Below are 57,671 nucleotides of genomic sequence, written 5' to 3'. Positions count from 1 at the left end.
AAAATGCTGGAGGAGTTGGAGCTGGCGTATGCGATCACGATACATAAATCCCAGGGGAGCGAGTATCCGGCGGTTGTGATTCCGCTTCTGCCGGGCCCAAGACTGCTGTATCACAGAAATTTATTATATACAGCGATTACAAGGGCAAAAAAGTGTGTTACACTGGTAGGAGATGAGCATACTTTTTATGAGATGATTGAAAATCAAAGTGAGCAAAAACGGTATACTAGTCTGGCGGAAGCGATTCGTGAGCGGTATGAAAGTATCTTGTGATACAAAGAATGAAAAAAACAGAGAAACAGAAGAACAGAGAAAGAAAAACAGCAGAAAAAAGGAGAGCAAAACTTATATGGCACAGGATTTTAGAATTACTCTATCCGACTACTTGTGTGTTTTGTGGAACAGTAGCTTCTGAGGGGATTTGTGAAAGCTGCCGGAAGGAAGTAAAGATACTCCAGGAGCCTCTCTGTAAAAAATGTGGAAAACCAGTGCGCTATGAGGAGCAGGAATACTGCTATGACTGTCAGAAAATCATACATTTCTATGAGCAGGGAAGGAGTCTGTGGCTCCATAAAATGCCGGTTTCGCAATCGATTTATCAGTTTAAGTATAGAAATCGCCGCGTATTTGCACAGTACTATGCGGAACAAATGGCAGAACAGTTTGCAGATCTGTTAAGAAAATGGCAGATCGAGGTGATCATTCCTGTACCAATTCATAAAAGTAAGCGGAGAAAACGAGGATACAATCAGGCAGAAGTTTTGGCAAAAGAGCTTTCCGGGCGGTTGGAGGTCCCTATGGAGGCATTTGCAGTCCGAAGAGTTCAAAAAACAAATGCATTGAAAGAGATGAATCCAAGTGAGAGAAGGAGGGCACTTTCCGGAGCCTTTGCCGTGGAGGATGACTGGAAGCCAAAGAAAAAAGTACTTCTGGTCGATGATATCTATACAACAGGAAGTACTGTGGATGAGCTTGCCCGCATACTGAAAGAAAATGGGGTACAAAAAGTATATTTTCTGACTATAAGTGTTGGACAAGGTTTCTGATTATATGCTATACTAAAAATAGTGTTTGGCTGAGGGGAAAAACAGAGACAGAGGTGACGAGATGTTAAATGAGGAACGAGTCAAGATGATGATAAAGCTGGCCTCTTATGAAGAAGGACAGGGAAAAGAAGATTTTAAAGTAAATAGCTATTATAGAAAAGATTATGTAAGTTTCCGCACAATTGTCACATTGATTTGGACGACGATTGGGTATGGATTGGCAGTCGGATTATTTTTTCTTGTGAATCTGGAGAAGATTTTTGAAGGCCTGACACTTGCAAAGTTTTTTTTGCTTGGTGTGCTGGTTGTGATCGGATATATTGCAGTGCTGATCATCTATGGGATGATGGCTGGAAGTTATTATAAAAAGAAACACAATGAAGCAAAATTGAGAGTAAAGAGATATTACAGGAATTTATCGCGCCTGAGTAAGATGTATAAAAAGGAGAATATGTAGATGAATAGTTTATACGTGTGGAAAGAAGAGATGCAGAAATTATATGCGCGGTATGCAAAATATATTGATAAGGTACTTCAGCTGATTCTTGGAATTCTCGTATTTGGGATGATCAACTCTAAGCTTGGCTATATGGAACTGGCGGCATCCAAATATGTGACGGCAGGTCTGACAGTGTTCTTTACATTTTTGCCATCAGTGTATATGGCAGTGGCAGCAGCAGTTTTGATTTTACTGCATTTGTTTTCGTTGTCAATGGCAGTGTTTGCTGTAACGGCAGCCGTGTTTTTGATGATGTTTATTTTTTATTTTCGATTCGCACCGGGGACGGCGACCATTTTGTTGCTGACACCTCTGGCATTTGTATTAAAAGTTCCGTATATTATCCCGGTTGTCTATGGATTGATCGGAACTCCGGTCTATGTTGTACCGGTTGCATGCGGGACGATTGTCTATTTTATGTTGCATTTTGTATCGTCATCTGCGACTGCATTTAAAGGCAGTGCAGGCGCAGAGGGATTGATGAATGCAGTGACAGAATTTACAAAACAGATTTTTACTAACAAAGAGATGTTGATATTTGTACTTGCATTTTCGGTGTGCCTGCTGATTGTGTATGCAATCCGCAGAAGTTCCTTTGACTATGCATGGAAAGTGGCGATCGCTGTTGGGATTATCGCCAATGTTGTGCTCGTTGTAAGCGGAGAACTTGTCTTTGATGTACATATTCCATATGGTGGTATGATCGGTGGGAATATAGTGGCAGGACTGATTGCAGTTGTGTTGGAATTTTTTGTATTTACAGTGGACTATTCCCGGACAGAGCGGATTCAGTTTGAAGATGATGAGTATTATTACTACATCAAGGCAGTTCCGAAGATTTCAGTGCCGGCTCCAAGAAAGACAGTGAAAAAGATCAATGAGAGACAAGAGACAACAACACTTCCGGCGGATGAGATCAGAGGAGCTGGGGAAGTGTTTGATAGAGATGAAGAGGAGGATCAGCAGGATCTTCAGAGAATGATTGAAAAAGAATTAGAAAAATAGTCTTCAAAAATAAGTACAGGAGGTGATAAGATGGGGGCACAGTTTGAGAGATTTCTTGAAAAATATATTTCCGCATGGTATATACCAGAGATTAAAGTGGTCGATATTATTGAGATCATCATTATTTCGGTATTGGTCTATGAGATTATGGTGTGGATAAAAAATACAAAAGCATGGATGCTGTTGAAGGGAATGCTTGTACTTTGTGCATTCATTCTTGTCGCTGCAATTTTTGAGATGAATACCATTTTGTTCTTGGCGAGCCATGCAATCGATGTGCTGGCGATGGCGGCAGTTGTTGTCTTTCAGCCAGAGCTTCGAAGGGCACTTGAAAAACTCGGAGAGAAAAATATTTTGTCTTCGGTTGTGCCTTTGGATAAGAAGAAAGAGTCTGTCAGATTTAGCACAGAGACTATCGATGGTATTGTCAGAGCATGCTTTGAGATGGGAAAAGTTAAGACAGGAGCGTTGATCGTTGTAGAGAGAGCGATCAAACTGACGGAGTATGAAAGCACAGGGATCCGTTTGGATTGTCTTGTTTCCAGTCAGGTGCTGATCAATATTTTTGAACACAATACACCGCTCCATGATGGTGCGATCATTATCAGAGGAGACAGAATCGTCTCAGCAACCTGTTATCTTCCTCTTTCAGACAATATGAAGTTAAGCAAGGATCTTGGAACAAGACACCGTGCGGCAGTGGGAATGAGCGAAGTGAGCGATGCGCTGATCATTGCGGTATCAGAAGAAACCGGGGCAGTTTCCATCGCGATGGGAGGACGTCTGGAGCGTAATGTACGCCCGGAACGGCTCACAGAGAGATTGCTTGATGTGCAGGATCGTACGGTAGAGCGGAAACGTCTGATTCCATGGAAAGGAAGGCGAAAAGATGAAAGAAAGACTGACAAATAATTTGGGGCTGAAATTCATCGCAGTGTTCTTCACAATAGTTTTGTGGCTTGTTGTTATGAATGTCGAAGATCCGATTGATACACGGACTTTTAAGGGGATTTCTGTTGGAATACGGAATGATGATATTATCACATCCAAAGGGAAGACGTATTCGGTTGTCGGAGAGCAGTCTGTGGAAGTCACAGTTAAGGCAAAAAAATCTATTTTGAGTGATCTGAAGGAACATCCAGAAAAGATAACTGCATATGCAGATATGCAAAATCTGGAAAGCAGGGCTTTGATTCCAGTAGAGGTAAGTATCAGCGGATATGAGGATGAGTATGAGGAGGCCTATACCAATCCGAGAAATCTGGAAGTAGAAATTGAGAATTATCTGTCCAAGAGATTTCCGATTGTCGCAGAGACGAGAGGCACTGTGAGAGATGGATATGTGCTCGGACCGGTCACACCGAATCCGGCTTATATTACAATCCAAGGTGGTGTCAGCGCTATCAATCAGATTAACAAAGTTGTGGCAAAAGCAGATGTGTCGGGGATGTCAAACGATGGAGAAGTTCCGGCAGAATTGATTCTTTATGATGCCGGCGGAGGAGTCATTGATCAGTTCCAGTTTGAAACGAACCTTGGAGAAAAAGGAGTATCTGTTGATGTGGAGTTGCTTGATACGAAAAACGTAAAGCTGGATGTACTATATAATGATGCCATTGCAGAGGGATATGTGGTAGAGGAAGCTTTGATCGAACCGGCTGAGGTACAGATCGCAGGAAGACCGGATGTGTTAAAGGAAATCGATAAGATCACAATACCGGCGGAGGCATTGGAAAATACAGAAATCAGCAGTCGTACGGAAGTTGGAATCGATGTGACGCCATATCTTCCGGAAAATACAAAACTGGTAGATGAGAGTCAGAAAAATATTGCAGTGACGATTTCTGTCAGCGAAGGTGGAAGCAGAAGAATCCATATATCGGTATCTTCGATCATTCCGAGAGAACTGGAAGAGGGACTGAAAGTCAGCTTTGATTCTGAACAGATCGAATTGGCATTTACTGGTTCCGAAGAGAATTTGAAGAAACTTGATGCAAGCAAGATCAATGTCTATATTGATATGAAAGATTATAATACACCGGGGAAATATCAAGTAGTTCCAGTCGTGGAAGGATATGGAGACTGCCAGTATAAGGGTGAGAAGATCAATATTACAGTCGAAAAGAAAAAGTAAAAAACAGGAGGCAGAGATGATCAGGCAGGTAGTGACAATCAAGAATCCAACCGGGCTTCACTTGAGCCCCGCCGGACTTCTGTGTAAGACGGCAATGCAATTTGAATGCAAGATTACATTTCAGGCGAAAAATTCTACTGGGAATGCAAAGAGTGTTCTGAGTATTTTAGGGGCTTGTGTGAAATCTGGAGATGAGGTAGAATTTATATTTGAAGGTGAAGATGAAGAAGCAGCAGCCCGAGAGATTATAGAGATGATCGAAAGTGGTTTAGGAGAATAAGATAAAAATAGTCGAGATCAATGCTCGACTATTTTTGCAAAAGAAAAGGAGAAGAAAAATGAACAGAGCGACATTGGTAATTATGGCGGCGGGTATTGGAAGTAGATTCGGTGGCGGAATCAAGCAGTTGGAGCCAGTCGGACCAAATGGTGAGATTATCATGGACTATTCGATTGCGGATGCGATGGAGGCAGGTTTTGATAAAGTCGTATTTGTGATTAGAAAGGATCTAGAGAAAGATTTTAAAGAAGTCATTGGAAATCGGATTGAAAAAGTGGTAAATGTAGCGTATGCTTATCAGGAGCGAGAAGATATCCCAGAACAGTATCGCGAACGATTTGCAGAGCGAACAAAGCCGTGGGGAACCGGACAGGCAATTCTTTGCTGTAAGGATGTTGTAAAAGAACCGTTTCTTGTGATCAATGCAGATGATTATTATGGAAAAGAAGCATATGCAGAAGCTTTCCGGTATCTGACAGCAGAGAAGGAACAATCAGAAAAGCAAAAGCTGTGTATGGTGGGATTTGTTCTGAAGAATACATTAAGTGAAAATGGCGGTGTGACAAGAGGAATCTGCAAAGTAGATGAACAGGGAATGCTGACAGATATTGTGGAGACACATCAGATTGAAATGGTACCGGAAGGGGCGGCAGTGCGTACAGAGGAAGGAATGCAGCCGATTGATATTGATTCTCCGGTGTCAATGAACATGTGGGGACTGACTCCAGAATTTTTTCCTATTTTAGAAGAAGGCTTTGAGGAGTTCCTTTCTCAAATACCAGAGTCGGATCTGAAAGCAGAATATCTCCTTCCAACCATCATTGGTGAACTGTTAGAAGAGCAGAAGGTGGAAGTAAAAGTGCTGAAATCACATGATAAGTGGTTTGGGGTTACTTACAAAGAAGATAAAGAGGCAGTTGTAGAAGCGATCAGAAGCCTTGTGGCAAACGGGGTATATCCGGAAAAATTATTCGGATAAGTGCTAGATAGAAAGAAAGTAGAAGGCAGAAAATACATGCATACAAAAATAAAAAATACTGTTTGGAAAGGATTGGCAATTTTATTGTCAATCCTTGTAATTGTTTTGAGTGGTTTGGGAATTGTATTGTTCAATGCATCCAGATGGGTGATGGATACGTGGGGGCTGATTACATTTGATGAGATTATTTTTCATCTGAAGGTACCGATGGAGGGAACAAATACGGATATGATATTTGATTTTATCAATCAGTGTCTTCCGGCTGCAATCTTGGTAATGTTATTAGAACTGGCAATTTTTATTGCTTTCAGAAAAAGGAGAAAAAAATATGCTGTAGTTTGCACGGCAGGAATCGTTGGGGCAGTTGTCTTATCGGTGAGTGCGGCAAATTATCTCTGGGTGAATCTGGATATTGGAACGTATCTGGAAACACAGGGGAAAGATTCGACATTTATCCAGGATCACTATGTAGATGTGAAAAATACAGAACTCATTTTCCCGGAGCAGAAGAGGAATCTGATCTATATTTTCCTGGAATCTACAGAAGCGACCTTTATGGGAAAAGAAGATGGAGGCGCCTTTGATCAAAATGTGATTCCGGAACTGACGGAGGTTGCAAGAAATAATATTAGTTTTTCCAATTCAGATTTGCTGGCAGGAGGTGCCTATCCGGCATTTGGTTCTACGTGGACGATGGGAGGAATGTTTGCACAGACTTCAGGACTTCCGTTGAAGATTCCGATTGATGGAAATGCGATGCCTAATCAGGATTTATTTATGCCGGCAGTTACAAGTATTGGAGATATCCTGGCAGAGCAGGGATACCGACAGTCACTTCTGATTGGTTCCGATGCGGAGTTTGGCGGAAGAAAAAATTATTTTGAGCAGCATGGAAATTATGAGATGCTGGATTACGGATGGGCGAATGCAAATGGGAAAATTCCGCCGGATTACCGTGTGTGGTGGGGATATGAAGACCAAAAACTGTTTGATATCGCGAAGGAAAAGCTGACAGAGATTTCGATGACAGGACAGCCGTTTAACTTTACAATGCTGACTGTTGATACACATTTTGAAGATGGATATTATTGTGAAAAATGTCAGCCTGTGACTGAGAATCAATATGCAAATGTATACTTGTGTGCGAGCCATCAGCTTCAGGAATTTCTTACATGGATCCAACAGCAGAGCTTTTATCCGAATACAACGATCGTTCTGTCAGGGGATCACTTGACAATGGACAGTGATTTTTGTTTGAATATTGATCCGTCATATGAAAGAACGGTGTATAATGCGTTTATCAATCCGGCAGTTATGCCAGTACAGACAAAGAACAGACAGTTCACGACGATGGACATGTTTCCGTCTACACTTGCAAGTATGGGTGTGACGATTCAGGGAGAACGTCTGGGACTCGGTACGAATCTGTTTTCAGCAGAACCGACGCTGGCAGAGCAGTACGGAATAGAAACAATCGATGAAGAACTGGTGAAAGAATCAAAATTCTTTGATAATTTTGTCAGCGATATCAAAGTGGAGGGAGAAGAATAATCCATGAGGAGTGTAGTAATAATAGGGAGAAAATCAATTGAGAGAATGCTCGGTCTGCTGTGTATCATCGCGGCAACACTTATTTTTGGAATGTCCGTAAAGGCGGCAGGACCGGAAGAGGTTGCGTATGTATATCTAGACGAAGATGTTGTGGGCACATCAGGAGTACAAAATATCGTTGTCGGTTTTCAAAAGGAAGAAATGGTGATTGGGGGTGCCAGATTATTCTATCAAACGGAATCCGGAACTGAGGGTATTGTGGAAGCTGCACAGATTTTAAATAACACCGTTCTCTTTCAGAAGGAGGGGATGGAGGAAATTGGGACTTATCAGATCACGGGAATTGCATATCTTGATGGAGCAGGTGCGGAACAGATGATTTTGTTTGCAGAAAAAGGAATCACAGCTTCTTTTCAAGTAGTGCAGGATGAGGCGCTGTTCGTTCCGGAGTCGGGTGCTCAGGTGGAAACTTATTCGATGAATGAGGAAAAGCAGATGGTGCAGGCAGGGGCAGAGACAGCGGAGGCCGCAATTTCAGAAACGCTGGGTGAGGCGGGAGTTACTGAGGCGGCTGCCCGAAATGCGAGAAGCGGAGAGCGAAGAGAAGTGATTGTTGCAATCGGTGCAGGTCATGATGCAAACCATCCGGGAGCATCTGCAAATGGATTGCGGGAAGAGGTGCTGACATTGAAAGTGGCAAGATACTGCCAGCAGGAATTGTCACAGTATCGTGGAGTCAGAGTTGTAATGATCAGAGAAAGCGAAAGCTGTCCTTATAACTCAACATCAAGCTATTGTCTGAATCAGAGAGTAAAAGATGCAAAAAATGCCGGAGCAGATCTTTATGTAGACCTTCACTTTAACAGTGGTGGAGGAACCGGAGCAGAGATTTATTATCCAAATAAAAACTACCGTCCGGACTTGTCGGAAGAAGGACTCAGTGTGTCAAATAAAATTTTAGAGCAGCTTTCTGCGCTGGGACTTACGAACCGGGGAGCCAAGATCAAGGACAGTACACTGGCAGGACCGTCCGGGCAGTATCCGGATGGAAGTAAGGCGGATTATTTTACGACAAATGTGCTGGCAAAAGAACTTGGACTGACAGGAATTATTGTAGAGCATGCGTTCCTCGATCATGGATATGATGCGGCAAAACTTCAGGACGAAAACTTCTTGAGACAGTTAGGGATTGCAGATGCGACAGGAATCGCTCAGAAATATGGGCTGGTGAAAGGGAACGAAACAAAGCAGGGGCTGAATTTGAAAGCACATGTACAAGAACTTGGGTGGCAGAGTACTGTGGGAGATGGAGAACTCTGTGGAACAACTGGAAGAGCACTTGGCTTAGAAGCGCTTCAAATGAGCATTGCTGGAATGGAAGGCGTGGGGATTGAGTATAGTGCCCATGTTCGTGACATTGGATGGCAGGGAACCGTCCGTGATGGTGAGACAGCGGGAACAACAGGAAGAAATTTACAGATAGAAGCATTGAAAATTAAATTGACCGGAAGCAACGCAACAAAGTATAATATATATTACCGAGGACATGCCTCCAACATAGGATGGCTTGACTGGGCAAAAGACGGACAGGCAGCGGGAACACAGGGATATGCTTATCAGTTAGAAGCAGTTGAGGTTCGGATTGTACCGGCAGGAAGCGCCGCGCCGGGAGCAACAAATAGGCCGTTTTTAGACAAAACACAGGAACAGCCAGCGGTGACACTTTCTTATCAGGCACATGTTTCTGAGATTGGCTGGCAGAATGCAGTGGGAAGCGGAGTAACTGCGGGAACAGTTGGAAGAGCACTTCCGATAGAAGCGCTCAAAGTGAATTTAAGTGGAATATCGGGCATTCAGTATCGTGCACATGTCTCTGAGATTGGTTGGCAGAGCAATGTGACAAATGGAAAGATGTCAGGAACAACCGGAAGAGCACTTCCGATGGAAGCATTGGAGATGAAACTGACTGGCAATGCGGCTGCGAAGTATGATATTTATTATAGGACGCATTGTAGAGATTTTGGATGGCTTGCGTGGACAAAAAATGGTGGAAAGTCAGGGAGTGCAGGGTATGCAAAATCTATAGAGGCAGTAGAAATCCAATTGATTCCGAAAGGACAGGCGGGTCCGTCTACATCAGGTACAGCTTTTAAAGAGCGATAAAAGTAAAATGCATCAGATAGGAGGTAATATGAAAAAAACAAAAAGAAAAGTTGCGGCATTTTTGTTGGCTGTGGGCATGAGTCTGACGAGTATTCCTATGTCGGCATATGCACAAGAGGTGCAGGAACCATCTAATCAGGAACAGGAAAGCCAAGAGGTTGTTCAGGAAGAAAAGGAAGAACAGGCAGAATCTGTTGAAGAGCAGGAGACAGTCGAGTTTCAGGGAGAAAATCCGGAAAGTAATCAAACGATTACGAGTATGGATCTTGATGGAAATGTTACAGAAGTTGTAATCGAAGATGGAACAGTAGATAGTTACGCTGCAGAAAAGGCAAGGATTGGGGGAGGACAGATTGTCAACTTCAATACAGGAAGCGGTGGTGTGACAGAATATATAGAAGAGGGGACAAACACTTCAGGATATACACATGGATCGTATGGAGCGGATGCCGCTTACCTTGGGACAAGCGGCGGGAAAGTAAGATTTATGCTGTCTGGGGTTATTGGCCTTGTAGATGCCAATAAAGTTCAGGTTGTCAGTGCAGCAGCAGCACAATCTGTAAGTTATTATGCTGTCACAGGAGGAAGACTGATTCATTATATTACGATAAATGTAAATAAAAGTTCCTATGCGAGTGTACTCGATAATGGGGCGGCTCCGTCTTATTTGTCAGAGGGCACAAAGTATTACAGCTATGATGGACATTACTTTTATCCAGAATCAGCATTTCAACAGATGTTGGAGGATTATAAAAATGGAAACCGAAGCAGATCGGTAAATGCAAGTGCGCCATATTACAATTATTATCAATATCTTCCGTTTCGAAGCACAACGAATTATGGAAGTGATCTGAATGCGATGATTAATGCGAGGGTAACTGCAAGTTCAAAAATGAGAGATCTGGGAAATTCGTTTATCAATGCGCAGAATACATATGGAATCAATGCATTGCTTGCTGTTGGAGTAGCAGCCAATGAAAGTGCATGGGGATCCAGCTGGATTGCACAGAATAAAAATAACTTATTCGGTCTGAATGCGATTGATACTTCGCCAGGACAGAGCGCAGATTATTTTGCCAGTCCGACACAGTGTGTCAATGAATTCACAGAGACATTTCTTTCAAAAGGATATATGAATCCACAGGATTGGCGTTATTTTGGAGGATTTCTAGGAAACAAAGCGAGCGGAGTGAATGTAAAATATGCCTCCGATCCGTACTGGGGTGAGAAAGCTGCAAATGTAGCCTGGAGTTTAGATAAGGCAAATGGTAACAGAGATGCGGGGAAATATACAATTGGAGTCAAAGATACGCTCAGTAATCAGCATACAGATCTGAATGTGAGACAGGAGAGAAGCGCTTCTGCAACAAAAGTATATTCCACCGGCACACAATCCAGCCATGCGTTTATTCTACTCGAACAAAATCCAACATCCGGCTTTTATAAAATTCAGTCAGATCCAGTATTAAATGGGAGCAGAAGCGGAATTCATTCCGGAAGTGGTCGGTATGACTTTACAAACATGTATGCTTATGTAAGCAGCGATTATATTACAAAAGTTTCTATCGGAAACGGGGATTCAGGAAACAGTAATTCTGGTAATGGAAATTCTGGAGGCAACAATGGAGGAACATCAGTGGATCCCGTGTCAGTGCCGGAGGCTCTGAAAAATGTGATCAGTTACTCAGCTCATGTACAAGATATCGGTTGGCAGGATGCGGTATCAAATGGTGTGATGGCAGGAACAAACGGAAGAAATCTTCCGATGGAAGCGATTAAAATTCAGACAAGCGGTGTGGCAGGGCTAGGTGTGAAATACAGTACACATACGAGAGATTTGGGATGGCTTGAATATGTGAGTGACGGAAGTGTTGGCGGAACAACGGGACAGGCGAAGCCAATCGAAGCTATTAAAATTGAACTGACAGGAGAAAAAGCGGCAGATTATGATATTTACTACCGGGTTCATGTACAAAATTTTGGATGGCTTGATTGGGCGGATAATGGTACTGCTGCAGGAAGTCAAGGATATGCTTATCATATAGAAGCGATTCAAATCGCAGTGCTTCCAAAATGGAGTAGTGCACCGGGGAAAACAGATACTCCGTTTCAAGTGAAATCCGTAGATCTTCAGTACCGTGCACATGTATCTGAAATTGGGTGGCAGGAGTATGTCGGAAATGGAACACTTGCAGGAACGGTAGGTAAAAATCTTCCGGTAGAGGCTCTTCAGATTGCAGTGAAAAATGCGGGCAATTTAGGAATAAAGTACAGTGCTCATGTAAGAGATATTGGATGGCAGGATTACGTAAAAGACGGCCAGACGGCAGGAACAACGGGAAGAGCACTCTCAGTGGAAGCTCTTAAGATTCAATTGACCGGATCGGCAGCGGCTAATTATGATATTTACTACAGAACACATGTGCAAAATCTTGGCTGGCTCGATTGGGCGAAAAATGGAGCAGCATCAGGAAGCGCAGGGTATGCATACCATGTGGAATCTCTTCAGATTATTATTATGCCAAAAGGAAGTGCTGCACCAGGGAAGACGGCGAATGCTTTTCAAGAGAAAGGGATAGAAATACAATATCAATCACATGTACAAGACATCGGCTGGCAGAACTGGGTAAAAAATGGCGAGTTGAGTGGCACGACCGGACAGGCAAAAGCGATTGAAGCAATGCATATTTCCCTTGTAAATGCAACAGCAGGAGGAAATATAGAGTACCGTGCACATGTGCAGGATATTGGATGGCAAGGTTGGGTGAAAAATGGAGCGCAGACCGGTACAACCGGAAGGGCACTTCCGATGGAAGCGGTGAATATTCGCCTGACAGGAGCGTTGTCAGAAAAATATGACATTTATTACAGAACGCATTGTAGAGATTTTGGATGGCTTGGCTGGGCGAAAAATGGCGAGTCAGCAGGATCAGAAGGGTATGCAAAAAATATAGAAGCTATAGAGATCAAACTGGTCAAAAAAGGAGAGCAGGGACCATCAGGAGGTGGAACTGCCTTTAAAAAGAAATAAAAGCAAAAAATGGCGGGTGAATATCCGTCATTTTTTGTTGTGATTCTTTATTGAGAATCACTGAAAACAATGGTATAATAACTTGTTAGTGTAGAAAAGATTAAAAAAATGGAGAAAAAATGAAGAAAACAATCATTCAAAAGATATTTATCTCAGATGAGACAACTACAAAAAGTAATTTTTTGTGGAATACGATTGGAACGGGAATGTTGGCCGCAGCTACTATGCTTTTTACTGTGATTGTGGCACATCTGTCAGGAGAGAAAGCAGGAGGGCTGTTTTCTTTTGCACTTACAATCGGACAATGGATTGGAACAATTGCATATTTTGAACTCAGAACATTTCAGGTAACCGATGTTGCAAGAAGGCACTCGTACGCTGAATATTTTTATGCAAAAGTTTTCTGTTGTATACTGGCGGTGCTGGCAGGAGGCGGTTATATAATGCTCCGTGGAGGAACAGTGGAGAAGGCTTTCTTTATCTTTCTGCTTTGCATTTATAAAATTTTGGATGGATATTCAGATCTGTACGAAGGAGAACTTCAGAGATATGGTCGGATTGACGTTGCAGGGAAATTGTTGTTCTGGAGAGTTGCCGGAGGAATTTTGATTCTGACTGCAGGGATTTTACTTACACAAAATCTGACCGTGGCGGTTATTGCCATGATTGTATATTCTTTATTGATGATTTTTGTTGTAAATGAAAAAGCACTTAGAGTTTTTGAAAAAGGGAAGCTGACATTTAGGAAAAAAGAAGTAGGGACTGTCTTGATAGAATGTCTTCCTCTATTTCTCAGCAGTTTTTTGAACACTTATGTATACAGTGCTTCGAGAATGTCCGTGGATAAAGTGCTGGATGCAAGGTATCAGTTGTATTATGCGGCAATTTTTATGCCGGTAATGATCATTAATCTATTTAGCACATTTGTTTTTAAACCGTTGCTTTCCGTTATGGCAGAAGACTATGAACAGAAGAGGAAAAGACAGTTTTTTCTCATGATTGTTAAAGTGTGTGCAATTATTGTTGCAGTTACGGTAGTCTGTGAGATAGGTGCTTATTTGCTAGGAATTCCGGTATTGTCTATTTTATATGGCATCAATTTGGGAGCATATAAAATAGATCTGCTGATTCTGCTTCTTGCAGGTGGGATTAATGCATTGGCATTTTTTATGTATTATATTTTGACTATTATGAGAAAACAAAACTATGCGTTGATTGGTTATGGAATGGAAGCGGTGACAGCATTTGTCATTTCGGATTGGTTAGTCAGAAAGTATGCAATCAGAGGAGCAAGTGTGAGTTATCTGATAGCGGTAACCGTTTTATTGACAATCTTTGTGCTATTTATGATCTATAATATATGGAGAGGGAAAAAGGAAAATGGAAAATAAACATACATTTGCTATTTGTGCATATAAAGAAAGTAGTTTTTTGGAAGAATGTATCAAGTCTTTAAAGAACCAGTCGATTGAGAGTGAAATATTTATTATAACATCAACTCCTAACAGTTATATTGACAGAACAGCGGAGAAATATGGAATTCCTGTATATGTGAATACCGGAGAAGCTGGAATTGTTCAGGACTGGAATTTTGCTTATAAAAAGGCGCAGACAGAATTTGTGACAATTACTCATCAGGACGATGTGTATTTTGAAAAATATGCGGAGCATGTAGTGAGAGAATTTGAAAAATCTTCAAAGCCATTGATTTTCTTTACAGACTATGCAGAAATGCGTAATGGAGAAAAAGTGACGGATAACAGACTGCTCCGAATAAAACGCCTCTTGCTTCTGCCCTTAAAAGTGAAAGTGTTTAGAAAAAGTAGATTTGTGAGAAGAAGAATCTTGTCGTTAGGTTCTCCAATCTGCTGTCCATCGGTTGCTTTTGCGAAGAAAAATCTGCCGGAAACAGTATTCAAGCCGGGATTTGCTTCGGATGAAGACTGGGAGGCATGGGAATACATATCTAGATTCAAAGGTGAATTTATATATGACAAAGAAATATTGGTAGGACATAGAATTCATGAAGAATCCGAAACATCAAAAATCTTAGGGAACAATGCGAGAAATAAAGAAGACTATACGATGTTCTGCAAATTTTGGCCAAAGCCGATTGCCAAAATACTGGCAAGGTGGTATGCGGAAAGTGAAAAGTCAAATGAGTTGTCGTAATGTGGATGGGAATGAAATATGGAAAAAAAATTAAATAAGGCAGAAGGTTATAGAAAGCTTTTAAAGATTGTTGTTACACTTTTGGTGCTCATTGGTCTATTAGGAATGATGTATTCTGATGAAGTAAAACCGATTGCAGAACAGAGAATGCAATATGTAAAAAGTGAAGTAAAGGGAAAACTATTAGAACTAAAAAGTGGGGAAATACTTTCTCAAAAGGTTGAGATGCAGAGTGATTCTTTTGAAACGATTGAAATCATGTATCAAAATTTTCAGGGACAGGAAACAGATGTACTCACATTAGGAATAGAAGATGCTGAAGGAAAAATTATTGGGCAGTGGGAAATGCAGCTGACAAACGAGGTGATTGATCATCAAACAGAAGGAATTAAAGTACTGCAATTCAATGCCGATGAAACCATTCATATAAAAGACAGGGAAGTATATACACTAAATTTAGAATTGTCGGGTTTTCCGGAAGATCGACTTTATTTTTATGGAACAGAGTCCCTTCATGATAAAGCAAATATAAATGGAAGTGAGAATGAACAGGCTTTGGCTGTAAATGTTTTGGGAGGAAAAGCAGGAGGAGTTCGATATTTCTTTTTTGGAATAGCAGTACTGACTGTATTTGGAATGGGAATTATCTTGGTGCTGTTACTTAGACGAGAGTCGGTAGAAAAAATCTTTGTGGGGAGCGCACTTGTATTTGGAGTGATATATATGTTAGTTATTCCACCTTATGCGGTCCCAGATGAACAGGCTCATTTTGTGACAGCGTACAATAATAGTAGTGAAATATTAGGAAAAGAAACTGTAAAAGAGGGCAATCAGGCAGTGTTGCAGGAACGGGAAATACTTAGTGATCCATCAGGACATTATCCGACAAAAGAGAGATATATTGAATCAATGAATGGACTGCTGGGAAAGACATATAATCACAGTGGGGAACCAGTGCTAGGTGGAAAAGTGTTGGATATGCCTAAAATTTCATACGCACCCCAAACTTTGGGAATTACAGTAGCAAGGCTTTTACATTTCAATGGAATTCAGCTATTCTATATGGGAAGAATGTTTGCATTGATCACATATGTGGTGATAACGTACTGGGCAATCAAAATCATGCCGTTTGCAAAGATGGTATTATTTGTCACTGCATTATTGCCAATGTCCATGCAACAGGCGATGTCATACAGTTATGATATGTTAGTAAATGCAATTGCCTTTTTTATGATTGCATACTTCTTCCATTTGATTTATAAAAAAGAGAGAGTGGAGAATAAAGATATTTTAATCATTTCTGTATGTACTGCAATCATAGCTCCGATTAAAGTGGTTTATATTGTTATTATAGGACTGGGAATTTTGATTCCATATCAAAAATTTGGAACGAAAGTGAAAAAGTGGACATGTGCTTTTATATTAGGATTGGCAGGAGTGATTCCAACTGTCATCACTCGGATTGTAAGTATGGCAGATATGATTGGCGGAAGTCAGGGAAATTCGGAATTACTTGGATATGAAGTATATGGAGGAGTATATTTTTTAAAACATCTAGGAGAACTTCCGAAAATTTTTATAGAAACAGCAGGAGAAATGACAAGTTATTATGTGAATACAATGATAGGGAAACAACTAGGGTGGCTTGAAATAGAGATCCCTTATCTTGTTATAGCAGGATTTTTAGTGTTACTTTTGATTTCAGCAGCAAGAAAACGTGGAGAGAAGGAAATGATTAACATGGGAAGCAAAGTCTGGATAGGGATTTTGTCAGGCTTATGCTGCATTCTCATTTGTTTTGTGTTGTTGATTAGTTGGACAGAAGTAGGAGAGCAAGTGATTGCCGGGGTGCAGGGAAGATATTTCCTTCCAGTTGTGCCTATGATTATACTTTTATTCAGAACAAAATATATAGTGGTAGACGAGAAATTTGACCGTGTAATTATGATGTCAACGGCTATTCTGGAGATTGCTACGGTTTTATCGGTTCTTCACATAGTACTTCCAAGATAAAAAGGAGAAGGTATGAAAAAACTAATAATTATACCTGCTTATAATGAGCAGGAAAGTATAAAAAAAACAGTAGAAGATATTATGGAAAAGGCACCGCACTTTGATTATATTGTAATAAATGATTGTTCTACGGATAAGACAAAAGAAATCTGTGAAACAGAGGAGTTTAATGTTATTCATTTGCCTGTGAACTTAGGAATTGGGGGTGCGGTTCAGACAGGATATTTATATGCGGCAAGAAATGGATATGATATTGCTGTTCAGGTGGATGGAGATGGACAGCATGATCCCCAGTTTCTGAGTAAGATGGCAGATTATATGGAAGCAGAACATGCAGATATGGTGATTGGTTCTCGATTTATAGATAAAGAAGGATTTCAGTCATCAGGAGCCAGGCGCGTTGGAATTAAATATTTTACAATGCTGATTAAATTGCTTACGGGTACAAAAATAACTGATCCAACTTCTGGATTAAGAATGGTAAATAGGGAGATTATAGAATTCTTTGCGGAGGAATATCCAAAAGATTATCCGGAACCGGAGAGTGTTGTAGCTATTCTGAGGAGAAAGAAAAAAGTGCTGGAAATACCTGTGATCATGAGGGAAAGAAGTGGAGGAGTATCTTCTATTTCGATGAAAAAATCAGTATATTACATGATAAAAGTGTCACTGGCAATTTTGATTGAAAGAATTCGCAAATAGGAGGATAGGAAGATGGACATCAAAATACAGCTGATTGTAGCCGTTATCATTGTTATTGCAATGGGAATTGTGGTAATGATGATTAAAAATAAGCAATTAGAGTTACGGTATGCCTTGTCGTGGTTTGCACTTGGCGTAGGGATTCTTATATTGGACTGCTTCCCGGATCTGATCACAGAATTGGCTAATATGATGGGAATTGGAACACCAATTAATATGTTATTTTTCTTTGGATTTTGTTTCTCTTTAATGGTGATATTTGTATTGACCGTTGTGGTGTCAAAACTCACAGTGAAAGTAAAAAGACTGACACAGGAAATTGCAATGTTTGAAGAAGAAATGAAGAAAAAATTGCAGGCAAAAGAAGACTGTAAATAGGGGAAAGCGCGTTTTTACTTGAATCTGCAAAAAGTTGATGGTATAATCGGTAATAAATAGAGTAAGATGGAGGATAACTATGAGAACATATTTAGTAACAGGTGGAGCAGGATTCATTGGTTCAAATTACATTCATTACATGTTTAAGAAGTATGACAATGAAATTCGGATCATTAATGTTGACAAGCTTACTTATGCAGGAAATCTTGAAAATTTGAAAGATGTAGAAGATAGAGAGAATTATACATTTGTAAAAGCAGATATTTGCGATGCAGAGGCAATCAATAAGATTTTTGAGGAGAATGATATTGACCGCGTTGTACATTTTGCGGCAGAGAGTCATGTTGACAGAAGTATTAAGAATCCGGATGTGTTTGTAAAAACAAATGTACTTGGAACATTAGTGATGCTCAATGCGGCAAAGGCTGCATGGGAGTTAGAAGATGGAACATTCAAAGAAGATAAAAAGTTCCTTCATGTATCTACAGATGAGGTATATGGATCACTAGAAGAAGAAGGAGAATATTTCTACGAGACAACTCCTTATGATCCACACAGCCCATATTCAGCAAGTAAAGCATCTTCTGATATGCTTGTGAAATCTTATATGGATACTTATAAATTCCCTGCAAATATTACGAATTGTAGCAATAACTATGGACCTTATCAGTTTCCAGAAAAGTTGATTCCACTTATCATCAATAATGCCCTTCAAGGGAAAACACTTCCTGTATATGGAGATGGAAAAAATGTCAGAGACTGGTTATATGTAGAGGATCATGCGAAGGGAATCGATATGGTTCAGGAAAAAGGAAGATTATTCGAGACATATAATATCGGTGGACACAATGAGAAGCAGAATATCGAGATTATTCATATTATTCTTGATACACTTCAGGAGATGCTTCCGGAAGGCGATCCGAGAAAAGAACTTGTCAGTGAAAATTTGATCACATATGTGACAGATAGAAAAGGTCATGATAGAAGATATGCGATTGCTCCGGATAAAATTAAGAAGGAAGTAGGCTGGGTTCCGGATACTATGTTTGCAGAGGGAATCAAACTTACGATCAAGTGGTTCTTTGAAAATGAGGACTGGATGAAAAATGTCACAAGCGGTGACTATCAGAAATATTATGAAGAAATGTATAAATAAGAATTAAAAGACCGTACTTTTGTATGCAGATGATAGTATACAAAAGTACGGTTTTTAAGTAAATTAAAAATTTTTCCTGAGTTTATTTAATGCGTGACGAAGAGGAGCAGTAATTTTCCATGAAGTAGAATTAGTAATGGTATTGAGTGATGAGGATAAATAAGTCACCTGCTCCTGAAGTTTTTTCAAATGACTCTCGCATTGCTGAAGCTCTTCTGTCAATGTTTGGATTTTATCTGTGTGATGTTTCGCATTTAATAAAGCGGTTTGAACAAATGAGTCACAGAAAATGTGTTGGTTACTGAGTGCATAGTAGGAAATTGGAGTAAAGTGATAGGAAGCTTCAAGAACTTCAGCAGTTTTTGGACAGGCTAACAGTTCTCCGAGCTTCATGATTCCAAGAATTGGATTTTGTTTTCCACCATATTTGCAATCGCAAAGTAAAAATGCCTGTTCGCAGAGAAGCTCTTCCGGAGTAGCTGCGTGAGGATTACGAAAATAAGAGTGAAAAGTGCGTACAAATAATTCGGTATCCATATTTTCAAAAAAGTGGTTGCGGATCAGTAAATATTCATTTAAGTATCTGGTTGTATCAGATTCTGTGGTGGAACTTGTATTTAAAGTGGAGGAGAATAAAAATCGTCGCATGATAGTCAGATTTTCCTCTATAACAAAAATAGGATATTTTTTGGCAATGCGGATCCAGTAATCAAAGTCGTGAGCTTGTCGGTAAGCGGGATTGAAGTCTCCGATTTCTTTTTGGATTTCGGTTTTCATAAGCACGGAAGGATGAGAAAGGCAGTTTCCGTGAATGAAGAAAAATTCCAGCCAGTGTTCTTGACAGGATGGATGGCTACCGTTGAATAAGTTGTAAAGCTCCCGTTCAGAATCGTTGATACTATTTCCATGTTCGTCAATTAAATCCGTCCATGAAAAGCAAATATTACAATCTGGCGTTTTTTGCATGAAGTCTAGCTGCTTTTGCAGTTTGTTGGGATACCAAAGATCGTCGCTGTCGATTCTCGCAAGATATTCACCAGTCACTTTTTGGAAACCAAAGTTGGTAGCGTGACAAATATGTTGATTTTTTTCTAAAAAATAATATTCGATGCGGGGATCTCTACTGGCGTAATCTTTTATGATTGTCTGGGAACAATCAGTAGAACCATCATCAACTATAATAAATTGGATGTTTTGATAAGTCTGCGATAAGACACTTTCAATTGTTAGTGAGAGATGGGCTGCATGATTGTAGTTTATCATTAAAACACTTATTTTTGGATAAAACATAGAGAACCTCCTAATTTCATATTGATGTCAGCGTATCACGGTCTGACAAATTTGTAAAGAGAGCATAGGCGGGGAAGAAGAGGATTCTTGAAAGAATTTGAGAATCTTAAAGAAATGTGAAAAATATCTCAGAGATTGAAAAAGACAGAAGGAAGTGCTATAATACAACGTGACTTAATGTGCAGTTGCCAAAAACTACAGCATGTCGGAAACCGAAAAGTTAGAAATGTGTATATAAAAAGTAGGAGGTACTTAAAATGAAAGGTATTATTTTAGCAGGTGGTTCAGGGACAAGATTATATCCACTGACAAAAGCAGTGTCAAAGCAGATCATGCCGGTCTATGATAAGCCGATGATCTATTATCCGTTATCCATTTTGATGCTGGCTGGAATTCGGGAGATTCTTGTAATTTCTACACCGAGAGATCTTCCGGTATTTGAGGAGTTACTTGGAACAGGAGAGGATTTAGGATTGAAGATGTCCTATGCGGTTCAGGAAAGTCCTAGAGGATTGGCAGATGCATTTATCATTGGAGAGGAATTTATTGGAAATGATAGTGTAGCTCTGATTTTAGGAGATAATATTTTCTATGGACAGAGTTTTTCGAAAATTTTACGAGAGGTGGCTTCACGGGAGTCCGGAGCAACAATTTTTGGATATTATGTAAGAGATCCGAGAGAGTATGGTGTAGTAGAATTTGATGAAAATGGAAAAGCGCTTTCGATTGAAGAAAAACCGGAACATCCAAAATCAAATTATGCAGTACCAGGATTATATTTCTATGACAATGATGTTGTGGAAATTGCGAAGAATGTAAAGCCGTCTGCGCGTGGGGAAATTGAGATTACAAGTGTCAACAATGCATATCTTCAGAGAGGAGATTTGCGTGTAGAAACTTTGGGACGCGGTTTTGCGTGGTTGGATACTGGAAATCATGATGCACTTTTAGATGCGGCAGATTTTGTAGCAGCATTCCAAAAACGTCAGGGATTGTATATTTCGTGTATCGAAGAGATAGCATATAAGAGAGGATTCATTGACAAAGAGCAGTTGATCAAACTTGCACAGCCGTTATTGAAGACTGCATATGGAAAGTATCTGATGGAAGTGGCAGAAGGATTATAAGATTCGTCTGTAAATAAAAAGAAAGAAGGAAATTTCAATGGGAAAAATTACAGTAGAAACATGTGAAATTGAAGGACTGAAAGTGATTACTCCGACAGTATTTGGAGATGAACGTGGATATTTTATGGAAACATATAATTACAATGATTATAAAGAAGCGGGAATCGATATGGAGTTTGTTCAGGACAATCAGTCAAGCTCTAAGAAGGGAGTATTAAGAGGATTACATTTTCAGATTAATTTTCCGCAAGATAAGCTTGTGCGCGTAGTGAGCGGAGAAGTGTTTGATGTCGCGGTTGACTTAAGAGAAGGATCCAAGACATACGGACAGTGGTATGGTGTGTTACTTTCTGCTGAAAATAAGAAGCAGTTTTTCATTCCGAAAGATTTTGCACATGGATTTTTAGTTCTTTCTGATACAGCAGAGTTTGCATACAAATGTACTGATTTTTATCATCCAAATGATGAGGGCGGACTTGCATGGAATGACCCGGATATCGGGATTCAGTGGCCGATTTCGGAAGGAATGGAACTGACCATTTCTGAAAAGGATCAAAAATGGACAGGGATCAAGACACTAAAGAAAGACAAGTAATTGGAGGATAAACTGTGTCAGTATATATACAGAATTTTTTGAAATTCCGACCACTTTTGATGGAGTTGGTCACAAGAGATATTAAGACAAAGTACAGACGTTCTATTTTAGGTGTATTGTGGACACTTTTGAACCCGTTACTCATGATGCTTGTATTGTCGGTCGTATTTTCGCATATTTTCAAATTTCAGGTGGAAAATTATCCGCTATACATTTTAAGCGGACAAGTTGTGTTTAACTTTTTTTCAGAGTCAACATCAAGTGCGATGTCATCGATCATCAATAATGCACCGTTGATCAAAAAGGTGTATATTCCGAAATACTTATTTACACTTTCCAGAGTTGCATCGAGTGTTGTCAATGTGATGGCTTCTTTCTGTGCGCTTATTGTTGTAATGGTATTTTCTGGTATTGAATTAAACTTTACTGTATTGCTTCTTGTTGTTCCAATGGGGATACTGATTATTTTTTCAACGGGGATTGGTCTGCTTTTGGCAACAGTAGCCGTAAAATTCAGAGATATCATCCATTTATATGGGGTATTGATTACTGCATTAACTTATTTGACACCGGTTATTTATCCGATTTCTATCTTGCCGGCAAAAATACGTTTCTTCGTAGAATTAAATCCGCTGACAGGAATTTTAAATATGTTTAGAAATCTAATGTTCTATAACACGCTTCCGACAGTGGGACAGCTTTTGACAAGTGTTACCATTGCAATCGGCACATTCCTACTTGGATTGTTCGTATTTTACAAGAATCAGGATAAATTTATTCTTAATATTTAGGAGAGAAAATATGTCGGAAATTATGGTAGAAGTTTCAAATGTTTCTGTAAAATTTCATCTATCACGGGAACGGATTGACAGTATCAAAGAGTATATTATTAAAAAAATTAAAAACCAGATTGAGTATGATGAGTTTATGGCGCTTCAGGATGTCAGCCTTACTGTGGAAAAAGGAGAGTCTGTTGCGCTGATCGGTTTAAATGGCTGTGGGAAAAGTACACTTTTAAAAACAGTTGCCGGTGTTTTAAAGCCGTTTAAGGGAAGTGTGAGAGTTTATGGAACGGTAGCGCCGCTGATAGAATTGGGGGCAGGATTTGACCATGATCTTACAGCAAGAGAAAATGTGTTTTTAAATGGAGCAATCCTTGGATACGATCGTAAGTCTATGGAAAAACACTATGAGGATATTGTGGAATTTTCAGAACTGAGAGATTTTATGGATGTGCCGATCAAAAACTTTTCCTCAGGAATGTTGGCAAGACTGGCATTTGCGATTGCAACGATTGGTACACCGGATATTTTGATTGTAGATGAAGTGCTCTCTGTTGGAGATTTTCGGTTCCAACAAAAGTGTGAGAAGCGCATCCAACAAATGATGAAGAAGGATACATCGATTTTATTTGTTTCTCACAGTATTGATCAGGTGAAGAAACTGTGTACAAAAACAGTGTGGATTGAAAAAGGAAAGGTCAAAATGATCGGACCGACAGAGGAAGTCTGTGCTCTTTATGAACAGGCATACTAAAAGAAGAACAGAAGTGAGGTTTATTATGAAAAAAATAGTAAAAACAATCATCATGATACTTCTGATGGTAGCTGTCGGTGCAGTTCATGCATATGGGCAGTGGAAGCAGCCGGTATATGATACAACGGTAGATGCAGCCGAATATCAGAATGTAGGTGAGATTAGCGGGACAGCAAAGATTGAGCAGGAATTTACGGCAGAGTATGACGGAATGAATGGGCTGTTTGTTCGCACATCTACATGGGGACGAGTGAATGATAGCAAGATGACGTATGAGCTTGTCAATATAAAAGATGATTCGGTAATCGCAGAAGGAGTACTGAAAGTTTCTGAAGTGACAGACAATGATTACAAAGAGATTACTTTTCCTGAGGTGAAAGAAAGTAAGGGAGAAGAGTATCGCTTTACAATTGCAGCAGATGGAATCAACAACGGAGAAGGAATCAGTATTTTTACGACGAAGAAGGCAGAGAGTGCAGAAGTGCTGAAAGTAAGTGGAAAGGAACAGGATCAGGCACTTGTAATGAAAGTGCAGGCGAAAGAATTTAATTGGGAAGATTTTATTGTTCTGATCGGATTACAACTCTATGTCGTTGGCTTCGTGAAGTTGTTGTACAGATTTTTGAAATAGAAGGCAGATTGGAGGAAACATGCAGTATAAAAGTTGTATTGACGTAATAAAATACCGGATAAAACCTGAAGAAGCTTATATAAGGATTAATGGGTGGGCATTTGAAAAAAATGGACAGCCATTAGAAATAATTACTGAGATCAATGGGAAGGTAGTTCCAAACAGATTAAAGAAAATCAAGCGTCCGGATGTGGCAGAAAAGTTTAAAAAGATGAAAGTAGATAAGATGTGTGGATTTCATATAAAAGTTTATGTGGATCCTCAAAAGGACGTCGAAGATTTTCGATTTTATCTCCAGTCTGGGAAAGAAAAAAAACTTATCAAAAAGCTTGATAAGAAGGAAATAGAAGCGATTATTGATCGTAGCACGATTTCACACAATGTAGAGCAATATTACATTGATCGTGAAAAAATTGTGGTATCTGGATGGGCATTTTCCAATGCAAAAGCAGGAAAAATGAAAATTCAGGTGTTTGATAATGCTGAGACTGAAAAGAAAGTAGTACTTCAGATCTTAAATCGTACTGATTTGATAGAAGCAGGATTTGTTTCAAAAGAAAATTGTAGATGTGGATTTCATTTAGAATTTCCATATGAGAGAGAAAAAAGATACAAGTTGCGTTTGTCAGATGGAATAAATGCAATTAATATCTATTTAGAACCGCAGAAACTGTTAAAAAAGCAGAGAATCAAATCGACAGTTGGTTTTATTAAACAGGGAATTAAAAAAACAAATCCAAGAACCGTAAAGAAAGTGGTCAAATATATTCGTGTCAATGGTGTCAGAGGATTAAAAGCTTATATTATACAGGGAGTCAACCGAACAGAAAAGCCGTATGCGGAGTGGTTTACAGAAAATCTGCCATCCAGAGAAGAATTGGATCAGCAGAGAAAAACTGTTTTTGATAAACAGCCTAAAATCAGCATTATTGTACCGACTTACCGGACACCGGAAGTGTTTTTAAGAGAGATGATTGATTCTGTTGTGAATCAGACTTATGGAAACTGGGAACTTTGCATTGCAGATGGCAGTGAAGGGGATTCGGTTGTGGAAGCAATTCTGGAGGACTATACAAAGAAGGATTCAAGAATTAAGTATCGTTTATTAGAGAAGAATCTGGGAATTGCAGATAATACAAATGCTGCATTAGAATTGGCAACGGGAGATTATATTGGATTGTTTGATCATGATGACATTTTGGCAGAAAATGCATTATATGAGATTGTCAATGCCCTGCAGGAAGATGATTATGATATTTTGTATACTGATGAGGATAAGATCAGTGGAGATGGGAAAGAACACAATGATCCGAATTTTAAACCGGATTTCAGCATGGATCTTTTCCGGTCCCACAACTATATCACACACTTTTTTGTAGTAAAGCATTCCATCATGAACAAAATCGAGGGATTCCGGTCAGAATATGATGGATCGCAGGATTATGATCTGATGTTTAGATGTATTGAAAATTCAGAAAAAATCAAACATATTCCTATGATTCTTTACCATTGGAGAATTCATCAAAATTCAGTAGCAGGTGATCCGGCAAGTAAAATGTATGCATATGATGCAGGAAAACGCGCAATCGAGGCTCACTTAAAGCGGATGAATATTGCGGCAAGTGTAGAGCACCAAGGGCTGTGGGGAATGTATCATGTGAAATATGAGACACCAGGAAACCCACTGATTTCTATTGTGATTCCAAACAAAGATCACACTAAGGATCTTGATGTCTGTATTCGATCTATTCAGGAGAAGAGCAGTTATCGAAATTTTGAGATGATTGTGGTAGAAAATAATAGTACAGAGAAAGAAACTTTTTCTTATTACGAAAAGATTCAGGAAGAATTTGAAAATGTAAAAGTAGTTACATGGGAAGGCAGCTTCAATTATTCTGCGATCAATAACTTCGGGGTGAAGTATACAAACGGTGAATATTTGTTGTTTTTAAACAATGATACGGAAATGATTTCAGAGCATGCATTAGAGGAAATGCTGGGATGTTGTATGCGAGAAGAAGTGGGAGCTGTTGGTGCTAAACTTTTATATGAAGATGATACGGTGCAACATGCAGGTGTTGTTGTAGGTTTTGGAGGATATGCAGGTCATGTCAATACAGGAATTGGCAGGGATGACTATGGCTACATGGTAAGAGCGATGATCAATTGTAATTACAGTGCTGTGACAGCGGCATGTATGTTGACCAAAAAAGAGTTGTTCTTACAAGTAGGCGGCTTTGATGAACAGTTTGTAGTTGCATGTAATGATGTGGATTATTGCCTTCAGCTCCGCTCGTTGGATAAGCTGATCGTCTATAATGCGTTTGCAGAATGGTATCATTACGAATCGAAGTCAAGAGGATATGAAGATACACCTGAAAAGCTGGCACGGTTTGAAAATGAAGTGAAAAAATTCCAAAAGAAATGGCCGGAGATATTGGAAAAAGGGGATCCATTCTATAATCCTAATTTCCCTGTCACACAGGCACCATTTACTTTGGGGTAAAACAGATTAAAAATGGAGGGCGCAGATGAAAGTATTAGTAACAGGGACAAAAGGACAGCTTGGATATGATGTGGTAAATGAGCTGGAGAAGAGAGGACATACAGCAGTTGCAGTTGATATTGAAGAGATGGATATTACAGATGCTGTTTCAGTTGAGAGGGTTATTACGGAAGCAGAGGTAGAGGCAGTGATTCACTGTGCGGCTTACACAGCAGTTGATGCTGCGGAAGATAATGTGGAAATCTGTCGGAGAGTCAATGCAGAAGGAACCGAGAATATTGCAAAGGTATGTAAAAAACTAGATCTAAAAATGATCTACATCAGTACCGATTATGTATTCGATGGAGAGGGTGAAAGACCATGGGAACCGGATGATGAGAGACATCCTCTAAATGTATATGGACAGACGAAATACGAAGGAGAACTTGCGGTAGAAAAGTATCTGGAGAAATATTTTATTGTTCGTATTGCATGGGTATTCGGTGTGAATGGAAAGAACTTTATCAAGACAATGCTGAAGCTTTCAGAAACTCATGAAGAATTGAATGTTGTGGACGATCAAGTAGGATCCCCGACGTATACTTATGATCTTGCGGTATTGCTTGTGGATATGGTAGAGAGCGATAAATATGGAAGATACCATGCGACAAATGAAGGACTCTGTACCTGGTATGAATTTGCAAAAGAGATTTTCAGACAGGCAGGTGTAGAGGTGAAAGTAAATCCGGTTACAAGCGATATGTTCCCTGCAAAAGCAAAGAGACCTAAGAATAGCAGAATGAGCAAGGAGAAGCTCGATGCAAATGGATTCCACCGACTTCCAACATGGCAGGATGCGTTGGAAAGATATCTTAGCGAGATTCGCTAGAATGAAGGAAGGTATTTTCATGAAAAGCAGATGGAAACAGATGTGCATTTTTCTCGTATTGATCCTGAGTATGATTGGATGTGGACAGAAAGAAACGGAGCCGAAGGAAGAACAGACTCAGACAGAAGATACAAAAGAGGAAGGAAGCACGCAGGAAACACAACAGAAGGAAGAATCAACTCAGTCTGCAGAGCCAGAGCAGGGAAGCCAGTCACAGAAGGAAATCAAAATCTATTTTGCAAATAAAGATGCGTCTGGTTTTGAAACGGAAGAGGTTGCAATGGAAGACGTATCAGCCGAAAAGATTTGGGAACAACTTGTGGCAAAAGGTGTTGTACCGGCAGATACGCAAGTAATCAGCTGTACAGAAAAGACTATTGATGGGGAAAAGGCATTGCAGTTGGATCTGTCTGAAAAATTTTCCACTTATCTGAATGGGCAGGGTTCCTCTGGAGAGTACTTGACAGTAGGGTGTATCTGTAATACTTTTTTGGATGCTTTTGATGGAGAGTCGATACGGATAACCGTAGACGGGAAAAAACTTGAGACAGGTCATGCGGAATATCCGGGATATTTGTCAAAATATGAATCCGAATAGAAGGTTTTAGAAAAATATGAGTGAAAAAGAGACAAAGACATTTAAAATTAAATGGACAAAAGTCTTGAAGAAAGTATCCCCTTATAACATTAAAAAGGGGATACTTTATTTAAGGCATTATGGTCCGAAAGAATTTTGGGTAAAACTTACAGAGCGATTCCAGGCAGATGATGTAGATTATGAGCAGTGGTATGAGAATCATAAGGCTTTGCCCGAAGAACTGGAAAAGCAAAAAAACGAAAAATGGAAAAGAAAGCCATTGATCAGCATTGTAGTTCCTGTTTATAATACTCCGCAGGTATTTTTGCGGCAAATGATTGAATCAGTTCAAAACCAGTCCTACTCCGAATGGGAACTTTGTATTGGAAATGCAAGCCCGGAAAATAAGGAAATGAAAAAGATTCTGGAGGAATATAAAAACGATGCTCGGATCAAAGAAGTAGAAATTCCGGAGAATAAAGGAATTTCGCAGAATACAAACAGAGCGATGGAGATTGCTTCCGGAGAATGGATCGGTCTTTTGGATCACGATGATCTTCTCGCTCCGAATGCACTGTATGAGATTGCGAAAGCGGTAAATGAGCATCCAGATGCAGAAGTGATCTATACGGATGAAGATAAGGTGACCACTGATTTGAAAGAACATTTTCAGCCGCACTTAAAGCCGGATTTCAATTTAGATCTTCTCCGTTCCAACAACTACATCTGTCACTTCTTCGTAGCCAGCCGTGATCTGATCAAGCGTGTAGGAGGATTCCGCCCGGAATTTAACGGAGCGCAGGACTATGATTTGATTCTTCGCTGTACGGAGCAGGCGAAGCAGATTGTGCATATTCCAAAAATTTTGTATCACTGGCGTGTCCACAAGGCGTCAACTGCAGATAATCCGGCTAGCAAGATGTATGCGTTTGATGCGGGAAAGCGTGCAATTGAGGAACATCTTGTCCGCTGTCGTACAAAGGGAACCGTACAGCATACGAAAGATCTTGGATTTTACCGGGTAAAATATGAAGTCTGCGGGGAACCACTTGTATCGATCATTATTCCAAATAAGGATCAGTCGGAAGCGCTGAAAAAATGTCTGGATTCGATTCGAGAAAAGACAAGCTATCGGAATTATGAGATTATCATTGTAGAAAATAATAGTGAGGAGCCGGAAACATTTGCCTTCTATAAAAAGATTGCAGGGGAGAAGATTAAAATCGTCACCTGGGAAGGGGAATTTAATTATTCCGCGATCAACAACTTCGGTGTTCGTCATGCGAGAGGAGATTATCTTCTGCTTCTCAACAATGATGTGGAGATTATTAACGGGGACTGGCTAACAGAGATGCTTTCCCACTGCCAGAGAAAAGAAGTGGGAATTGTCGGGGCGAAGTTATATTATCCGGATAATACGATCCAGCATGCAGGAATCATCATCGGGATCGGAGGCGTTGCAGGAAGTGTCTTTGTAGGACTTCCAAGAGCGTTTTCAGGATATCTTCACAAGGCATCGATCCAGCTTGATCTCAGCGCGGTCACTGCAGCATGTATGCTTGTAAAACGCTCTGTATTTGAGCAGGTCGGCGGGCTTGAGGAAAAGTTGAAAGTAGCGTTTAATGATGTGGATTTCTGCCTGCGCGTCAGAGAAAAAGGGTATCTTGTTGTCTATGATCCGTATGCAGAGCTGTATCATTACGAATCGAAGACAAGAGGTGCTGAGGATACGAAAGAGAAGATCAGACGGTTTCAGACGGAAATCGAATATATGAGAAGCCATTGGATCGGGCTTCTGAAAAAAGGAGATCCGTATTACAATTGTAATCTGTCACTGACAAAGTGGGATTATTCGTTGAAAAATAATCAGAGGAGCTAAGAGATAGATGTACGATGTGTCAGTCGTTATACCAAACTACAACGGAATAAAGTATCTGGAGCATTGTCTGGAGGCTCTGGAAAAGCAGAGAGAGGTTGCCTTTGAGACGATCATTGTAGACAACTGTTCGCAGGATGGAAGCGCCAGCCTGGCGAAAGAGAAGTTTCCACAGTGCTGCTATCTGTCGCTGGATCAGAATTATGGCTTCTGCCGCGCGGTCAATGAAGGAATCAAAAAGGCAGCGGCTCCGTTTGTAGTGCTTCTCAATAATGATACAGAAGTGGAGCCTGAATTTTTGAAAAATCTGTTGGATTGTATCAGTAAGGATGAGCGGATCTTTTCGGTGGAGGCTCGGATGATGCAGTATCACAGAAGAGAACTGATCGACAGTGCGGGGACATCTTATTCAGCGCTCGGATGGGCATCGGCAAACGGAAAAGATAAGACAAAAGAAAAGTTTCTGACTTCCCGGAAGGTGTTTGCGGCATGCGCGGGAGCGGCAATCTACCGGAAATCGGTCTTTGAGGAGATTGGATATTTTGATGAGGAGCATTTTGCATATCTGGAAGACATTGATATCGGATATCGTGCAAGGATTCACGGATATTACAATGTCTATGAGCCGTCAGCAGTTGTCTACCATGTGGGAAGCGGGACGAGCGGCTCCAGGCACAATGAATTTAAGGTGAAATATTCATCGAGGAATAATGTCTATCTGATTTATAAAAATATGCCGCTCCTTCAGATTTTATTGAATAGTCCATTTTTGTTGATTGGTTTCCTCGCAAAAACGATCTTTTTTACTGTAAAAGGATTTGGGAAAACTTACGTAAAAGGACTTGCAGAAGGAGTACGCCTTTCTCGAAATAATCGGGAGAAAAAGATTGTTTTCCAGAGAAAAAATTTTGGCAGTTACTGGCAGATTCAAAAGGAACTGTGGAAGAATCTGCTTGTATATTTTCAATAGGAATATAAAAAGTAAAGGAATGAAAAGGCTGTTGCAGCAGAATATTTGCAAAATCGATGGGCGCCGGAGGCGTTTCAGGAAGAGGCAAAGAAAAGCTCCAATAGCCTTTTTTTGTTTCGGTTAAAAAATAAAGTGCAACCTTTTCCGCCTGCGGAACGTCTAATAGTTGAAGAGAAAAATCATTTACAAGAAAAACAACGGGAGGAGGGGCAAATGTGATACAGCTTGTCAGAAGAGCAAAGAAAAAAGATGATCAGGCTTTTATAGAGCTGATTGACCGATGCAAAGGGGATCTTTATAAAGTGGCGAGAAGTTATCTGAATAATGAAGAGGACATTGCAGATGCGATTCAGGAGACGGTCATAGATTGTTACGAGAAGATTGGAAGCCTCAGGGAGGCAAAATACTTTAAAACATGGCTGACAAGGATCCTGATCAATAATTGTAATGACATCTTAAGATGTGGAAGGAGGGAGTGTCCTTTGGAGGAAGCAGCACAGATTAGAGGAGAGAGCAGGGAGTTGGAGAGATGTGAGTTTGAGGAAGTTCTGGATGCGTTGGATGAGAAATATCGGATCATTCTTGTGCTGTACTATGGTGAGGGATTTAAAATACGGGAGATTGCACAGATCCTGGAATTGGAAGTGAATACCGTAAAGTCCAGGCTTTCCAGAGGAAGAAAGCAGTTTGAACACATGTATTGTATGGAACCGAGTATGCAGAGGGGGTAAAAAAGATGAATAAAAAATTTGACGAAGAAGTAAAGAAAAAGCTGAGGGAAGATGTGGATGTGCCGGAATGTGTAGATGAGGGGATTAAGAGGGCATATGATATGATCGGGATTTCCGGTGAACGAAAGGTAATCCGGAGAAGAAAGAGAATCTGGCCGGCAGTTGCAGCGGTTGCCGCGTTGACGGCGGGGCTTTCCATCACGGCGGCAGCAGTGAATTATTATCTGAAAGTTCATCTGGAAGAAGAGGGACAGGTTCTGAAATATTATATTGAAGTGGATAAAGAGCAGAAAGAAGCACACCAGATCGAAGTGAATCCGACGTATCTTCCAAAGGGATTTGAAGCAGAACAGGCAGAAGAAGGGGCGCCAAAGAAAACCTACGGGACAGCGGAGGGAGATAGTATTTCCATTATTTCTTATAATGCGGCAGAACTTTATCGAATGTCGCAGCTCGAGGAGAATGTTTTTGCCGAATATCGGAAAGACAGCTATAGTGCAGTTGAGGGAGAACAGAAGTTAGATCTGTTTACGAGAAAAAACGAGAAAGTAGACAGTGACAGGGAGATTACAGATGTATATCTGTTTAGTGAAGAAGAGGGATATGGAGTCTGGATCTGGAGTGAGAGCAGTCTGGAGCAGGAAGAACTGGTGAAAATTGCAAACGGGCTGGAGATTACTGTCTTAGAGGAAACTGTTCCATATCCGTCTGAGGCGGAAATTGCAGAAGAACGGCAAAATGACAAAGATGCAGCCAAAAAAGCCGAAGCAGAGCAGGAGTATCGGAGCAGCAATGGGGTTTCAGAAGAATTGGTTTATCAGGTTGGCGAAGAAGTAAAAGACACAACGAGAGAGATGATGGCAGAGTCATATCCGGATTATCTGAGAGAAGTTTATCTGAGCGAAGAGGAGGATATCAGATTTACTGTTCTTAGTACAGCAGTGTCAGATACACTTCCGACAGATACATTTTCGCAGCAATATTTTACAACAGACATGGAAAACTGGATGAACGAAGACACGTCGTTAAAAGCACACCAGAGATATCGGCTTGGAGAAGAGGAAGGACAGACGACTTTTGATGCACGGGCAGACAAAGAGGCAGAGACAGTGAATTCAAAGTATGTCATCGTGAAGATGAAAGCGAAAAATGTATCTGCGTTTCAGACAGACTTGAATAAGACAGTGGGCGTGTCAATTGCACCGATTCTTACCGTGATGCAGGAAGGAGAAGCGGGAAAGCTTGTGTATCCGCAGGAAACATTCTGGTCGGCAAATGAAGGATATGATCTCCAATGGGGAGCAGAAAGAGGAGGATCATTCCCAATTTATTTTGACAAGCCATATTTTACAGAGGGAATCAAGGGAGTAAAATCAAGGCTGTTTTGTCCGCTTGCTCCGGGGGAGGAAATGGAATATACATTAGTCTATGTGGTAGACGAAGATCAGCTTTCAAATATGTATCTGCATTTTTATCCGCAAAATGAGATAGAGATAAATGGAGAGTATCTGACAACTCCGTATGTGGACATCAGCCAGTAAAGAAAGCAGACAGAAATCTGAATGAAAGATTCAGATGACAAAAAAGAACTTGTGTGGATGGGAGAAAAGAAAGAAAAATCTCCATCGCATAAGTTCTTTTTTGTTACAAAAATATTACAAAGACTACACTTTTTCTTGTGATTTTTAAAACTTTATTGTATTATATATAGGATAATGGAAAAAAATAGATATAGAATCAAATGAAATAAACAATAGATGAGAAACGGGTGAATGAATTTTGATCAAAGATAATCAGAAACATTTTAACCGGATGCATGTTGTGCTGGATGCATGTGTGATTATTTTTTCTTATGTTCTGGCATGGTATCTTCGGTTTAAGAGCGGACTGTTTCAGCAGGATCCGTGGTTTTTATCTCTTCATGAATATATGGGAGCACTTCTCTACATTGTTCCGGGCTACTTAATGTTGTATTATTTATTCCAGCTTTATACGCCGAAGCGGGTACGTGGACGGAGACTGGAAGCATGGAATATTCTGCAGGCAAACACGATCGGGCTGATGGTGTTCACATTCGTGTTGTATATTATAGAGCAAGCAAACTTTTCCAGAAAAATGATCGCGATTTTTTTCTGCGTGAATATTGTGACAGAGATTTTTATGAGAAATCTTGTGCGGCATTTTCTGCGGGATATGCGGAAGCGCGGTTATAATCAGAAACATATGATTTTGATTGGATACAGCCGGGCAGCGGAGCAATACATTGACCGGATCAAGGCAAATCCAGAGTGGGGATACACCATCCGGGGAATTTTGGATGACAATCAGCCGAGAGGAATGGAATATAAGGGTGTCAAGGTGATTGGTACGATTGAAAATCTAAAGATCATCCTGCCGCAGAATCGTTTGGATGAGATTGCGATCACACTTGGAATTAATGAGTATTCCAAGTTGGAATCCATTGTTGCAATGTGCGAAAAATCAGGAGTGCATACGAAGTTTATTCCGGATTATAATCACATCATTCCGACCAAACCGTACACGGAGGATCTTTTGGGACTTCCGGTCATCAATATCCGCCATGTACCACTCAGCAACACATTGAACCGATGGATGAAGCGATTGATGGATATTTTCGGAGCCATCGTCGCAATTATTTTATTCTCTCCGGTCATGCTGCTTGCAGCAATCCTTGTCAAGACGACATCAGAAGGACCGCTGATTTTCAAGCAGGAGCGTGTGGGACTTCACAACAGACCATTTTATATGTATAAATTCCGATCAATGGTTGTGCAGGATAAAGCAGCAGAGAAAGGAAAGTGGACCGTCCAGAATGATCCGCGCGTGACACCGATCGGCAAATTTATGAGAAAGACAAGCATCGACGAACTTCCGCAGTTGTTCAATGTCCTGAAAGGTGAGATGAGCCTTGTGGGACCAAGACCGGAACGACCGTTTTTTGTAGAGAAATTTAAAGAAGAGATTCCGCGCTACATGGTCAAACATCAAGTACGCCCGGGGATTACTGGGTGGGCACAGATCAATGGCTACCGGGGGGACACTTCTATTATGAAGCGAATCGAATATGACTTGTATTATATTGAAAACTGGACTATCGGGTTGGATATTAAAATATTGATTTTGACGTTCTTTAAAGGCTTTATCAATAAAAATGCATATTAGTAAGGAGATTATAGATGGGAACAAAAAGACCGTCCGGGAGACGATATCCGGAAGATGAAAGAGAGATGAGAGCAGCAAGATCCACTTCGGAGCGGAGACGACTTGCACTGGAGGAGAAGAGACGGGCGAAGAAGAAAAAGAGGAGAAGAAGAATCGGTATTTTAGTAGCTGAAGTGATTATCCTCAGTGTATTGTGTGTTTTTGCATATGCGACAGTAAAGATGGACAAGCTTGATTTCAATTTTCTGGATGAAGATAAGCTGGAAGTATATAAGGACACCGGACCGTATACAAATATAGCGCTGTTTGGTCTTGACGCCAGGGAAGGTGAGAGCATTGAGAGCGGTGTGCGAAGCGACAGTATGATGATCGCCAGCATCAATAATGAGACGAATGAGGTAAAAGTCGTTTCTATTTTCCGAGATACACTGTTAAAACAGCAGGACGGTACGTTTGACAAGGCGAATGCGGCATATTCGTATGGAGGGCCGCAGGAGGCGATTGCACTTCTGAACCGAAACCTGGATCTGGATATTAAAAACTACATGAGTGTGGACTTTAAGGCGCTCTCTGATGTGATCGATGCACTCGGCGGAATGGAATTGGAACTGACTGCGGAGGAAGTCGTACATATGAATAATTACTGTGTGGAAACTTCAGAAGTGACTGGCAAAGATTACGAGAGAATCGAGCCGGAAGTGGCAGGAACTTACCATTTAAATGGTGTGCAGGCGACATCCTACGCCAGAATCCGTGCCACGGCGGGAGGAGATTACAAGAGAGCGGAGCGCCAGCGGCTTGTAATCGAGAAGATTGTAGAGAAAGCACAGAAGGCAAATTTAAAAACATTGGATAAGATCATAGACGTCGTATTTCCGCAAGTATCCACCAGCTTTTCTTCTAAAGATCTGATAGGGATTGCAGCGAATGCACTCTCTTATCAGTTGGGAGAGACACAGGGATTCCCATATAGTATTGCAGATACAGATGTAGTCGATGGATATGAAGGCTCTTATGTAGTTCCTTCAGATTTTGACGGGGATGTCAAAAAGCTGCATGAATTTTTGTTCAATGAGAAAGACTATCAGGTATCGGATACGGTCAAGGAAATCAGCCATGAGATTGACGTGATGTCAGGAGCAATTGTGGAAGATGGATATACCGATGAGTATGGGACCGATGAAGGATATTCGGAAGAACCATACGGTGGTTATGAGTCTGACGGTTACGAGACTGATGTTTATGAAAGTGAAAATTACGAAGGCTCTTACTAAGAAGAGAAAAAGAGCAGGAAGACAGGGGACACAAGTGTAATGATGTTAGAAGAAAGAAGAAAAAGAGCTGATGTCATTATTCCGGTCTATAGGCCGGATGAAAAATTAAAAAAACTGTTGGAAGGGTTAAGAAAACAGACGCATTTGGCAGAGCATATTTTTCTGATCCATACAAAGACAGAGGGAGTCTCGTTAGAGTGGTGTAAAGAATACGAAACAGTACAGATTATAGAAATCCGGCCAGAGGAGTTTGATCATGGAGGAACAAGACGGATGGGCGCAGAACTGTCTGACGAGGAATTTCTGATTTTTATGACACAGGATGCAGTGCCGCAGGATCAGTACTTGATCGAAAAACTGATGGAACCTTTCCAAGATTCAAAAGTCGGAGCAAGTTATGCAAGGCAATTGCCGGATAAAGACTGCCGGATGGTGGAATGCTATACGCGAAGCTTTAATTATCCACAGGAAAGCAGAATAAAAACGATTGAGGATGTGGATAAACTTGGAATTAAGACGTTCTTCTGTTCAAATGTATGTGCCGCTTATAAAAAGTCAGTTTATAAAGAACTGGGGGGATTTGTACCGCGGGCGATCTTTAATGAAGATATGATTCTGGCAGGGACAATGATAAAGGCAGGATATGGCATCGCATATGCGGCGGATGCAAAAGTAATCCACTCTCACAATTACAGTGGGAGACAGCAGTTTCACAGAAATTTTGATCTTGCAGTTTCGCAGAAAGATCATCCGGAGATTTTTGCTGGGATCTCATCCGAGAGCGAGGGAATCCGCCTTGTGATTTCAACAGTCAAATATTTACTGAAAAATAAGAAAGGGATGGAAATTCCCGGTCTGATTGTACAGAGTGGGTACAAGTTTCTGGGATATAAACTGGGGCTGCATTATGAGAAGCTGCCGGAATGGCTTGTTTTGCGCTGCACGATGAATAAAACTTACTGGAAATCACAAAAAAACGCATAAAGTCATTGTAGTTCGCTGATAAGTGCGATATGATAAAAGATAGCTTACGGATAAAAACATAGAAGAACAGTTGTAGGAAAAGAAGAAAGGATACAATTATGACACAGAGACAGTCAAGAAGAAGACGTGCAAGGAGAAGACGGAAGCATGGATTTTCCACATGGTCACTGGGAAAGAAGATTTTATTAGTTTTTGTCATTGCATTGCTTTTGATGATCACGGTAGGTGTTGTCTATGCGGCAGATAAGCTTGGCAAACTTGAGCAGACGAAGCTGGACACAAAGAAATTGAGTATTTCAGATGAAATTGATCTTGGAGATGGATATACGAATCTCGCATTGTTTGGACTGGATTCCAGAGATGGGGAGTTAGGCGAAGGTGTCAGAAGTGACAGTATTATCATCGCAAGTCTGAACAATAAAACAAAAGAGATTAAGATGGTTTCTTTATATCGTGACACGCTGTTAGAACTGGAAGACGGAAGTCTGAACAAAGCAAACTCGGCATATGCATTCGGAGGTCCGGAAGAAGCGGTCGCGATGATCAATAAAAATCTGGATCTGAATATTGAGGATTATATTGCAGTGAATTTCAACGCACTTGTCGATGTCATCGATGCACTTGGCGGCATGGATGTAACATTGTCTGATGCGGAAGTAGTGCATATGAATAATTATTGTGTGGAGACTTCGGAAGTGACAGGAAAGTCTTATACAAAGATTGAACCAGAAGTTGCAGGAACGTATCACCTGAATGGAGTGCAGGCGACATCGTACGCACGTATCCGCTACACAGCCGGAGGAGATTTTGAAAGAACAGAGCGTCAGCGTTTTGTTCTGGAGCAAATAGCGGAGAGTGCAAAAAAGGTAAGTTTTTCTTCGTTGAATTCCATCATGGATAAAGTATTCCCTCAGGTGGCAACAAGTATGGAACTTGGGGAAATGTTAAAATATGCCAAAATAGGAACCAGTCTTAAGATTGGCGCTACGAAAGGATTCCCGGAAGCCAATACGAGTGATACACTAAGTGGTGTCGGAAGTGTAGTAATTCCAGACAGTCTGATCCAGAGTGTCAGAGAACTGCATGAATTTTTATTTCCGGATCTGGAGTATGAAGTGTCTTCCACTGTGACTGCGATAGATGAAAAAATAAGAAATAAATCTTTGGACCGTTCGGATGGATCTGATTTTGTGGAAGATGAAGTAAACTTCTATTCGGAACCTCAGTATTATGAGTATGGAAGTCCGGAACAGGATGTATGGACTGGCGGAGAGACTCAGACACCAGATTATGGAACAGGAGATTCTTCGGGAAGTATCGAGGGATCAGGAACTGGAGAATCAGGTTTGCCGGGAGGTGACGGAACCATTTCACCGGACGGAGGTGGAAGTGATCTCGGCGGTGGAGATGTAGGAGACAGTATGGGAGGCGGAGAGACTGGCGGTGTTGATACCGGAACCGGTCAAGAGATGACGCAATAACAAGAAACATACGATAAAGAGGATAAGAGGATGAAGATAGCAAAGAAAACAGCAGCATTTTTATTGGTATTATTTCTGGGAATCCAATGTATGCCGTTGACTGCACTGGCGGCGGACGGAACATTGTCATTCTCAGATCCTACTGCAAAAGCAGGAGAAACGATAGAAGTAACTGTCAAGATCAACACAGCAGAGGGACCGATCGGGGACGGTCAGGTACAGGTTACCTATGATCCGACCTATCTGGAATTTGTCAGTGGAGTCAATGCGACTGGAGAAGCAGGAACGATTACGCTTTCTGCATCCGGAAATGGAACAGATTCTGAACTCGCATACAGCATGACCTTCAAGGCTTTGGCAGAGGGAGAGACAACTTTGCAGGCAGTGGGATATACAGCGTATACGTTTGGCGGTGAAGAATTGAATCTGACACTTGGGACATCTGCGGTTAAGATTGAAGCGGGAGATGGCACACAGCCGGCCGCTGCACAGCAGCCAGGCACACAGACTATGATTGAGCTGGATGGAAAGCAGTATTTTATTGCAGATGATATTCCAGAAGCGCTGATCCCGGAAGGATATGAGAAGAGCCAGCTCACATATGAGGGAAGCCCACATACAATCCTTGTGCATACCGGAAGCGGTCAGAAGATGATTTATTTGATGGATACGCAGGGTGAGGGAAACCTGTTTTTATATGATAGTGAGACAGATCATTTCTCTGCGTTTGAAAAGATAGACTTATCAAGTGATTCGTATATTCTGATCACAGACGACAAAGAAAGTGCAAATATTCCGGAAGATTATGAGGAAACAACAATTCAGATCAATGGGAAAGTATTTCCTGCATGGCAGAATGTAGTTGACACAAAATTGGCCGATTTCTGTCTGGTATATGCAGTGGATAATGCTGGTAAAAAAGGGTTATACCAGTACGACAGCACACAGAAGACCTACCAGAGATTTCTTCCTCCAACGGCAGAAAAAGAGAAACAAGATGGTTCTGTTGCAAATAAGGTGACAACATTTGTAGAGGAGAATCTTCCGAAAATCATGGTAGGGGCTTGGGGAGTTTTCCTGATGATGTTGCTGCTCATTGTGATCCTTGCTGTAAAACTTCGCCATAGAAATGAAGAACTGGATGATTATTACGATCAGGAATATGACGAAAATCCGCGTGCAGGGAGAGGGTTCTCGTCAGAGGATTATGATGAGTCCGACGACGATGACTATGATTACGAAGAGGATTATGACGAGTCTGACGATGATGACTATGATTACGAAGAGGATTATGACGAGTCTGATGACGATGACTATGATTACGAAGAGGATTATGATGAGTCCGAGGAAGATGACTATGCTTATGAGGATGCTTATGACGAGTCCGAGGACGATTATGACGATGACTATGATTACGAAGAAGACTATGAGTCGGAAGATGCTTATGATGATTTGTTAGACTATTATGATGATGACGATGATTATGAGTTGGAGCGGGAGATTCTGGACGAGGATGAAGGATTTTTCGATAAGAGAAGCGGTAAAAAAAGAGGAATCGATTTAATCTAACCAGTAGTGTAGAAAGAAAAGTTTCAATGAAAGGGGAGTACGAATCATGAAGATGAAGAAAGTAAAAGCAGTTTTAGCAGCATTTGCGCTGATTGCTATGATGCCGTTTCAGGTAATGGCAGCAGATGGAAGTATTATGTTTTCTGATCTGACAGAAGAAACGGGAAGAAGCGTAAAGACAGGTGAGACGGCTGAAATTAAATTTGCGGTAGCCTCTACAGCAGGTGCGATTGGAGAGGCCAATGTCACTTTGACTTATGATGCCAGCGCGCTGCAGTTTGAGGGCGCAGAAGGTGTCACAGAGGGAAGTGAAAAAGGATCGCTGGTCTATACGGGAAAAGGGGATGGAACAGCAGCAGAATTAAGAACAACTCTGAAATTTAAAGTATTAAAAGCAGGAGATTTGTCGATCCATGTCGCATCTTACCAGGTGACCTCCAGTGTGGGAGCACAGCTGACTGAAGTGGAAACAGGAAGTTCTGCAATCACAGCACTTCCAGGGGAGACAGAGGTGGCAGAGCAAACTGGCAGCGAACAGCAAGGACAGACGACAGGAGAAGCAATTGAGATTTCAGATACATACAAGATCACGCTTCTCACAGAAAAGCCGGATACAGAACTGCCGGAGAATTATGTAGATACAGAATTGACATTGAATGGAAAATCTTATCCGGTATGGCAGGATGAGAATAAATCTTCTTATTACATCGTCTATGCAGAAAACAGTGATGGTGAAAAACAGTTATATCAGTATGATTCAAAAGAGGGAACTTACCAGAGATTTATTGCGCCGGAGACAGAAAAAGACAGTGCATCGGGAATCAAAGGGAAGATCAAAGGTGTGTTGGAAGGACATCTGATGCAGGCAGTTATCGGAGTGGCTGCGGTTATCACATTCCTTCTTCTGATGGTGTTGATTCTTGCAATTAAATTGCACAGACGCAACCGAGAACTGGATGAGATGGAGCTGTTCGGTATGCAGGAAGACGATGATTTTGAAAATGACCTTTCAGACTATGAAACAGATGCTGATGAGGTTGAGTTTGATGACGATTATGATGAATATGAAGAGGATGATTACGAAGAGGATTACGATGACGAAGACGACTTTGATGATGAGGACGACTTCGAGGATGACTTTGATGATGAGGAAGATCGCTCTAAGACATTTTCCATGGACTTCATTGATCTTGATTAAGAATACATTCTAGTATGAGAATCTAATACTGTGCAATCATGATAGGATAAAAGCTGTTGTGGGACAAAAAATTATGAAAATGTGTGCATAGATAAAATCTGTGAAACAGTTTTCTAGTGTAATTTTGTTCTGCGACAGCTTTTCTATTTGAGAAAATGCTTTACAAAATTCGATATTCTTGCTACAATACAACACGAAAATGCAAAAAAAACGGATGTTTGTGCAAAAAGGAGGACTTATACCATGTGTGGGATTGTAGGATATATAGGAAATGAACAGGCGGCACCGATACTGTTAGATGGATTATCCAAGTTGGAATACCGAGGATATGATTCTGCGGGGATTGCTGTCTATAACGGAGCGGAGATCGCAGTTGCAAAGTCTAGAGGAAGATTACATGTGTTGAGTGAGTTGACACAAGAGGGGAAAAGTCTTCCGGGGACAAGTGGGATTGGGCATACGAGATGGGCGACACATGGTTCACCATCGGATCAGAATGCACATCCACATGTCAACAAGGAAGAAAGTATTGTGGTAGTACATAATGGAATTATTGAGAATTATTTGAAACTCAAGAAGAAATTAGAAAAAAAAGGATATGAGTTCCAATCGGAGACAGACACGGAAGTGATCGCGCATCTTTTGGATGATTATTACAAAGGCAATCCGTTGGAGGCCATTACAAAGATCATGCATCGAATGGAAGGCTCTTATGCACTTGGAATTTTGTTCAAAGATCATCCGGGAGAACTTTACGCAGTGAGAAAAGACAGCCCGCTGATCGTAGGGCGTACAGACGGTGGAAATATCATTGCATCTGATGTTCCTGCTGTCTTGAAATATACAAGAGATGTGGTGTTTATTGAAAATGAGGAGATTGTAAAGATGACAAAAGAAGAACTGTCATTTTTCACAGTGGATGAAGAACCAATCGAGAAAACAACAACAAGAATTGAGTGGGATGTAGATGCGGCAGAAAAGGGCGGATATGAGCATTTTATGCTGAAAGAAATGTATGAACAGCCAAAAGCAATTACAGATACTGTTGCACCGAGGATCAAAGAAGAACAGATTGTGATTGAAGAATTAGGTATGAGTGATGAGGAAATCAAAAGCATTCAAAAAATTATGATCGTTGCCTGTGGATCGGCATATCACGCAGGTGTTACGAGCAAATACATTTTTGAAGGGCTGGCAAGAATTCCGGTAGAGGTAGATGTTGCATCGGAATTTCGATATCGGGATCCAATCCTTGGAGACGGTACACTTGTACTGATCATCAGTCAGTCAGGAGAAACGGCGGATTCGCTGGCGGCATTGCGCGAAGCAAAGAGAAAAGGAAGTAAGGTACTTGGGATTGTCAATGTTGTGGGAAGTTCGATTGCAAGGGAAGCGGACAATGTGATGTATACATGGGCAGGACCGGAGATTGCAGTCGCTACTACGAAGGCATATTCCTCTCAGCTTGCAGCACTGTATCTCCTTGCAATGAAATTTGCGGGCGTGAGGGGGAAAATAACACCAGAATTGCAGAGAGAAATGTTGTCAGATTTAAGAAAACTTCCAAAACAGGTAGAAGTACTCTTAAAGCAACAGGAGAAAGTTCAGAAATTTGCAAACAGATATCTGGCTGCAAAGGACATATTTTTTATCGGGCGTGGAATTGACTATGCGATTTCGATGGAGGGATCTTTAAAGTTAAAAGAGATTTCCTATATCCATTCAGAAGCCTATGCGGCAGGAGAATTGAAACATGGAACGATTTCTCTGATCGAGGAAGGAACACTTGTGGCAGCGGTATTGACACAGGAAGATCTGTACAAGAAAATGATCAGCAATATGGTTGAGGTAAGAACGAGAGGTGCTTTTGTTCTTGCAATTACAAATGAAGGCAATACGGAAGTAGAGAGAGCCGCCGATTACGTTCTCTATATCCCGAAAACAAATAAATACTTTACAAATTCACTTGCGATCATTCCGCTGCAGTTATTTGGATATTATGTGTCAGTCGGAAGAGGATGCGATGTGGATAAGCCGAGAAATCTCGCAAAATCGGTGACAGTAGAATAAACAAGATCTAAAAACACTTTTTTTTAACGAAGAGAACACAATTCCATCACAAATATCGCTTATACTGATAATCACAAAAGCGAAAGAATATGTGAAAAGGAAGGGAGACTTGTTTATGGATAATCAATATAATTATAATACACCAAATGATCAGTTTCAAAATCAGGCAACGGGGAATGGAGGACCGGATTTTCATTTCGGACAGACAGACCCAGATTTTTCTCACAGAAAAAAAGAAAAGAAACCGCGAGATCATAAAAAAGCAGCGAAAATTGCAGGAGGGCTCTGTTTTGCAGTTGCATTTGGCGTGATTGCAAGTGCGGCGTTTCAGACAACCAATTTCGTGGGAAATGCTCTTTTCGGAGAAAAAGTAAAGACAGAAAAATCTTCTGAGAAGAAGGTCGACAGTACATCTTTGACAAGAACATCAAGCACAGTGACATCTGACGTGTCAGAAGTAGTAAACAGTGTGATGCCGTCGGTTGTATCTATCACAAATATGAGTGTACAGCAAGTACAAAGTTTTTTTGGAGGAACAAGCAGTCAGGAAGTACAAAGCAGCGGTTCAGGAATCATTGTCGGACAAAATGACACAGAACTTTTAATCGCGACAAACAATCATGTTGTGGAAGGAAGTACAACATTGACTGTCAGCTTCATCAATGAGTCAAGTGCAGAAGCAAAGATTAAAGGAACAGATGCATCAAGAGACCTTGCAGTCATTGCGGTTCCACTGGAGAACATCGAAGAAGAGACGATGGGAGAAATCAAAGTAGCAACCTTGGGAGATTCCACAAAGCTTCAAGTAGGGGAACCGGTAATTGCAATTGGAAATGCACTTGGTTATGGACAGTCAGTGACAACAGGAATTGTCAGTGCATTGAACAGACAGATTGATATGGAAGGATTTGATGCAGAATTGATTCAGACAGATGCTGCAATCAATCCGGGAAACAGTGGTGGAGCCCTTGTCAATGCGAATGGAGAGGTGATCGGAATCAATACAGTGAAAGTAAGCAGCGATGCGGTAGAAGGAATGGGATATGCAATTCCAATTTCTGATGCAAATGAGACGATCACAACTTTGATGAACAAAGAAACAAGGGAGCAGGTACCGGAAGATGAGAGAGGATTTTTAGGAGTTGAAATCACAAACGTGGAGGCAGAAAGTGCCGAATTATACGGTATGCCGACCGGTGTTTATATCAGAAATGTCATCGAAGGAACCGGGGCGGAGAAAGCAGGACTTGTGCGTGGCGGAGTCATTACAGAGCTTGACGGAAGCAGTGTAGACAGTATGACAACACTCCAGAATTTACTTTCTTACTACCGTGTGGGAGAAACTGTGACACTGACGGTAGAGATGCCGGGAAAAGACGGTTCATATGAAGAAAAAGAAGTGGAAGTTGTCTTGAGTGAAAAACAGACTGAAACAGCAATTCCAAAGAGATAAGAAAAGAAAATAATAAAAAAGAGCATCCTTCAGAAAACGAAAACATTTCCATGAATGGTTTTCTTAGAAGGATGCTCTTTCTCTTTTAGAATGTTATTCAGTGTCGCACTTGAAGCAAGATTTCATATCAAATTCAGGATTGAACGCATAGAAGTTTTTGCTGTCCAAATGATCTTGAACGATTCGGAGACTTTCACCGAAACGCTGATAATGAACAATCTCACGTTCCCGTAGAAAACGGATTGGTTCGCAGATTTCAGGATCTTTCACCAACCGGAGAATATTGTCGTAAGTGGTTCGAGCTTTCTGTTCTGCGGCCATATCTTCATGGAGGTCAGTGATTGGATCCCCTTTGGATTGGAAATAAGTTGCAGTCCAAGGTGTTCCTCCGGCAGACTGAGGCCAGAGTGCGAGAGTATGGTCGACATAATATTTGTCAAAGCCAGATTCTTTAATCTGTTCCGGAGTCAGATCTTTCGTCAGTTGGTATACGATTGCGCAGATCATTTCCATATGAGCAAGCTCGTTAGTACCATGATGTTATCGGTAATATAAACAAACAAAAAGTTAGGATTTCATAGGGATTTTTGGATATAGGGTAAGTTCAAAAGTTGCGACATCACACATTCCTTTCGGGTTCCGCGTCAATTTTTTGTATTCGATCCTATCAATCACTTCTTTAAGAGCCGAGTTCTTCGCATCAGGAGTAAGCGTCCAATATATTTCTAACAGTTGCTTACAAGTCGGTACAAAGCTTTTCCAGTTATTATATTTTATTTTCTCTTCTTCCAGTTCATTTTTCAAGACCTCAATGCTATGATCCACTTCCTGCATCTGCTTTTCCAAAGCCTTCGAACGGTCCAGGAAAACATCGGTGCTGTAAATACCTTGCTCTAAAAGCGTATAGATTCGTTCTTGCTGCTTATTTAGATCGGTACGGTGTAAAATCGCGTTATGAAGCAATTCTTCCTTCTGTGGGACGAGAGAGGGCACAGAGGGCACATCTGCTTCGTATCCGCGCACAATGTCTTCGAGAGCGTACAGAACTTCTCTCTCTATTACTTCCACTGCACTCCCGACAGTAGGACAGCCTCTTGTTTTGCACATCAGCACATCATAAGGAGCGCCGCGCTTAGAAGTAGAAGCAGGTCTGCGTTGCAATTTATGACCACACTCAGAGCAGACAAGAATACCGGAAAGAGGGTTTTTTACAGCATAAGAAGAAGGATTGCGAGGAGTGCTTACACGGAACCTCTCCTGTGCTTTCAAGAACAAATCATGAGGGATTAATGGATCGTGGAGGCCGGCTACCTCTATGTATTCATCTGCACGCGGGCGAGTGCGGACGGAAGAACCGTTTACAATTTTCGTCACGACTTTGCGCCTGCCGTAAAATACTTTTCCGTCATTCGCTGGATTCCGGAGAAACTCTCGAAGAAAGCTTTCGGTAAACCTCCCGCCGGTCCGAGATTTTATATTGCGTGCTTCTAGATAATCAGAGATATATCCCAAACCTCGCTTTTCATCGCAAAAAAGATGGTAGATTAATTCTGCGATCGGACGTTCCTGATCGTCAAATTCAAGGCTCCAGCCCTTCTGATTCGCCAACTTATAACGGCGATAACCATAAGGGGCAGAATTGTATGGCCACTTCCCTTCGCGGACTGCGGACATTACACCGCTTTTAAGCCTACGCTTAATAGTTTTATATTCCTGGCGGCTCATAAATAAGCCGAACTCAAAAAAAGTCTGATCAGACTCACTGGAAGGGTTGTACGTTTTTTGCGGCGTGATGATCAATGTTTCGGAGTATTGGAAAGTACGCTGCACAATACCTTGATCCACGGTATCACCACGAGCAAGACGTTCCACCTCTACGACAAGGACACCTTCCCACATCCCGGATTCTACCTCGCGAAGAAGCTTCTGCATGACGGGACGAGCAGAAATGCTATCACCGGATACGATTTCGCGGTAGATGCCACCAATAGAAAGATTCATCTTTTTAGCAAGATCAAGAAGGATACATTCATGCCGGTTCAAAATCTCTTCGGTGGTCATAAAAGGATTTTCGAGATCCTTACGACTCTTACGTAAATAAACTAAATAAGACATTATATCAATCTCCTTTGTAAATTATATTAAAAATGAGTACAAAAATAACAGCCACCGAAAATATGTTTCGATTGCGATGACTGCTCGAAGATGATACAATATATGTGGTGAGTATTGTACGCATCTTCGAGATGTGTGCGTTATATACGACCTCGTATTGATTACGAGGATTAAACACTATTGGCGTAGTGTTTAGTGATTTTGAACCGTTCCTGTTGGCGCAGGGGCGGTTTTTTGCATAATAAATTAATTATTTCCATATTTTACCAGTGCATCTCCATTTCTTTATAATTTATAATAAAATTATGAAGATACTACTAGATAAGATCATGTACGAGAAAAACCTAACGAATCGGCAGGTAACAATTATGACCGGGATACCAAAATCCACAATCAACCGCATCAAAAATGGAGAAGTTTCCCCATCTGCCGATACACTGGAAATCCTGGCAAAAGGATTAAAAGTAAAAATTTATGACCTTATCGACTCTCCCTACAAATAAGCGTCCCAGATCTGGGACAATTTACCATTTTGGAATAAGTTATCGGTAACTCCATTGTTTACTTAAATGTAAGATAAAACAGAAAGAACGAATGTTCGTAAAAACTATTGAAATATAGAAGGGGGTGTAGTATCATCTATATTATAAAAAAACGAACAAATGTTCTTTCGGACATGGGAGGTACATATGAATAACGAAGAGTATAAAAAATTTATTATTATTATGATTGAAAAAATTAATGACAATCAAGTGTTAGAAAAAATTTATAAATATGTGCATAAATTTTTCATTATGAGAACGGGTGAATAGCCCGTTCTTTTTATGTGAAAATATCCTTGAAAAAGTTTTTTATAACATCCCGTTCTTCTTTGCTAAGAGATAGATATTTCTCTAGCATTTTTCTGTCAATGTTATCTAAATTGTAATCTTCTGCAATTTCGTCAACAACACTTTCTGGAGTTCCGGTAAACATCTCTCCTTTACCCTCAGTAAGCCAAAAATAATTTACCCTAAACTCTCTACATATAGATAAAATCATTTGTTCAGTAAGTTTTCTTTCGTTATTCTCTATTTTTGAAATAGCAGTTTTTCCAACTCCCAAAGATTTACCAAATTTTTCGAGAGTTAAGTTTAAGAATTTTCTTAATTCTCTCACTCGTTCACCTTGAGTCATGCATTCACCTTCTTTCTGGTTATAGGATAACACTGACGCATTTGATAGTCAAGAGGAAAAGTTGGCAAAGGGAACAAAAAAGAGTTGACAAAGATGTCTAAGGGGATTATAATGTGGGCAAAGGGGACAAGAAAGGAAGTGACAATATGAAAAGTAAAGACTTAGAAGAAATCAGAGAAGATGGAAGAGAATTTGCGGAACTTATAAAGAAGATTCCGAAAGAAAGAAAAAATGAGGCTCTTAGGTTATTGGAGGGATTTGCTTTATGCGCAGAGCACATGTGTAGGAAAGCAGGATAGGAGAACAGATGAACAGTTGCGAAATGAAGACAAGAAGAGAAGGACCTAATAGTGTGAAAGTAGTGCCAGTCATCGAAGTGAAAATAATGAAAGGGATTGGCATAGAAGGAGATAAGATGCGTGAGGTGACGGAATATTGGGATTTGAATGGGGATTTCTTGGCAGAAAGAGATACCGACCCCACTCTGCTTTGTGATCTGACAGAGTGGAAATCGGAAAGACTTAAGAAAGTCATTGAGGATTTTGTAGAAACTCAGAAGCTTCAAGATAAGTAAGTGCATAGTTAATATACGCAACTGTTGCAGAAATGAAATGCTTCAAATTCGAAATATCATAAGATTCATGCTTTCTGATGTAATGTGTTTCGTCATTACCGATCCAAGCGGAAGCCTTTGCGAGGACCTTAATTTGCGGTTCTTCAATAAAGGTGTTGATACATTTGCTTAAAGGAGAATTTTCAATATCAGGCCGTGAATCCGGATATTTAAAAATAGCATAATCTTTAATTAGAAACTCAAGAGACTTACGATACCCCATTCCGCAAATATCCTTAAAACCTAGATTTTCGGATTGCTCAGATTGACGATATATTTCTACAAATTTAGGAGAAACCTTTTTTATGCGATCAGAGAAGTCCGTAGTAGATTTCGGAGTTGGATAGACTTCATCAATGGATATATGACACGCATTATCGTCAGAAGTGGAATATTGTACAAAAAAGCAACGTTCGCAGTGCGGACAATAAAAAATTGAATAAATTGTCGTGAGTCTATCAGAAAGAAAAATACGAGTAGAGGTTATGTAATAACTGCATACTGGTAGCTCTCCATAAGCGATATTGCATGAAGGACATTTATTAGGCAATTTTACATTAAAGCTCTTTTCACGTTGATCAGGGTCAATAGAATACGCAGTAATATCTTTATGCATAGTAATTATAGTTCCTTTCATAATACTCGGCATTGGCAGATGCCTGTAATCAAAGTATAGGAGCATGAAGTGAAAAAATCAATAAAGTGAGGTGATAAAAATGTGGCTTTTTAAATTACATATTTCAATTTGCATTTTGTGCTGGATTGCATTAAATGCAATGAGGATCATATTTAGAGATAAGTATAAGAGATTTAAAGTAGTTGGAACTAAATCGAGTTTATGGAAAAGATTTCTTACATATATTTGTCCAATCTTGAATGTGATACTTGTATTGGGAGCGCTATTTATGGCGTTTGCACCTGACGAACTTGTGGATGAAATCAATGAAGTGAGAGGAGAGGAGTAATGCTGAAAAAGATTTACAATGCACTATTTTCCATGAAACAAGAAATTAGTGATATCCGAAATGACACGAAAAATCTTTTGAAGATGGTGGACAGAGATCGGAAAGCTATCAGAAATTATGGAGAAGTGCTTTTGGATCAAGAAAAGATAGTTACTGATATATTTTATGTAGATGGAGAAGAGTGCTGTCGGGAATTAAGAATTTGTTTGTCACCACAAGAGTGGAGCGACCTTGAGAAACAATTTTTCTACCAAGAACTAAAAAGATATTTTGATAAAAAATAAGAGAAAAGAAAGGAGTTGCAAAGGAACAACGAAGAAAAGGCAGCAGGTAGCCTTAGTGAATAGTACATTAAAGCCCATTGTTAAAATTCCTTCTAAAATCTACTCATACACATATTCACACTTCGTTGTTCCTTTGCAGCTCCTTTAAAAGAGAGCTGCATCGCCGGAGAGGAGAAAAATAAAAAAGCCCGGCAACATAAGCTGCCGGGATATAACGCAGGGTAAAAAAGAAATATACAAAGTTTATCGCTACTTGCGATAATTTACTGCCGTAATAATGGCACAAACCATTATTACGAAAGTAAATAACGAATCATAAGAAACGTACCTTCGCAAACTCCTTTCTTAATGATTATTCCCTGCGCCCTTGATAAAATGTTACTCCTTAATAAGCTCCTTTCCGGCATATAGCCATTAGAAAATTATCTAAAGGTAACAAAGGCATTGTAGCAAAAAATGAAAGAAAAGTCCATAGAGGTAAGAAAATGGTATATGAAAAAATAGAAAAATTAGCTGAAGAAAGAGGAATACAGATAAGAACTCTTGAAAAACAGCTGGGCTTTGGAAACAAGACGATAAAGGGATGGAAAAAATCCTCTCCATCATTGGAAAACATAGCAAAAGTAGCAAAGTTTTTCGGGGTAACAGTAGATTATTTTGTGGAAAGGTAAAGAGATATGGGAAGAATCGCAATATTTGCATTAACAACATTACTCTTCGCATCAGTTGGAATTTGCGTCTGGTGGGTGTGGAGCAGAGTGCACATTGCTATTAAAAGACAAGAAAGTGTCTTTGAAATAGAAAAAGAAACACATAAAAAGATTAAAGAAAAAGTAAAGGAGCAGGAAGAATGAAAGCAAAAATTGTAGGAGCCATCATCGCAGTAGCGGTTGTGGCAGCAGGAGTTTACGTGGCAATGTCCGGAACTTATGTGGGGCAAGGAGAAGTAGGTGTTGTATACACTGCAAAAAGTGGGGTAAAGGAAAAGACTTTAGGTCCAGGATTCCAATTTGTAGGACCACTGGCAAAAGTAAAAGATTATCCGGTCTCACAGCAGCAACTTGTTTTAAGCAACAACGCGGCAGACTTCAATGAGAAAAAGTTGGAAAAAGATACTCATGTGGATGCCCCGGCAGATGGCGGTATGGTGAAAATGAATATGACCGTAAACTACAATTTCATCCCGGAAAGAGTGACATCACTCTATGAGAAATTTAATGGGATGGATGGAGAGGAGATCGTAGAGTCTAAAGTAAAAAACTCTATTATTGCCTACATAAAAGAGGTAACTCCGAAGTTTACAGTAATGGATATTTACAGCACAAAAAGATCAGAAGTAGGAGCTGAGATTACGAAATATCTGAATGAAAAACTGAAAGGTGAATACGGAATCGAAGTACAGTCTGCGCTGATTATTGATGTCCAGTTAGACGAAGAACTGCAAAAGAAAGTGCAGGCAAAGGAGCAGGCGAAGCAGGATGCCGAGAAAGCAGAACTTGATAAGCAGACTGCCATTGCGCAGGGAGAAGCTAATAAAGCAAAAGCAGAGGCGGATAAAGCAGTTACGATCACAAATGCAGAGGCAGAAGCAGAATCCAACCGAATCGTGAGCCAATCCATCACAGATGAGCTGATCCGGATGAAAGAAGCAGAGGCGAGAAAAGAGCACGGATGGGTAGAAGTGCAGGGAGCAGATACTGTCGTGACAGAAAAATAAAAAAATACAGCAAGTACAAGGGTAAGTTGTACTTGCTGTGCTACATAAGCATTAGCAAGGAGGTAATGCCATGATCACAAAAACAATAAAAAATGGAAGCGCAGTAATAAGAATAGATGATAGCTGCTGTAAGGATGTAACACCAGAAAAAGCGCAAGAAAGAATAAATAATTTTGCGGCAATTATCACAAAAGCAGAAAGAGAGCAAAGAGAAAGGACGGCATAAATGAGTATTTTAGGATTTTTTAGAAAGCATGGAAAAATTGAAACATATGAGAAGAGGACAGAGCCGATGGCAAAAATCATTCCATTTCCGGAGCGAGAAAAGAAAGGGCTGGAGGAATTGAAGTTTATTAATATTAATCAGCCAGTAAAAAAGAGCGCACGGTTGGGGAACCGATAATGCGCTCAAGTAATAATCCAATTTAAGTATAAAGGAAAAAAGAAGGAAAGTCAAATGATAAGGGAAAAAGCTGAGAAGATTTTGCCTGCAATAGGAATCGACATGCACTTAAAAGGTGCACAGTACATTGTATACATCATGGAACTATTTGAGGAAGGCTGGGAATGGAAAACGGTAAAAACGATGATCCTATACGAAAAAGTGGCCAGGAAATACAAAGTGACATGCGGAGCGGTAGAGCGAGCAATCAGATATGCGTTTAATGAGGCGCTGAGTCGAGGAAACTTAAGGACGATATCAAAGTATTTAGATACCACCGAAACACAAAACAGAAAGCTACTGGAAAGTTTATATATGAATCTGATCAAATATAAAACTCCAAAAGAGCACCTGGAAGAGACCAGGAAAGAAACAATACAAATGCTACGCTTTGTAAAGACAGAGGCAGAAAGATTGTTGGAAAATCTGGAAAAAGAAAACCCCTACGATTTGGGAGAACCGTAGGGGTAAGCTATACAGCTTTAAACACCTACCTTTAGTATAAAGTTTGTATGGCAGGATGTCAAGAAAATGAAGAGGAAAATGACCTCTTTTTAAACTTGATTAGGATATTAAACTTACGACTAAGGGAGGCAGAAAATGTACAAGAGGGATATATGGACCTTTAAGGATTCGCTGGAGGTGGAAGAGAAGCACACCGGGAGATATGGAGCACCAGGACAGAGGCGAGAGAAGAAAAAGAAAGCCACTCCGGAGCAGATCAAGAAGCAAAACCAATGGATGAAAGTGAGAAAGGTAAGAAGGCTGATCAAGTGGAATTTCACGGAAGGAGATTACTGGCTGACTTTTACATATAGAGCATCTGACAGACCAAAAGACATGGAGGCGGCCAAAAAGGACATGTCCAACCTCTTAAACAGATTAAAGTACCACTACAAAAAGCAGGACAAGCAGTTAAAGTGGATCCTAAAGATGGAGCAGGGAGCAAGAGGAGCAATACACGCGCATGCGATTATAAACCGGATTGACGGAGGAGATCTACTCCTTGCTAGGCAGTGGAAAAAAGGACGAGTCCACATGCAGCTGCTTTACGAAGAGGGAGGCTTCCAAGATTTGGCAGAGTACATTGCCAAGGTATCAGATTTGTCTCAGGGCGAGCCATATTCCAGATCTCGCAATATGATAGAGCACGATCCGGAAACCAAGATTTTAAAACGCAGGACATGGAAAAAGGAGATTAAGCCTCCAAAAGGCTATTATGTGGACAAGACCTCCGTTGTGGAGGGAATCAATCCAGTAACCGGATACCCATATAGATACTACACATTAATCAAGATAGGGGGGGATACAAGTGTACAAGGTAAACATATACATCGAGGCGGATAAAAAAGCGCCGCAACGATTGGAAAGAAGATACTGCTTCCTCCTGGAGTACATCCGCAAGAGCGGAAAAGCAGAAACAAGATTTGCTTCGAAGAAAGCATGGAGCACTTACAACGCAGCAGTCATAGAGGCCACCGTTGAAGCCTTAAGAAGATTAGATCAGAACTGCGAAGTGTTGATTTATACAGACAACAGATATGTAAAAGGAATGTTTGAGACACAGCTGGATACATGGGAAAAGAAAGATTTTAAAGCGAGTACCGGAAGGGATGTTGCTCACAGAAAAGAGTGGGAGAAAATCAGCGCATATAGACGGCAGCACATCATAAAGTTTGTTGGGAATGACTGGGAACATACAAATTTGCTTCGAGAGGAGATGGAAAAATGCAAAGCGAACTAGAAATTGCCAAAAAAGAAGCCAGATCCATGTATGACGGAGTTGACAGAGGCAGATACATAGGGGAAGAGCAGGTAAGGGGTACTACTTACTACTTTTACTATAACGGTAAGGAATATTTGTACGAAACAGATTACGACCGAAAACAAGAGGAAAAGAGGAGAAAACGCGATGAAGAAAGAAGAAAGACTAAGACGAGAAGGTATGGCTTACGCGCTTAGAGTAGCAAAAGAAAAAGGAATTGAAGCATTGGAAAGTGACATGAAAGCAAGGGGAATCTTGGAACTACCTCTTGCGATGAAAAGTTATGACGGAATGAGAGAACTCTACAATATGCTTGCAATGCGGATCGTATCCACAATCAAAACAACAACACTGTGGACGTTGTATGACAAATACGGGTGGAGAAAGAAGAGAATCGGAGACTTTGAAAAGGAATTAAACAGAGTCTGCGCCGACTGCCTGGAACTGGACCGCTTTGGAGGGAGCTATGTAAAAGTAAGCGACTATGCAGCAGAACTCAAGGAAACGTGCGATGTAGACTTGAATTTTGAAATCCTAAGTCAGATTGACGAGGAAAACACCAAAGCAAGAGGACAATATATATCGGTTGAGGCGGTAGCGGAAATCCTCAGAAATGCAGGATTGGACGAAGTGGCAGACGAAATCATTAGAAAGGTGGAGGAGAACAGATGAAAATTACAAGCATCGTAAATTTAAAAGGCGGCACTGGAAAGACGACCACCAGTGTGGCCATGATCGAACTCCTCTCCAGGAAAGAGAGGGTACTGGGGATTGACAACGATAAGCAAGGAAATCTCTCCCAGGCATTTAAAAGATACACTCCGGAGCGCATGATCGGAAGCTCCGTCATGCTTTTGACCGGGAAAACCCGAGGAAACATCCTGCACACCGAAAATCCATACATAGACATCATACCATGCAACATCTACATGGAGAAAGCAGAAAAAGAAGTGTTACTCGGAAACGTAGCACAACATGACCGGTATCAAAAGGCACTATCCGAGTTAGTGGGATATGAGCGCTGCATCATTGATAACCCACCCGATATCGGAATGAACGTGGTAAACGCGCTGATCGCATCAGACGAGATAATAATTCCGATCAATCTGGACAATTACTCCCTGGATGGAATGGTGGAAATGATGAGTCAGATCCAAAACATCACAGAGATTAACCGCAAAGCCAATCTCACCGGAATCTTGATCACGGATTTTGAAAAGACCGAGGCAGCACTGCAAGCCGAAGAATGGCTGCGGAAAGAATATGGCAAACGAATCTTTAGCATAAAAATACGGCATTCCCGGCAGGCAAAGGATGCAACGCTCTGCCAAGTGCCGGTAACGCAGTACTCTTCCCGGTGCGGAGCCACCCAGGATTATAAGAAGTTTATCGAGGAGTATCTAAGGAGGGAGAGGTAATGGGATTTAATGTACTGGACACATTAAACAGCAAGAGCAGGCAGCAGGCACAGACTGGCCAACTCAGCAATTGGTACGCAAACATGACCTACGAGGAGACCAAAGCCGGAATCCGGGACGGGATCACCAAGATTAAGGAGTCTTTTGTGGAGGTTGGGTATTATCTCCGCAAAATCCAAAGGACGGAGGAATATAAAGCAGACGGATACAAAGACATCTGGGAGTTTGCGGATCAAGAATATGGACTGCACCGCAGCACTGCCAGCCGATGGATGAAAATGAACGAATTGTTTAGCCAAAACGGGGAAAGTCCATACCTAAAAGAGGAGTATCAGCAGTTTGGAAAGAGTCAGTTGCAGGAAATGCTTTACCTGGAGGAGGACACCCGGCAGCAGGTCACGAAAGACATGACAGTAAGGGAGATCAGAGAGCTGCGAAAAACAGAAGAAAGCATTGGAAATCCAATGCAAGAAGAGATCCCGGGGCAGATGGAAATCCACGATTATCCAGAAGTGGTAGAAGGAATAACTGAAGAGCCTTTCCTGGAGCCTCAAACAGTCACAGAAGAGCAGCAGGAAGTACCTCGGGAGGAGATAATCGAAGCAGAATACAAAGAAGCATTTCCGGGTTTGAAGAACAAAGAAGAGCGGGAAGCATTTTTAAATGATTATCAGAAGTGGCCAGTATGGTGTAGAAACACCTACACCGAAGAAACGTTTTACCGATACGACCTCCCAGATGGATCTGCAATAATCGTAAAAGAGTATCCCTACACCAGCTGGAAGGGAGAAAGTGAAGGAAAAGAAAAGTATCTCTTAAAGCCGGACACAAAGCATTTTGCGGATGGAAAAACCAATATCACCGCCCTAATCGAGCATCTGAAGGAGGTCGGAAAGTGTCAGAAATGATGTTCCCGAAGCCGGGGAAAAGGAAAAAGACCAGAAAGAAGACAAAATCCATCATGCACCAGAAAGACGGAACATGTTATCTGTGCTGCCTATCTGGAAATTACAGAAAACATGCTTGCGTGCAAGAACATCATGTCTTTCCTGGAGCGGATCGGAAAAACAGCGAAGAAACCGGATTAAAGGTATATCTCTGAGTGCGGCATCACACCGCCGGACCGGAGGCGGTACACAATAACAAGACGAACGACATGATCTTGAGGAGACGCGCGCAGCAGGCTTATGAGCGTGATCACACCCGAGAGGAGTTTAGAGCAAAATTCCAGGAGGATAATCTGACCGGAATTGTGGATAACACACCGGAACCCAAACAGGAAAAGTGGACAGATGGATTCCATTTTATTGACGAAGCCTTATGATCTAAGGATTTAATATATCACAGTAACTCATTAACCTATCGGAGGAGGGGCAGATCGCCCCTCAGAAAGGAGTTGAAATGAAACGAGACAAAGCGGTAAAGAAGATATTGGAAAAGGGGAAGCCCTGGCAGAGGTTGGTATTAATGCACCTGATGCGGGCAAGAATGGACTTTGCCCTCTCTGCGGAAGAAGAGAAAGCCCAGGAAGAGATAGAAAAGATTATAAATAAATTTATAAACAAGGTAATAAAGGAGATCAACAGTGAAGCTTGATATACCACCACACAAGAAACGCTGCGCAAAGTGCAAATACAGCGTAAAACTGCAATCCACAGTCTTATGTGACTACCTAGAAAAGACCGGTCATAGAAGAGACTGTGACGCAGAAACATGTACAAAATTTGAATCAAGAAGGAGAAAGAAAAATGATTAAAACAGAAAGAGGAACAACAGAAATCAAAGGAGACTTATACGAGACATTAGCGGATTATGGAGTAATCACGGTAGCAGTGAGGGAAGTGCTGGAAGAAACTATAGGAAAAGAAAGAGCCGAAGAAGAGATGCAAAAAACAATGCAATTATCGCGAATGAGCGAAGAAGAAAGAGATAAATACTTTGCAAAGGAAATAGAAATGAAAGCAGAACGGGTTGTAGAAAGTATCCGAAAAATAATTGCAGACATAAAATGAGAAGAGCCAGACTGGTGGGAAGAGCCGTGTGGCTCTTTCCGGGCAGATCGCCCCTCAGAAAGGAGTTGAAATGAAACGAGACAAAGCGGTAAAGAAGATATTGGAAAAGGGGAAGCCCTGGCAGAGGTTGGTATTA

General features: G+C 40.8%; 62 protein-coding genes and 1 pseudogene (1 of these 63 cut by a window edge). 58 read left to right on the top strand and 5 right to left on the bottom strand.

What is annotated here, in order from left to right; all coding sequences use genetic code 11:
• From recD2 to rfbB, 17 genes are all read left to right on the top strand, one after another.
• Nucleotides 1-273, top strand: partial view of an SF1B family DNA helicase RecD2 gene (gene recD2 / locus EDD74_RS04805; RefSeq protein WP_008976519.1) — the end only. The gene continues 1,950 nt to the left of window position 1, outside the view; 273 of the gene's 2,223 nt are visible here — the last part of the coding sequence; its start codon lies off the left edge, out of view; its stop codon occupies nt 271-273.
• The gene (locus tag EDD74_RS04800) at nt 270-1,046 is read left to right on the top strand and encodes a ComF family protein (protein ID WP_008976518.1); all 777 of its coding nucleotides are present in this window, start codon (nt 270-272) and stop codon (nt 1,044-1,046) included. Before recD2 ends, EDD74_RS04800 begins: the two co-directional genes overlap by 4 nt.
• Before the next feature lie 85 nt (nt 1,047-1,131).
• Nucleotides 1,132-1,503: a hypothetical protein gene (locus EDD74_RS04795; protein ID WP_242990126.1), complete on the top strand. Its 372-nt coding sequence runs from the start codon at nt 1,132-1,134 to the stop codon at nt 1,501-1,503.
• Nucleotides 1,504-2,550 carry a hypothetical protein gene (locus EDD74_RS04790; RefSeq protein ID WP_116441663.1) on the top strand — a complete coding sequence of 349 codons (1,047 nt, stop codon included), beginning with the start codon at nt 1,504-1,506 and terminating at the stop codon, nt 2,548-2,550. It begins immediately after the preceding gene.
• 30 nt (nt 2,551-2,580) lie between these two features.
• Nucleotides 2,581-3,462 carry a diadenylate cyclase CdaA gene (gene cdaA, locus EDD74_RS04785; RefSeq protein ID WP_008976514.1) on the top strand — a complete coding sequence of 294 codons (882 nt, stop codon included), beginning with the start codon at nt 2,581-2,583 and terminating at the stop codon, nt 3,460-3,462.
• Entirely contained in the window at nt 3,440-4,684 is a 1,245-nt protein-coding gene (locus EDD74_RS04780; protein WP_116441664.1) for a CdaR family protein, read from the top strand. The genes cdaA and EDD74_RS04780 overlap by 23 nt, the downstream gene beginning before the upstream one ends.
• 16 nt (nt 4,685-4,700) lie before the next feature.
• Nucleotides 4,701-4,964, top strand: coding sequence for an HPr family phosphocarrier protein (locus EDD74_RS04775; RefSeq protein ID WP_009262977.1), 264 nt, complete (start codon nt 4,701-4,703; stop codon nt 4,962-4,964).
• A 58-nt stretch (nt 4,965-5,022) separates the two neighbouring features.
• Nucleotides 5,023-5,943, top strand: a complete 921-nt coding sequence (locus tag EDD74_RS04770; RefSeq protein WP_016439991.1) for a nucleotidyltransferase family protein — start codon at nt 5,023-5,025, stop codon at nt 5,941-5,943.
• Nucleotides 5,944-5,979: 36 nt separating this feature from the next.
• The gene (locus tag EDD74_RS04765; RefSeq protein ID WP_116441665.1) at nt 5,980-7,494 is read left to right on the top strand and encodes an LTA synthase family protein; all 1,515 of its coding nucleotides are present in this window, start codon (nt 5,980-5,982) and stop codon (nt 7,492-7,494) included.
• A gap of 3 nt (nt 7,495-7,497) precedes the next feature.
• The gene (locus EDD74_RS04760; protein WP_116441666.1) at nt 7,498-9,657 is read left to right on the top strand and encodes an N-acetylmuramoyl-L-alanine amidase; all 2,160 of its coding nucleotides are present in this window, start codon (nt 7,498-7,500) and stop codon (nt 9,655-9,657) included.
• Between the two features lie 28 nt (nt 9,658-9,685).
• Nucleotides 9,686-12,688 (top strand): glucosaminidase domain-containing protein, encoded by a 3,003-nt coding sequence (locus EDD74_RS04755; RefSeq protein WP_116441667.1) that lies wholly within the window; start codon nt 9,686-9,688, stop codon nt 12,686-12,688.
• Between the two features lie 119 nt (nt 12,689-12,807).
• A complete protein-coding gene (locus EDD74_RS04750) occupies nt 12,808-14,079 on the top strand; it encodes a lipopolysaccharide biosynthesis protein (protein WP_116441668.1) in 1,272 nt (423 codons plus the stop codon).
• On the top strand, nt 14,069-14,860 hold the full coding sequence (locus EDD74_RS04745; protein WP_116441669.1) for a glycosyltransferase family 2 protein: 792 nt from the start codon (nt 14,069-14,071) through the stop codon (nt 14,858-14,860). The genes EDD74_RS04750 and EDD74_RS04745 overlap by 11 nt, the downstream gene beginning before the upstream one ends.
• A gap of 18 nt (nt 14,861-14,878) precedes the next feature.
• On the top strand, nt 14,879-16,873 hold the full coding sequence (locus EDD74_RS04740) for a DUF2142 domain-containing protein (RefSeq protein ID WP_116441670.1): 1,995 nt from the start codon (nt 14,879-14,881) through the stop codon (nt 16,871-16,873).
• A gap of 12 nt (nt 16,874-16,885) precedes the next feature.
• On the top strand, nt 16,886-17,575 hold the full coding sequence (locus EDD74_RS04735) for a glycosyltransferase family 2 protein (RefSeq protein WP_008976503.1): 690 nt from the start codon (nt 16,886-16,888) through the stop codon (nt 17,573-17,575).
• A gap of 12 nt (nt 17,576-17,587) precedes the next feature.
• Nucleotides 17,588-17,953 carry a DUF2304 domain-containing protein gene (locus tag EDD74_RS04730; RefSeq protein ID WP_008976502.1) on the top strand — a complete coding sequence of 122 codons (366 nt, stop codon included), beginning with the start codon at nt 17,588-17,590 and terminating at the stop codon, nt 17,951-17,953.
• A gap of 79 nt (nt 17,954-18,032) precedes the next feature.
• Nucleotides 18,033-19,109, top strand: coding sequence for a dTDP-glucose 4,6-dehydratase (gene rfbB / locus EDD74_RS04725; RefSeq protein ID WP_116441671.1), 1,077 nt, complete (start codon nt 18,033-18,035; stop codon nt 19,107-19,109).
• A gap of 63 nt (nt 19,110-19,172) precedes the next feature.
• On the opposite strand, the gene EDD74_RS04720 is transcribed toward rfbB, so the two are convergent.
• Nucleotides 19,173-20,399, bottom strand: a complete 1,227-nt coding sequence (locus EDD74_RS04720; protein WP_116441672.1) for a glycosyltransferase family 2 protein — start codon at nt 20,397-20,399, stop codon at nt 19,173-19,175.
• 257 nt (nt 20,400-20,656) lie between these two features.
• Here EDD74_RS04720 and rfbA point away from each other — a divergent pair, with 257 nt between their 5' ends.
• The 20 genes from rfbA to EDD74_RS04620 all read left to right on the top strand — a co-directional run bounded on the left by rfbA (nt 20,657) and on the right by EDD74_RS04620 (nt 45,028).
• Nucleotides 20,657-21,526 (top strand): glucose-1-phosphate thymidylyltransferase RfbA, encoded by an 870-nt coding sequence (rfbA, locus tag EDD74_RS04715; protein ID WP_008976498.1) that lies wholly within the window; start codon nt 20,657-20,659, stop codon nt 21,524-21,526.
• 37 nt (nt 21,527-21,563) lie between these two features.
• The gene (gene rfbC / locus EDD74_RS04710) at nt 21,564-22,121 is read left to right on the top strand and encodes a dTDP-4-dehydrorhamnose 3,5-epimerase (RefSeq protein ID WP_116441673.1); all 558 of its coding nucleotides are present in this window, start codon (nt 21,564-21,566) and stop codon (nt 22,119-22,121) included.
• 14 nt (nt 22,122-22,135) lie between these two features.
• Complete coding sequence (locus EDD74_RS04705; RefSeq protein ID WP_008976496.1) at nt 22,136-22,912, top strand: ABC transporter permease; 777 nt, start codon at nt 22,136-22,138, stop codon at nt 22,910-22,912.
• 10 nt (nt 22,913-22,922) lie between these two features.
• On the top strand, nt 22,923-23,657 hold the full coding sequence (locus EDD74_RS04700; protein WP_016439999.1) for an ABC transporter ATP-binding protein: 735 nt from the start codon (nt 22,923-22,925) through the stop codon (nt 23,655-23,657).
• 25 nt (nt 23,658-23,682) lie between these two features.
• Nucleotides 23,683-24,288, top strand: a complete 606-nt coding sequence (locus tag EDD74_RS04695) for a hypothetical protein (protein WP_116442483.1) — start codon at nt 23,683-23,685, stop codon at nt 24,286-24,288.
• Nucleotides 24,289-24,307: 19 nt separating this feature from the next.
• Nucleotides 24,308-26,794 (top strand): glycosyltransferase family 2 protein, encoded by a 2,487-nt coding sequence (locus EDD74_RS04690; RefSeq protein ID WP_116441674.1) that lies wholly within the window; start codon nt 24,308-24,310, stop codon nt 26,792-26,794.
• Nucleotides 26,795-26,819: 25 nt separating this feature from the next.
• Complete coding sequence (gene rfbD, locus EDD74_RS04685; RefSeq protein ID WP_116441675.1) at nt 26,820-27,662, top strand: dTDP-4-dehydrorhamnose reductase; 843 nt, start codon at nt 26,820-26,822, stop codon at nt 27,660-27,662.
• A 19-nt stretch (nt 27,663-27,681) separates the two neighbouring features.
• Entirely contained in the window at nt 27,682-28,260 is a 579-nt protein-coding gene (locus tag EDD74_RS04680) for a GerMN domain-containing protein (protein WP_008976490.1), read from the top strand.
• 16 nt (nt 28,261-28,276) lie between these two features.
• Complete coding sequence (locus tag EDD74_RS04675) at nt 28,277-30,118, top strand: glycosyltransferase family 2 protein (RefSeq protein ID WP_008976489.1); 1,842 nt, start codon at nt 28,277-28,279, stop codon at nt 30,116-30,118.
• A 7-nt stretch (nt 30,119-30,125) separates the two neighbouring features.
• Nucleotides 30,126-31,085 carry a glycosyltransferase family 2 protein gene (locus EDD74_RS04670; protein WP_116441676.1) on the top strand — a complete coding sequence of 320 codons (960 nt, stop codon included), beginning with the start codon at nt 30,126-30,128 and terminating at the stop codon, nt 31,083-31,085.
• Nucleotides 31,086-31,300: 215 nt separating this feature from the next.
• Complete coding sequence (locus EDD74_RS04665) at nt 31,301-31,816, top strand: sigma-70 family RNA polymerase sigma factor (RefSeq protein WP_116441677.1); 516 nt, start codon at nt 31,301-31,303, stop codon at nt 31,814-31,816.
• Nucleotides 31,817-31,821: 5 nt separating this feature from the next.
• Nucleotides 31,822-33,357 (top strand): DUF4367 domain-containing protein, encoded by a 1,536-nt coding sequence (locus EDD74_RS04660; RefSeq protein WP_116441678.1) that lies wholly within the window; start codon nt 31,822-31,824, stop codon nt 33,355-33,357.
• A gap of 238 nt (nt 33,358-33,595) precedes the next feature.
• Nucleotides 33,596-34,999, top strand: coding sequence for an undecaprenyl-phosphate glucose phosphotransferase (locus EDD74_RS04655; RefSeq protein ID WP_008976485.1), 1,404 nt, complete (start codon nt 33,596-33,598; stop codon nt 34,997-34,999).
• 14 nt (nt 35,000-35,013) lie between these two features.
• Nucleotides 35,014-36,273 carry an LCP family protein gene (locus EDD74_RS04650; RefSeq protein WP_116441679.1) on the top strand — a complete coding sequence of 420 codons (1,260 nt, stop codon included), beginning with the start codon at nt 35,014-35,016 and terminating at the stop codon, nt 36,271-36,273.
• 42 nt (nt 36,274-36,315) lie between these two features.
• Nucleotides 36,316-37,257 (top strand): glycosyltransferase family 2 protein, encoded by a 942-nt coding sequence (locus tag EDD74_RS04645; RefSeq protein WP_116442484.1) that lies wholly within the window; start codon nt 36,316-36,318, stop codon nt 37,255-37,257.
• Nucleotides 37,258-37,355: 98 nt separating this feature from the next.
• Complete coding sequence (locus EDD74_RS04640; RefSeq protein ID WP_008976482.1) at nt 37,356-38,738, top strand: LCP family protein; 1,383 nt, start codon at nt 37,356-37,358, stop codon at nt 38,736-38,738.
• Between the two features lie 30 nt (nt 38,739-38,768).
• Entirely contained in the window at nt 38,769-40,307 is a 1,539-nt protein-coding gene (locus tag EDD74_RS04635) for a cohesin domain-containing protein (RefSeq protein WP_008976481.1), read from the top strand.
• 46 nt (nt 40,308-40,353) lie between these two features.
• Nucleotides 40,354-41,505 (top strand): hypothetical protein, encoded by a 1,152-nt coding sequence (locus EDD74_RS04630; RefSeq protein ID WP_116441680.1) that lies wholly within the window; start codon nt 40,354-40,356, stop codon nt 41,503-41,505.
• Nucleotides 41,506-41,748: 243 nt separating this feature from the next.
• Complete coding sequence (gene glmS, locus EDD74_RS04625) at nt 41,749-43,575, top strand: glutamine--fructose-6-phosphate transaminase (isomerizing) (RefSeq protein ID WP_116441681.1); 1,827 nt, start codon at nt 41,749-41,751, stop codon at nt 43,573-43,575.
• Nucleotides 43,576-43,690: 115 nt separating this feature from the next.
• Entirely contained in the window at nt 43,691-45,028 is a 1,338-nt protein-coding gene (locus EDD74_RS04620) for a S1C family serine protease (RefSeq protein ID WP_008976478.1), read from the top strand.
• Between the two features lie 93 nt (nt 45,029-45,121).
• Here the strand turns inward: EDD74_RS04620 and EDD74_RS04615 are convergent.
• A pseudogene (locus EDD74_RS04615) lies at nt 45,122-45,562 on the bottom strand (manganese catalase family protein); the annotation flags it as partial.
• A gap of 33 nt (nt 45,563-45,595) precedes the next feature.
• Nucleotides 45,596-47,143, bottom strand: coding sequence for a recombinase family protein (locus EDD74_RS04610; protein WP_116441682.1), 1,548 nt, complete (start codon nt 47,141-47,143; stop codon nt 45,596-45,598).
• A 305-nt stretch (nt 47,144-47,448) separates the two neighbouring features.
• On the opposite strand from EDD74_RS04610, the gene EDD74_RS04605 reads away from it, so the two are divergent.
• Both EDD74_RS04605 and EDD74_RS15485 read left to right on the top strand, forming a co-directional pair.
• Complete coding sequence (locus tag EDD74_RS04605) at nt 47,449-47,646, top strand: helix-turn-helix domain-containing protein (protein WP_116441683.1); 198 nt, start codon at nt 47,449-47,451, stop codon at nt 47,644-47,646.
• Nucleotides 47,647-47,832: 186 nt separating this feature from the next.
• The gene (locus EDD74_RS15485) at nt 47,833-47,955 is read left to right on the top strand and encodes a hypothetical protein (protein ID WP_278320662.1); all 123 of its coding nucleotides are present in this window, start codon (nt 47,833-47,835) and stop codon (nt 47,953-47,955) included.
• 10 nt (nt 47,956-47,965) lie between these two features.
• On the opposite strand, the gene EDD74_RS04600 is transcribed toward EDD74_RS15485, so the two are convergent.
• Nucleotides 47,966-48,301, bottom strand: coding sequence for a helix-turn-helix domain-containing protein (locus tag EDD74_RS04600; RefSeq protein WP_306306571.1), 336 nt, complete (start codon nt 48,299-48,301; stop codon nt 47,966-47,968).
• Nucleotides 48,302-48,465: 164 nt separating this feature from the next.
• On the opposite strand from EDD74_RS04600, the gene EDD74_RS15015 reads away from it, so the two are divergent.
• The gene (locus EDD74_RS15015; protein ID WP_165851583.1) at nt 48,466-48,618 is read left to right on the top strand and encodes a hypothetical protein; all 153 of its coding nucleotides are present in this window, start codon (nt 48,466-48,468) and stop codon (nt 48,616-48,618) included.
• A gap of 8 nt (nt 48,619-48,626) precedes the next feature.
• Nucleotides 48,627-48,893, top strand: coding sequence for a hypothetical protein (locus EDD74_RS15225; RefSeq protein WP_174704850.1), 267 nt, complete (start codon nt 48,627-48,629; stop codon nt 48,891-48,893).
• Here EDD74_RS15225 and EDD74_RS04590 read toward each other — a convergent pair.
• Entirely contained in the window at nt 48,850-49,548 is a 699-nt protein-coding gene (locus EDD74_RS04590) for a DUF4145 domain-containing protein (RefSeq protein WP_165851584.1), read from the bottom strand. The two genes, EDD74_RS15225 and EDD74_RS04590, sit on opposite strands and share 44 nt — an antisense overlap.
• Nucleotides 49,549-49,648: 100 nt before the next feature.
• On the opposite strand from EDD74_RS04590, the gene EDD74_RS04585 reads away from it, so the two are divergent.
• From EDD74_RS04585 to EDD74_RS04520, 17 genes are all read left to right on the top strand, one after another.
• Complete coding sequence (locus tag EDD74_RS04585; protein WP_116441687.1) at nt 49,649-49,897, top strand: hypothetical protein; 249 nt, start codon at nt 49,649-49,651, stop codon at nt 49,895-49,897.
• Nucleotides 49,897-50,181 carry a hypothetical protein gene (locus EDD74_RS04580; RefSeq protein WP_116441688.1) on the top strand — a complete coding sequence of 95 codons (285 nt, stop codon included), beginning with the start codon at nt 49,897-49,899 and terminating at the stop codon, nt 50,179-50,181. The genes EDD74_RS04585 and EDD74_RS04580 overlap by 1 nt, the downstream gene beginning before the upstream one ends.
• A gap of 485 nt (nt 50,182-50,666) precedes the next feature.
• Nucleotides 50,667-50,852: a helix-turn-helix domain-containing protein gene (locus tag EDD74_RS04575; protein WP_116441689.1), complete on the top strand. Its 186-nt coding sequence runs from the start codon at nt 50,667-50,669 to the stop codon at nt 50,850-50,852.
• A gap of 6 nt (nt 50,853-50,858) precedes the next feature.
• Nucleotides 50,859-51,035, top strand: a complete 177-nt coding sequence (locus tag EDD74_RS15010; RefSeq protein ID WP_165851585.1) for a hypothetical protein — start codon at nt 50,859-50,861, stop codon at nt 51,033-51,035.
• Nucleotides 51,032-51,898 (top strand): prohibitin family protein, encoded by an 867-nt coding sequence (locus EDD74_RS04570; RefSeq protein ID WP_116441690.1) that lies wholly within the window; start codon nt 51,032-51,034, stop codon nt 51,896-51,898. Before EDD74_RS15010 ends, EDD74_RS04570 begins: the two co-directional genes overlap by 4 nt.
• 70 nt (nt 51,899-51,968) lie before the next feature.
• Nucleotides 51,969-52,124: a hypothetical protein gene (locus EDD74_RS15005; protein WP_165851586.1), complete on the top strand. Its 156-nt coding sequence runs from the start codon at nt 51,969-51,971 to the stop codon at nt 52,122-52,124.
• Nucleotides 52,125-52,301 carry a hypothetical protein gene (locus EDD74_RS15000; RefSeq protein WP_165851587.1) on the top strand — a complete coding sequence of 59 codons (177 nt, stop codon included), beginning with the start codon at nt 52,125-52,127 and terminating at the stop codon, nt 52,299-52,301. It begins immediately after the preceding gene.
• Nucleotides 52,302-52,355: 54 nt separating this feature from the next.
• Nucleotides 52,356-52,805, top strand: a complete 450-nt coding sequence (locus tag EDD74_RS04565; protein ID WP_116441691.1) for a sporulation initiation factor Spo0A C-terminal domain-containing protein — start codon at nt 52,356-52,358, stop codon at nt 52,803-52,805.
• A gap of 135 nt (nt 52,806-52,940) precedes the next feature.
• Nucleotides 52,941-53,687: a rolling circle replication-associated protein gene (locus EDD74_RS04560; RefSeq protein ID WP_116441692.1), complete on the top strand. Its 747-nt coding sequence runs from the start codon at nt 52,941-52,943 to the stop codon at nt 53,685-53,687.
• Nucleotides 53,653-54,084 (top strand): RNase H family protein, encoded by a 432-nt coding sequence (locus EDD74_RS04555; RefSeq protein WP_165851588.1) that lies wholly within the window; start codon nt 53,653-53,655, stop codon nt 54,082-54,084. The genes EDD74_RS04560 and EDD74_RS04555 overlap by 35 nt, the downstream gene beginning before the upstream one ends.
• Nucleotides 54,069-54,302 (top strand): hypothetical protein, encoded by a 234-nt coding sequence (locus tag EDD74_RS04550; RefSeq protein ID WP_116441694.1) that lies wholly within the window; start codon nt 54,069-54,071, stop codon nt 54,300-54,302. The genes EDD74_RS04555 and EDD74_RS04550 overlap by 16 nt, the downstream gene beginning before the upstream one ends.
• Complete coding sequence (locus EDD74_RS04545; RefSeq protein ID WP_116441695.1) at nt 54,253-54,777, top strand: hypothetical protein; 525 nt, start codon at nt 54,253-54,255, stop codon at nt 54,775-54,777. The genes EDD74_RS04550 and EDD74_RS04545 overlap by 50 nt, the downstream gene beginning before the upstream one ends.
• Entirely contained in the window at nt 54,774-55,523 is a 750-nt protein-coding gene (locus tag EDD74_RS04540) for a ParA family protein (protein ID WP_116441696.1), read from the top strand. Before EDD74_RS04545 ends, EDD74_RS04540 begins: the two co-directional genes overlap by 4 nt.
• Nucleotides 55,523-56,431: a hypothetical protein gene (locus EDD74_RS04535; RefSeq protein WP_116441697.1), complete on the top strand. Its 909-nt coding sequence runs from the start codon at nt 55,523-55,525 to the stop codon at nt 56,429-56,431. The genes EDD74_RS04540 and EDD74_RS04535 overlap by 1 nt, the downstream gene beginning before the upstream one ends.
• Nucleotides 56,432-56,625: 194 nt before the next feature.
• Complete coding sequence (locus tag EDD74_RS04530; protein WP_132038439.1) at nt 56,626-56,847, top strand: hypothetical protein; 222 nt, start codon at nt 56,626-56,628, stop codon at nt 56,845-56,847.
• A 77-nt stretch (nt 56,848-56,924) separates the two neighbouring features.
• Nucleotides 56,925-57,119, top strand: a complete 195-nt coding sequence (locus EDD74_RS04525; protein ID WP_116441699.1) for a hypothetical protein — start codon at nt 56,925-56,927, stop codon at nt 57,117-57,119.
• A gap of 152 nt (nt 57,120-57,271) precedes the next feature.
• The gene (locus EDD74_RS04520; protein ID WP_116441700.1) at nt 57,272-57,535 is read left to right on the top strand and encodes a hypothetical protein; all 264 of its coding nucleotides are present in this window, start codon (nt 57,272-57,274) and stop codon (nt 57,533-57,535) included.
• The last annotated feature ends 136 nt before the right edge of the window (nt 57,536-57,671 follow it).

Origin of the sequence: Faecalimonas umbilicata (assembly GCF_004346095.1) — a bacterium.
GTDB classification, from domain to species: Bacteria; Bacillota; Clostridia; order Lachnospirales; family Lachnospiraceae; genus Faecalimonas; species Faecalimonas umbilicata.
This window is presented reverse-complemented; position numbering and strand designations above follow the sequence as displayed.

Bases quoted from the DNA above. Each gene is read 5' to 3' on its own strand.
- EDD74_RS04580 (WP_116441688.1), top strand. From the start codon at position 49,897: ATGCTGAAAAAGATTTACAATGCACTATTTTCCATGAAACAAGAAATT.
- EDD74_RS04780 (WP_116441664.1), top strand. From the start codon at position 3,440: ATGAAAGAAAGACTGACAAATAATTTGGGGCTGAAATTCATCGCAGTG.
- EDD74_RS04630 (WP_116441680.1), top strand. From the start codon at position 40,354: ATGAAGATGAAGAAAGTAAAAGCAGTTTTAGCAGCATTTGCGCTGATT.
- EDD74_RS15005 (WP_165851586.1), top strand. From the start codon at position 51,969: ATGATCACAAAAACAATAAAAAATGGAAGCGCAGTAATAAGAATAGAT.
- EDD74_RS04520 (WP_116441700.1), top strand. From the start codon at position 57,272: ATGATTAAAACAGAAAGAGGAACAACAGAAATCAAAGGAGACTTATAC.
- EDD74_RS04680 (WP_008976490.1), top strand. From the start codon at position 27,682: ATGAAAAGCAGATGGAAACAGATGTGCATTTTTCTCGTATTGATCCTG.
- EDD74_RS04675 (WP_008976489.1), top strand. From the start codon at position 28,277: ATGAGTGAAAAAGAGACAAAGACATTTAAAATTAAATGGACAAAAGTC.
- EDD74_RS04700 (WP_016439999.1), top strand. From the start codon at position 22,923: ATGTCGGAAATTATGGTAGAAGTTTCAAATGTTTCTGTAAAATTTCAT.
- EDD74_RS04755 (WP_116441667.1), top strand. From the start codon at position 9,686: ATGAAAAAAACAAAAAGAAAAGTTGCGGCATTTTTGTTGGCTGTGGGC.
- cdaA (WP_008976514.1), top strand. From the start codon at position 2,581: ATGGGGGCACAGTTTGAGAGATTTCTTGAAAAATATATTTCCGCATGG.
- rfbC (WP_116441673.1), top strand. From the start codon at position 21,564: ATGGGAAAAATTACAGTAGAAACATGTGAAATTGAAGGACTGAAAGTG.
- EDD74_RS04745 (WP_116441669.1), top strand. From the start codon at position 14,069: ATGGAAAATAAACATACATTTGCTATTTGTGCATATAAAGAAAGTAGT.
- EDD74_RS04635 (WP_008976481.1), top strand. From the start codon at position 38,769: ATGAAGATAGCAAAGAAAACAGCAGCATTTTTATTGGTATTATTTCTG.
- EDD74_RS04695 (WP_116442483.1), top strand. From the start codon at position 23,683: ATGAAAAAAATAGTAAAAACAATCATCATGATACTTCTGATGGTAGCT.
- EDD74_RS04545 (WP_116441695.1), top strand. From the start codon at position 54,253: ATGAAGAAAGAAGAAAGACTAAGACGAGAAGGTATGGCTTACGCGCTT.
- EDD74_RS04645 (WP_116442484.1), top strand. From the start codon at position 36,316: ATGTTAGAAGAAAGAAGAAAAAGAGCTGATGTCATTATTCCGGTCTAT.
- EDD74_RS04670 (WP_116441676.1), top strand. From the start codon at position 30,126: ATGTACGATGTGTCAGTCGTTATACCAAACTACAACGGAATAAAGTAT.
- EDD74_RS15000 (WP_165851587.1), top strand. From the start codon at position 52,125: ATGAGTATTTTAGGATTTTTTAGAAAGCATGGAAAAATTGAAACATAT.
- EDD74_RS15485 (WP_278320662.1), top strand. From the start codon at position 47,833: ATGAATAACGAAGAGTATAAAAAATTTATTATTATTATGATTGAAAAA.
- EDD74_RS04550 (WP_116441694.1), top strand. From the start codon at position 54,069: ATGCAAAGCGAACTAGAAATTGCCAAAAAAGAAGCCAGATCCATGTAT.
- EDD74_RS15010 (WP_165851585.1), top strand. From the start codon at position 50,859: ATGGGAAGAATCGCAATATTTGCATTAACAACATTACTCTTCGCATCA.
- EDD74_RS15015 (WP_165851583.1), top strand. From the start codon at position 48,466: ATGAAAAGTAAAGACTTAGAAGAAATCAGAGAAGATGGAAGAGAATTT.
- EDD74_RS04730 (WP_008976502.1), top strand. From the start codon at position 17,588: ATGGACATCAAAATACAGCTGATTGTAGCCGTTATCATTGTTATTGCA.
- EDD74_RS04590 (WP_165851584.1), bottom strand. From the start codon at position 49,548: ATGCATAAAGATATTACTGCGTATTCTATTGACCCTGATCAACGTGAA.
- rfbD (WP_116441675.1), top strand. From the start codon at position 26,820: ATGAAAGTATTAGTAACAGGGACAAAAGGACAGCTTGGATATGATGTG.
- rfbB (WP_116441671.1), top strand. From the start codon at position 18,033: ATGAGAACATATTTAGTAACAGGTGGAGCAGGATTCATTGGTTCAAAT.
- EDD74_RS04750 (WP_116441668.1), top strand. From the start codon at position 12,808: ATGAAGAAAACAATCATTCAAAAGATATTTATCTCAGATGAGACAACT.
- EDD74_RS04790 (WP_116441663.1), top strand. From the start codon at position 1,504: ATGAATAGTTTATACGTGTGGAAAGAAGAGATGCAGAAATTATATGCG.
- EDD74_RS04740 (WP_116441670.1), top strand. From the start codon at position 14,879: ATGGAAAAAAAATTAAATAAGGCAGAAGGTTATAGAAAGCTTTTAAAG.
- EDD74_RS04570 (WP_116441690.1), top strand. From the start codon at position 51,032: ATGAAAGCAAAAATTGTAGGAGCCATCATCGCAGTAGCGGTTGTGGCA.
- EDD74_RS04650 (WP_116441679.1), top strand. From the start codon at position 35,014: ATGGGAACAAAAAGACCGTCCGGGAGACGATATCCGGAAGATGAAAGA.
- rfbA (WP_008976498.1), top strand. From the start codon at position 20,657: ATGAAAGGTATTATTTTAGCAGGTGGTTCAGGGACAAGATTATATCCA.
- EDD74_RS04585 (WP_116441687.1), top strand. From the start codon at position 49,649: ATGTGGCTTTTTAAATTACATATTTCAATTTGCATTTTGTGCTGGATT.
- EDD74_RS04760 (WP_116441666.1), top strand. From the start codon at position 7,498: ATGAGGAGTGTAGTAATAATAGGGAGAAAATCAATTGAGAGAATGCTC.
- EDD74_RS04620 (WP_008976478.1), top strand. From the start codon at position 43,691: ATGGATAATCAATATAATTATAATACACCAAATGATCAGTTTCAAAAT.
- EDD74_RS04525 (WP_116441699.1), top strand. From the start codon at position 56,925: ATGAAACGAGACAAAGCGGTAAAGAAGATATTGGAAAAGGGGAAGCCC.
- EDD74_RS15225 (WP_174704850.1), top strand. From the start codon at position 48,627: ATGAACAGTTGCGAAATGAAGACAAGAAGAGAAGGACCTAATAGTGTG.
- EDD74_RS04640 (WP_008976482.1), top strand. From the start codon at position 37,356: ATGACACAGAGACAGTCAAGAAGAAGACGTGCAAGGAGAAGACGGAAG.
- EDD74_RS04540 (WP_116441696.1), top strand. From the start codon at position 54,774: ATGAAAATTACAAGCATCGTAAATTTAAAAGGCGGCACTGGAAAGACG.
- EDD74_RS04690 (WP_116441674.1), top strand. From the start codon at position 24,308: ATGCAGTATAAAAGTTGTATTGACGTAATAAAATACCGGATAAAACCT.
- EDD74_RS04720 (WP_116441672.1), bottom strand. From the start codon at position 20,399: ATGTTTTATCCAAAAATAAGTGTTTTAATGATAAACTACAATCATGCA.
- EDD74_RS04770 (WP_016439991.1), top strand. From the start codon at position 5,023: ATGAACAGAGCGACATTGGTAATTATGGCGGCGGGTATTGGAAGTAGA.
- EDD74_RS04735 (WP_008976503.1), top strand. From the start codon at position 16,886: ATGAAAAAACTAATAATTATACCTGCTTATAATGAGCAGGAAAGTATA.
- glmS (WP_116441681.1), top strand. From the start codon at position 41,749: ATGTGTGGGATTGTAGGATATATAGGAAATGAACAGGCGGCACCGATA.
- EDD74_RS04560 (WP_116441692.1), top strand. From the start codon at position 52,941: ATGTACAAGAGGGATATATGGACCTTTAAGGATTCGCTGGAGGTGGAA.
- EDD74_RS04765 (WP_116441665.1), top strand. From the start codon at position 5,980: ATGCATACAAAAATAAAAAATACTGTTTGGAAAGGATTGGCAATTTTA.
- EDD74_RS04565 (WP_116441691.1), top strand. From the start codon at position 52,356: ATGATAAGGGAAAAAGCTGAGAAGATTTTGCCTGCAATAGGAATCGAC.
- EDD74_RS04605 (WP_116441683.1), top strand. From the start codon at position 47,449: ATGAAGATACTACTAGATAAGATCATGTACGAGAAAAACCTAACGAAT.
- EDD74_RS04535 (WP_116441697.1), top strand. From the start codon at position 55,523: ATGGGATTTAATGTACTGGACACATTAAACAGCAAGAGCAGGCAGCAG.
- EDD74_RS04575 (WP_116441689.1), top strand. From the start codon at position 50,667: ATGGTATATGAAAAAATAGAAAAATTAGCTGAAGAAAGAGGAATACAG.
- EDD74_RS04775 (WP_009262977.1), top strand. From the start codon at position 4,701: ATGATCAGGCAGGTAGTGACAATCAAGAATCCAACCGGGCTTCACTTG.
- EDD74_RS04795 (WP_242990126.1), top strand. From the start codon at position 1,132: ATGATGATAAAGCTGGCCTCTTATGAAGAAGGACAGGGAAAAGAAGAT.
- EDD74_RS04610 (WP_116441682.1), bottom strand. From the start codon at position 47,143: ATGTCTTATTTAGTTTATTTACGTAAGAGTCGTAAGGATCTCGAAAAT.
- EDD74_RS04660 (WP_116441678.1), top strand. From the start codon at position 31,822: ATGAATAAAAAATTTGACGAAGAAGTAAAGAAAAAGCTGAGGGAAGAT.